The sequence below is a fragment of the Enterococcus sp. ZJ1622 genome (assembly GCF_011038845.1).
GTDB lineage: Bacteria > Bacillota > Bacilli > Lactobacillales > Enterococcaceae > Enterococcus_B.
Map to the genome: position 1 here is coordinate 57,672 of NZ_JAAKDW010000005.1, position 57,671 is coordinate 115,342.

General features: G+C 40.7%; 58 protein-coding genes and 1 pseudogene (2 of these 59 cut by a window edge). 7 read left to right on the forward strand and 52 right to left on the reverse strand.

Going from position 1 to position 57,671, the window contains the following annotated elements:
• The 9 genes from G7Y42_RS05925 to rpsB all read right to left on the reverse strand — a co-directional run.
• A protein-coding gene (locus G7Y42_RS05925) for a PolC-type DNA polymerase III (protein WP_165004829.1) crosses the window boundary here: on the reverse strand, positions 1-3,223 show its 5' portion. It extends 1,130 nt beyond the left edge of the window; only the first 3,223 of its 4,353 coding nucleotides appear in the window; it begins with the start codon at positions 3,221-3,223; the stop codon falls past the left edge of the window.
• A 140-nt stretch (positions 3,224-3,363) separates the two neighbouring features.
• Positions 3,364-5,073 carry a proline--tRNA ligase gene (locus G7Y42_RS05930; protein ID WP_165004827.1) on the reverse strand — a complete coding sequence of 570 codons (1,710 nt, stop codon included), beginning with the start codon at positions 5,071-5,073 and terminating at the stop codon, positions 3,364-3,366.
• A gap of 69 nt (positions 5,074-5,142) precedes the next feature.
• The gene (gene rseP / locus G7Y42_RS05935; RefSeq protein ID WP_165004825.1) at positions 5,143-6,411 is read right to left on the reverse strand and encodes an RIP metalloprotease RseP; all 1,269 of its coding nucleotides are present in this window, start codon (positions 6,409-6,411) and stop codon (positions 5,143-5,145) included.
• A 170-nt stretch (positions 6,412-6,581) separates the two neighbouring features.
• Positions 6,582-7,382 (reverse strand): phosphatidate cytidylyltransferase, encoded by an 801-nt coding sequence (locus G7Y42_RS05940; protein ID WP_165004823.1) that lies wholly within the window; start codon positions 7,380-7,382, stop codon positions 6,582-6,584.
• Positions 7,379-8,188: an isoprenyl transferase gene (locus tag G7Y42_RS05945; protein WP_165004821.1), complete on the reverse strand. Its 810-nt coding sequence runs from the start codon at positions 8,186-8,188 to the stop codon at positions 7,379-7,381. Before G7Y42_RS05945 ends, G7Y42_RS05940 begins: the two co-directional genes overlap by 4 nt.
• 230 nt (positions 8,189-8,418) lie before the next feature.
• Positions 8,419-8,976 carry a ribosome recycling factor gene (gene frr, locus G7Y42_RS05950; RefSeq protein WP_165004819.1) on the reverse strand — a complete coding sequence of 186 codons (558 nt, stop codon included), beginning with the start codon at positions 8,974-8,976 and terminating at the stop codon, positions 8,419-8,421.
• 3 nt (positions 8,977-8,979) lie between these two features.
• On the reverse strand, positions 8,980-9,702 hold the full coding sequence (pyrH, locus tag G7Y42_RS05955; protein ID WP_005875937.1) for a UMP kinase: 723 nt from the start codon (positions 9,700-9,702) through the stop codon (positions 8,980-8,982).
• 136 nt (positions 9,703-9,838) lie between these two features.
• Complete coding sequence (gene tsf, locus G7Y42_RS05960; protein ID WP_165004818.1) at positions 9,839-10,720, reverse strand: translation elongation factor Ts; 882 nt, start codon at positions 10,718-10,720, stop codon at positions 9,839-9,841.
• 96 nt (positions 10,721-10,816) lie between these two features.
• Positions 10,817-11,599: a 30S ribosomal protein S2 gene (gene rpsB / locus G7Y42_RS05965; RefSeq protein WP_165004816.1), complete on the reverse strand. Its 783-nt coding sequence runs from the start codon at positions 11,597-11,599 to the stop codon at positions 10,817-10,819.
• A gap of 339 nt (positions 11,600-11,938) precedes the next feature.
• Between rpsB and G7Y42_RS05970 the strand changes: the two genes are divergently transcribed.
• The 3 genes from G7Y42_RS05970 (at position 11,939) to phnX (ending at position 14,526) form a co-directional block, all read left to right on the forward strand.
• On the forward strand, positions 11,939-12,418 hold the full coding sequence (locus G7Y42_RS05970; RefSeq protein WP_165004814.1) for an ArgR family transcriptional regulator: 480 nt from the start codon (positions 11,939-11,941) through the stop codon (positions 12,416-12,418).
• 247 nt (positions 12,419-12,665) lie between these two features.
• Positions 12,666-13,757 carry a 2-aminoethylphosphonate--pyruvate transaminase gene (phnW, locus tag G7Y42_RS05975; RefSeq protein WP_165004812.1) on the forward strand — a complete coding sequence of 364 codons (1,092 nt, stop codon included), beginning with the start codon at positions 12,666-12,668 and terminating at the stop codon, positions 13,755-13,757.
• Positions 13,750-14,526, forward strand: a complete 777-nt coding sequence (phnX, locus tag G7Y42_RS05980) for a phosphonoacetaldehyde hydrolase (protein WP_165004810.1) — start codon at positions 13,750-13,752, stop codon at positions 14,524-14,526. The genes phnW and phnX overlap by 8 nt, the downstream gene beginning before the upstream one ends.
• Positions 14,527-14,737: 211 nt before the next feature.
• Here phnX and argS read toward each other — a convergent pair whose 3' ends face one another.
• From argS to arcA, 5 genes are all read right to left on the reverse strand, one after another.
• Entirely contained in the window at positions 14,738-16,429 is a 1,692-nt protein-coding gene (gene argS, locus G7Y42_RS05985; RefSeq protein WP_165004808.1) for an arginine--tRNA ligase, read from the reverse strand.
• A gap of 11 nt (positions 16,430-16,440) precedes the next feature.
• Positions 16,441-16,638, reverse strand: a complete 198-nt coding sequence (locus G7Y42_RS05990; RefSeq protein WP_165004806.1) for a hypothetical protein — start codon at positions 16,636-16,638, stop codon at positions 16,441-16,443.
• Positions 16,639-16,856: 218 nt separating this feature from the next.
• Complete coding sequence (gene arcC / locus G7Y42_RS05995; protein WP_165004804.1) at positions 16,857-17,804, reverse strand: carbamate kinase; 948 nt, start codon at positions 17,802-17,804, stop codon at positions 16,857-16,859.
• 123 nt (positions 17,805-17,927) lie between these two features.
• On the reverse strand, positions 17,928-18,947 hold the full coding sequence (argF, locus tag G7Y42_RS06000) for an ornithine carbamoyltransferase (RefSeq protein WP_165004802.1): 1,020 nt from the start codon (positions 18,945-18,947) through the stop codon (positions 17,928-17,930).
• 92 nt (positions 18,948-19,039) lie between these two features.
• A complete protein-coding gene (arcA, locus tag G7Y42_RS06005; protein ID WP_165004800.1) occupies positions 19,040-20,269 on the reverse strand; it encodes an arginine deiminase in 1,230 nt (409 codons plus the stop codon).
• A gap of 487 nt (positions 20,270-20,756) precedes the next feature.
• Between arcA and G7Y42_RS06010 the strand changes: the two genes are divergently transcribed.
• On the forward strand, positions 20,757-21,458 hold the full coding sequence (locus G7Y42_RS06010; RefSeq protein WP_165004798.1) for a Crp/Fnr family transcriptional regulator: 702 nt from the start codon (positions 20,757-20,759) through the stop codon (positions 21,456-21,458).
• Positions 21,459-21,484: 26 nt separating this feature from the next.
• Here the strand turns inward: G7Y42_RS06010 and G7Y42_RS06015 are convergent, their stop codons facing one another.
• The 18 genes from G7Y42_RS06015 to galE all read right to left on the reverse strand — a co-directional run bounded on the left by G7Y42_RS06015 (position 21,485) and on the right by galE (position 38,732).
• Positions 21,485-22,918: an oligosaccharide flippase family protein gene (locus tag G7Y42_RS06015; RefSeq protein ID WP_165004949.1), complete on the reverse strand. Its 1,434-nt coding sequence runs from the start codon at positions 22,916-22,918 to the stop codon at positions 21,485-21,487.
• Between the two features lie 5 nt (positions 22,919-22,923).
• Entirely contained in the window at positions 22,924-24,090 is a 1,167-nt protein-coding gene (locus tag G7Y42_RS06020; RefSeq protein ID WP_165004796.1) for a nucleotide sugar dehydrogenase, read from the reverse strand.
• A 1-nt stretch (position 24,091) separates the two neighbouring features.
• Entirely contained in the window at positions 24,092-24,883 is a 792-nt protein-coding gene (locus G7Y42_RS06025) for a glycosyltransferase family 2 protein (RefSeq protein ID WP_165004794.1), read from the reverse strand.
• 13 nt (positions 24,884-24,896) lie between these two features.
• Positions 24,897-26,174, reverse strand: coding sequence for an O-antigen ligase family protein (locus G7Y42_RS06030; RefSeq protein WP_241161918.1), 1,278 nt, complete (start codon positions 26,172-26,174; stop codon positions 24,897-24,899).
• On the reverse strand, positions 26,174-27,316 hold the full coding sequence (locus tag G7Y42_RS06035) for a glycosyltransferase family 4 protein (protein WP_165004792.1): 1,143 nt from the start codon (positions 27,314-27,316) through the stop codon (positions 26,174-26,176). The genes G7Y42_RS06030 and G7Y42_RS06035 overlap by 1 nt, the downstream gene beginning before the upstream one ends.
• Before the next feature lie 180 nt (positions 27,317-27,496).
• Positions 27,497-28,237: a CpsB/CapC family capsule biosynthesis tyrosine phosphatase gene (locus G7Y42_RS06040; protein WP_165004790.1), complete on the reverse strand. Its 741-nt coding sequence runs from the start codon at positions 28,235-28,237 to the stop codon at positions 27,497-27,499.
• Between the two features lie 14 nt (positions 28,238-28,251).
• A complete protein-coding gene (locus tag G7Y42_RS06045; protein WP_165004788.1) occupies positions 28,252-28,944 on the reverse strand; it encodes a CpsD/CapB family tyrosine-protein kinase in 693 nt (230 codons plus the stop codon).
• 10 nt (positions 28,945-28,954) lie between these two features.
• A complete protein-coding gene (locus tag G7Y42_RS06050; RefSeq protein WP_165004786.1) occupies positions 28,955-29,731 on the reverse strand; it encodes a Wzz/FepE/Etk N-terminal domain-containing protein in 777 nt (258 codons plus the stop codon).
• A 20-nt stretch (positions 29,732-29,751) separates the two neighbouring features.
• Positions 29,752-30,516, reverse strand: coding sequence for a hypothetical protein (locus tag G7Y42_RS06055; RefSeq protein ID WP_165037848.1), 765 nt, complete (start codon positions 30,514-30,516; stop codon positions 29,752-29,754).
• 99 nt (positions 30,517-30,615) lie between these two features.
• A complete protein-coding gene (locus G7Y42_RS06060) occupies positions 30,616-31,218 on the reverse strand; it encodes a class D sortase (protein WP_165004781.1) in 603 nt (200 codons plus the stop codon).
• Between the two features lie 76 nt (positions 31,219-31,294).
• Positions 31,295-31,876: an LPXTG cell wall anchor domain-containing protein gene (locus G7Y42_RS06065; protein ID WP_165004779.1), complete on the reverse strand. Its 582-nt coding sequence runs from the start codon at positions 31,874-31,876 to the stop codon at positions 31,295-31,297.
• 416 nt (positions 31,877-32,292) lie between these two features.
• Positions 32,293-33,306 (reverse strand): tRNA (adenosine(37)-N6)-threonylcarbamoyltransferase complex transferase subunit TsaD, encoded by a 1,014-nt coding sequence (tsaD, locus tag G7Y42_RS06070; protein WP_165004777.1) that lies wholly within the window; start codon positions 33,304-33,306, stop codon positions 32,293-32,295.
• Entirely contained in the window at positions 33,303-33,770 is a 468-nt protein-coding gene (rimI, locus tag G7Y42_RS06075; protein ID WP_165004775.1) for a ribosomal protein S18-alanine N-acetyltransferase, read from the reverse strand. Before rimI (G7Y42_RS06075) ends, tsaD begins: the two co-directional genes overlap by 4 nt.
• Before the next feature lie 6 nt (positions 33,771-33,776).
• A complete protein-coding gene (gene rimI / locus G7Y42_RS06080; protein ID WP_165037850.1) occupies positions 33,777-34,319 on the reverse strand; it encodes a ribosomal protein S18-alanine N-acetyltransferase in 543 nt (180 codons plus the stop codon).
• The gene (gene tsaB / locus G7Y42_RS06085) at positions 34,303-35,022 is read right to left on the reverse strand and encodes a tRNA (adenosine(37)-N6)-threonylcarbamoyltransferase complex dimerization subunit type 1 TsaB (protein WP_165004771.1); all 720 of its coding nucleotides are present in this window, start codon (positions 35,020-35,022) and stop codon (positions 34,303-34,305) included. Before tsaB ends, rimI (G7Y42_RS06080) begins: the two co-directional genes overlap by 17 nt.
• Before the next feature lie 212 nt (positions 35,023-35,234).
• On the reverse strand, positions 35,235-36,215 hold the full coding sequence (locus G7Y42_RS06090) for a LacI family DNA-binding transcriptional regulator (RefSeq protein WP_165004769.1): 981 nt from the start codon (positions 36,213-36,215) through the stop codon (positions 35,235-35,237).
• A 32-nt stretch (positions 36,216-36,247) separates the two neighbouring features.
• Positions 36,248-37,732, reverse strand: a complete 1,485-nt coding sequence (gene galT / locus G7Y42_RS06095) for a UDP-glucose--hexose-1-phosphate uridylyltransferase (protein ID WP_165004767.1) — start codon at positions 37,730-37,732, stop codon at positions 36,248-36,250.
• Between the two features lie 10 nt (positions 37,733-37,742).
• Positions 37,743-38,732 (reverse strand): UDP-glucose 4-epimerase GalE, encoded by a 990-nt coding sequence (galE, locus tag G7Y42_RS06100; protein WP_165004765.1) that lies wholly within the window; start codon positions 38,730-38,732, stop codon positions 37,743-37,745.
• 232 nt (positions 38,733-38,964) lie between these two features.
• Between galE and G7Y42_RS06105 the strand changes: the two genes are divergently transcribed.
• On the forward strand, positions 38,965-39,132 hold the full coding sequence (locus G7Y42_RS06105; protein ID WP_002288457.1) for a DUF3042 family protein: 168 nt from the start codon (positions 38,965-38,967) through the stop codon (positions 39,130-39,132).
• Positions 39,133-39,205: 73 nt separating this feature from the next.
• On the opposite strand, the gene G7Y42_RS06110 is transcribed toward G7Y42_RS06105, so the two are convergent.
• The 10 genes and pseudogenes from G7Y42_RS06110 to G7Y42_RS06155 all read right to left on the reverse strand — a co-directional run bounded on the left by G7Y42_RS06110 (position 39,206) and on the right by G7Y42_RS06155 (position 47,639).
• Positions 39,206-41,017: an FAD/NAD(P)-binding protein gene (locus G7Y42_RS06110; RefSeq protein ID WP_165004763.1), complete on the reverse strand. Its 1,812-nt coding sequence runs from the start codon at positions 41,015-41,017 to the stop codon at positions 39,206-39,208.
• Complete coding sequence (locus tag G7Y42_RS06115) at positions 41,014-41,379, reverse strand: DUF488 family protein (protein WP_165004761.1); 366 nt, start codon at positions 41,377-41,379, stop codon at positions 41,014-41,016. The genes G7Y42_RS06110 and G7Y42_RS06115 overlap by 4 nt, the downstream gene beginning before the upstream one ends.
• Positions 41,380-41,846: 467 nt before the next feature.
• Entirely contained in the window at positions 41,847-42,242 is a 396-nt protein-coding gene (locus tag G7Y42_RS06120; protein ID WP_165004759.1) for a rhodanese-like domain-containing protein, read from the reverse strand.
• 17 nt (positions 42,243-42,259) lie between these two features.
• A complete protein-coding gene (locus G7Y42_RS06125) occupies positions 42,260-43,222 on the reverse strand; it encodes an ROK family glucokinase (RefSeq protein WP_165004757.1) in 963 nt (320 codons plus the stop codon).
• Positions 43,222-43,434 carry a YqgQ family protein gene (locus G7Y42_RS06130; protein ID WP_061343725.1) on the reverse strand — a complete coding sequence of 71 codons (213 nt, stop codon included), beginning with the start codon at positions 43,432-43,434 and terminating at the stop codon, positions 43,222-43,224. Before G7Y42_RS06130 ends, G7Y42_RS06125 begins: the two co-directional genes overlap by 1 nt.
• Before the next feature lie 20 nt (positions 43,435-43,454).
• Positions 43,455-44,150, reverse strand: coding sequence for a rhomboid family intramembrane serine protease (locus tag G7Y42_RS06135; protein WP_165004754.1), 696 nt, complete (start codon positions 44,148-44,150; stop codon positions 43,455-43,457).
• Positions 44,151-44,172: 22 nt separating this feature from the next.
• Positions 44,173-44,708, reverse strand: a pseudogene (locus tag G7Y42_RS06140) (5-formyltetrahydrofolate cyclo-ligase).
• 146 nt (positions 44,709-44,854) lie between these two features.
• Positions 44,855-45,850 carry an iron ABC transporter permease gene (locus tag G7Y42_RS06145; protein WP_165004752.1) on the reverse strand — a complete coding sequence of 332 codons (996 nt, stop codon included), beginning with the start codon at positions 45,848-45,850 and terminating at the stop codon, positions 44,855-44,857.
• Complete coding sequence (locus G7Y42_RS06150) at positions 45,847-46,836, reverse strand: iron ABC transporter permease (protein WP_165004750.1); 990 nt, start codon at positions 46,834-46,836, stop codon at positions 45,847-45,849. The genes G7Y42_RS06145 and G7Y42_RS06150 overlap by 4 nt, the downstream gene beginning before the upstream one ends.
• Positions 46,833-47,639, reverse strand: a complete 807-nt coding sequence (locus G7Y42_RS06155; protein ID WP_165004748.1) for an ABC transporter ATP-binding protein — start codon at positions 47,637-47,639, stop codon at positions 46,833-46,835. Before G7Y42_RS06155 ends, G7Y42_RS06150 begins: the two co-directional genes overlap by 4 nt.
• Positions 47,640-47,803: 164 nt before the next feature.
• On the opposite strand from G7Y42_RS06155, the gene G7Y42_RS06160 reads away from it, so the two are divergent.
• On the forward strand, positions 47,804-48,754 hold the full coding sequence (locus G7Y42_RS06160; protein ID WP_165004746.1) for an ABC transporter substrate-binding protein: 951 nt from the start codon (positions 47,804-47,806) through the stop codon (positions 48,752-48,754).
• 110 nt (positions 48,755-48,864) lie between these two features.
• Here G7Y42_RS06160 and G7Y42_RS06165 read toward each other — a convergent pair whose 3' ends face one another.
• Complete coding sequence (locus G7Y42_RS06165) at positions 48,865-49,356, reverse strand: dihydrofolate reductase (protein WP_165004744.1); 492 nt, start codon at positions 49,354-49,356, stop codon at positions 48,865-48,867.
• Between the two features lie 341 nt (positions 49,357-49,697).
• A complete protein-coding gene (gene rpmG, locus G7Y42_RS06170) occupies positions 49,698-49,847 on the reverse strand; it encodes a 50S ribosomal protein L33 (protein WP_002296119.1) in 150 nt (49 codons plus the stop codon).
• 254 nt (positions 49,848-50,101) lie between these two features.
• On the opposite strand from rpmG, the gene G7Y42_RS06175 reads away from it, so the two are divergent.
• The gene (locus G7Y42_RS06175) at positions 50,102-50,548 is read left to right on the forward strand and encodes a DUF2188 domain-containing protein (protein ID WP_165004742.1); all 447 of its coding nucleotides are present in this window, start codon (positions 50,102-50,104) and stop codon (positions 50,546-50,548) included.
• A 77-nt stretch (positions 50,549-50,625) separates the two neighbouring features.
• On the opposite strand, the gene asnB is transcribed toward G7Y42_RS06175, so the two are convergent.
• The 8 genes from asnB to G7Y42_RS06215 all read right to left on the reverse strand — a co-directional run.
• Positions 50,626-52,521 (reverse strand): asparagine synthase (glutamine-hydrolyzing), encoded by a 1,896-nt coding sequence (gene asnB / locus G7Y42_RS06180; protein ID WP_165004740.1) that lies wholly within the window; start codon positions 52,519-52,521, stop codon positions 50,626-50,628.
• Between the two features lie 512 nt (positions 52,522-53,033).
• Complete coding sequence (locus tag G7Y42_RS06185; RefSeq protein ID WP_165004739.1) at positions 53,034-53,810, reverse strand: peptidoglycan amidohydrolase family protein; 777 nt, start codon at positions 53,808-53,810, stop codon at positions 53,034-53,036.
• The gene (locus G7Y42_RS06190) at positions 53,803-54,318 is read right to left on the reverse strand and encodes a phage holin family protein (protein WP_165004737.1); all 516 of its coding nucleotides are present in this window, start codon (positions 54,316-54,318) and stop codon (positions 53,803-53,805) included. The genes G7Y42_RS06185 and G7Y42_RS06190 overlap by 8 nt, the downstream gene beginning before the upstream one ends.
• A 70-nt stretch (positions 54,319-54,388) precedes the next feature.
• Positions 54,389-54,532: an XkdX family protein gene (locus G7Y42_RS06195; protein WP_165004735.1), complete on the reverse strand. Its 144-nt coding sequence runs from the start codon at positions 54,530-54,532 to the stop codon at positions 54,389-54,391.
• The gene (locus G7Y42_RS06200; protein ID WP_165004733.1) at positions 54,525-54,872 is read right to left on the reverse strand and encodes a hypothetical protein; all 348 of its coding nucleotides are present in this window, start codon (positions 54,870-54,872) and stop codon (positions 54,525-54,527) included. The genes G7Y42_RS06195 and G7Y42_RS06200 overlap by 8 nt, the downstream gene beginning before the upstream one ends.
• Positions 54,873-54,888: 16 nt before the next feature.
• The gene (locus G7Y42_RS06205; RefSeq protein ID WP_241161919.1) at positions 54,889-55,284 is read right to left on the reverse strand and encodes a hypothetical protein; all 396 of its coding nucleotides are present in this window, start codon (positions 55,282-55,284) and stop codon (positions 54,889-54,891) included.
• 41 nt (positions 55,285-55,325) lie between these two features.
• Positions 55,326-56,399, reverse strand: coding sequence for a BppU family phage baseplate upper protein (locus tag G7Y42_RS06210; protein WP_165004731.1), 1,074 nt, complete (start codon positions 56,397-56,399; stop codon positions 55,326-55,328).
• A gap of 18 nt (positions 56,400-56,417) precedes the next feature.
• Positions 56,418-57,671: the 3' end of a phage tail tip lysozyme gene (locus tag G7Y42_RS06215; RefSeq protein ID WP_165004729.1), read on the reverse strand. The gene runs 1,536 nt beyond the window's last position; only the last 1,254 of its 2,790 coding nucleotides appear in the window; its start codon lies off the right edge, out of view — the gene reads right to left on this strand; it ends in the stop codon at positions 56,418-56,420.

Consider the following 57,671-nt stretch of genomic DNA (forward strand, 5'->3'; position numbering starts at 1 on the left):
AATTCTGGTCATCTGCCGGATATTGGATTGGGGTGAAGTCGTATACGTCCATATAATCGGGAATAACGATGATCCCCCCCGGATGCTGTCCAGTTGTCCGTTTCACACCGGTCGCACCTTTTGCTAGACGATCGACTTCTGCACTTCTGAGTTGCAGATTGTTATCACGTTCATATCCTTTTACATATCCGTACGCCGTTTTATCAGCCACTGTACCGATCGTTCCGGCACGGTAGACATACTCTTCCCCGAACAGCACTTTCGTATAGTTATGTGCCTCTGCCTGGTAATCACCAGAGAAGTTCAGATCGATATCGGGAACTTTGTCTCCATGGAAGCCTAGGAACGTCTCGAATGGGATATCGTGCCCATCTTTATTCAAGCGAGCGCCACATTTCGGGCATTTTTTCTCTGGCATATCGAATCCAGAACCATAAGTGCCATCTTCAAAGAATTCTGAATACTGGCATTCTGGACAATAATAATGAGGTGCCAATGGATTGACCTCAGTGATCCCGGTCATTGTCGCAACAAAACTGGAACCGACTGATCCGCGAGATCCGACTAAGTAGCCATCTTCATTACTTTTATGGACGAGTTTTTGTGCGATCAGATAAATCACGGAAAAACCGTTCCCGTTGATCGAATTCAATTCTTTTTCCAGTCTCTTCTCAATGATTTCCGGTAATGGATCGCCATACATTTGTTTGGCACGAGTATAACTCAACTCAGAGATCTCTTCTTCAGATCCTGGGATTTTCGGTGTATAAAGTTCGTCCTTCACTGGGATCACTTCTTCACAGATATCCGCGATCTTATTCGTGTTTTCAACAACGATCTCTTTTGCTGTTTCTTCTCCCAAGAAATTAAAAGCTGTCAGCATTTCATCAGTCGTTCTGAAGTGGACATCTGGTAAACTATGACGGTTTAGCGGGTTTGCGCCCCCCATCGAATTGATCAGTATTTTACGATAGATCGCATCTTCTTCATTCAAGTAATGGACATCACCAGTTGCTACGACGATTTTGTCCAGACTCTTTCCGATTTCCACTAGATTACGAATGATTTCTTCCAAGTCATGTTCATTTTTGACTAATTCCTGCTCTAGCAAAGGTGCATAAACAGCTTTTGGCATCACTTCGATATAGTCATAGAATTTGGCGCGGTTTCGTGCTTCTTCGACCCCTTTTTGCATCATTGCTTCGAAGATCTCTCCCTTGTCACAGGCAGAACCGACGAGTAGATTCTCACGGAGTTTTTTCAGCTGGGAACGCGGAATTCGTGGAACACGTTCAAAATATTCCACATTCGACATAGAGATCAATTTGAATAGATCTTTCAGCCCAGCTTGGTTCTTAGCTAAGATCGTAGCATGGAAAGGACGGGCTCTTTTATAGGAATCTCCTTCTCCTACATGCTGGTTCAGCTGATCATGGTAATACATCTCGTGGTTCTCCATGGCCTCTTTGACAAAAATCCAGGCAAGATGTCCTGTTGCTTCCGCATCATAAATCGCACGGTGATGCTGTTCCAAGCTGACACCGAATTTTTTCGACAAGACACCTAGACCAAAACGCTTGAATTGCGGATAAAGATATCTAGCAAGTTCCAGTGTATCGATGACCGGGTTTTCTGCTTCCGGAATACCATATTTGGCATAGCTCGTGTTCAAGAAGCCCATATCAAATGTCGCATTATGGGCAACCAGAATAGTATCCTTCGAAAATTCCAAAAATAGTCGGAGAACTTCTTCTTCTGATTTTGAACCACGGACCATTTCATCTGTGATCCCAGTCAAATCGACGGTCGTACGTGACAATGGATGACCAGGGTCGATAAATTCATCAAAGCTTTCGATGACATTTCCTTTGTACATTTTGACCGCCGCTAATTCTATTATCGTATCGTATACGGCAGAAAGACCGGTCGTTTCCACGTCGAATACGACATAAGTACTTTCGCTCAACGAATCATGCGCGTCATTATAAGCGATTGGCACCCCATCATCAACGACATTTGCTTCCACGCCATATAAGATTTTTACTCCGGCTTTTTTTCCGGCACTGTGCGCTTCTGGAAATGCTTGAGCGCCGCCGTGGTCGGTAATCGCGATTGCTTTATGTCCCCATTTTCCTGCCTGAGCTACGATGTCAGAGATACTGTTCGTTGCGTCCATCGTACTCATGTTGCTGTGTACGTGGAGTTCTACACGCTTTTCTCCTTCTGGTGCGTAGTCTTTTCGTGGTGCGTGTTTTACTTCGACAATGTCTTGTGCATTCATGACTAGATCTCGTACAAACGTATCTTCTTGGATACTTCCCCGGACTTTCAGCCAGCTTCCTGTACTGATTGCATCAAATATCTGTTCGTCTTTCTCATTATTAGAGAACTTCTTGACAATGAAGGAGGAAGTGTAATCGGTGATTTTCAACGTCAGGATCTTTCGTTTCGAACGAAGCTCGCGTACTTCTTTATCAAACACATAACCTTCTAAAATGATCCGGCGTTCTTCTTCGACCACGTTGATCATCGGTGTGGTTGGCTCGTCAGCCGGGATATTACGACCAAGCTGGATCGGTCCTTCAAGGGCTGGCACTTGTTCTTTTCGTTCTTTCTTCTTCTGTTCGTGAACGATCATGCTTTCAGCAGCTTGTTTCATAAACGCTTCGGCTTGTTCTTGCTTTCGTTCTTCAAACAGCTTCAATACCCGTTCTGCCTGCTTTTCATCTACTTCAGGCTCGATATGGAATTTCGGGAAACCGTAACTTACGAACAGATTTTCAACTAATGGCAGATACTGCTGCTTCAGATAAGAAATCGCACCTGCACTGTCTACAGGCAGAATGATTTTCCGTTCTTTTAAAATCGGCACTTGTGTTTTCAAGACCTGCTGGGCCAATGGCGTATCACATTGCTGGCTTTCTAGGGCTTGTGCCCAATAATCTTGCAGGAGCTGCTCATCGAATTGCTGATCCTCAGCCTTGATACTTAACTTGACTTGCGCGATATCTTTGAATGCGAGTGCCAGATGCTGTGCTAAGGATCGATAGAGCATTATAGGCAAGATCTGAGAAAAGTGCAGTGTGAATTCCCAAAGTCGTGATTTGCGATGGACGACTACACGTTCCATTTCGCCAGCAGAAATCAGCGGATGCTTTTTTTCTGATTCTTCTAATTGGATCTGTTCTAGAAGTTTTTCAAATAACTCTCGTTTTTCTGACAAAACTATACGCCCTTTCTGACGAAGCGGGAACTTTCCGTTTGTTCCGCCTTCTTCTTTTTTCAGTACCTTTTAGTATACTCGTTTTTTCTGATATTTACATTAAAAAATCGAGAAAGAAAATTCTTTCCCGATTTCGCTTCTTATTCTCCTTGATGCAGCAGGATTGGTAATGTATTGACCAGTTCTTCTTTACGAACTTCCACCATCTCACCGGTTTTCTTGATTTTTACTTCCACGATCCCGTCTACTGCTTTTTTCCCTACAGTGATTCGGATAGGACAGCCGATCAAATCAGAATCAGCGAATTTGACACCAGCACGTTCGTTACGGTCATCCACTAGTACTTCATAGCCCGCTTCGATCATTGCTTGTTCTACTTCATTCGTCAAGCTGGTTTGATATTCATCCTTCAGATTCATTTGGACAACATGCAGGTCAAATGGTGCAATCCCTTTTGGCCAGTTGATGCCATTTTCATCTGAATTCTGTTCGACGATCGCTGAAAGCAGACGGCTCACACCAATACCGTAACAGCCCATGATCACGAATTTTTCGCGTCCGTTCTCATCTAGGACTGTCGCCCCCATTGATTCGCTGTAACGAGTACCTAATTTGAAGATATGGCCGATCTCGATGCCTCGTGTGAAGGCCAATACGCCATTATTATCTGGTGAAGGATCTCCTTCTTGGACAAAACGAAGATCTTCATAAGATAAAACAGTGAAATCACGATCAGGATTGACATTTTTATAATGGAATCCTGTTTCATTCGCACCGGCAATCGCATTCGCTAAATCTTGGACGTGTCGATCTGCATAGACCTTCACATCTTCGGATAAACCGATTGGCCCTACTGAACCAAAATCTGCGCCTAAATATTTTTTTGCATCTTCTTCTGTTGCTTCTTCTAAAAAGTCAGCTGCCAAGAAATTTTTCAATTTGACATCGTTGACTTCATGATCTCCGCGTACCAAGACAAGTACTGGCTGTTCATCTGCCATGAACAAGACTGATTTTATGATCTTTTGTGGTTCAGTCTCAAAGAATCCAGCCACTTCTTCGATCGTTTTTACATCAGGTGTAGCTATTTTCTCTAGTTCCAATTGTGTTTCATGTGATTTTTTCGAGACATAATAGCTAGTTGCCATCTCCAAGTTCGCTGCATAATCGCTTTTCGTCGAGTAGCAGATCGTATCTTCACCGATCGCAGAGATTGCCATGAACTCTTTTGAATCTTTTCCGCCCATTGCTCCGCCGTCTCCGATGATAGCACGAAATTCCAAGCCGCAGCGTTTGAAAATCTCCGTGTATGCTCTCTCATAATCTTTGTATGTTTCATCCAAGCTTTCTTCTGATGCATGGAATGAATATGCATCTTTCATGATGAATTCGCGTCCGCGAAGCAATCCGAAACGCGGACGTTTTTCATCGCGGTATTTTGATTGAATCTGATAAAGATTCAAAGGCAGTTTCTTATAAGAATTGATTTCATTACGGATCAGGTCCGTGAATGTTTCTTCATGAGTTGGGCCTAAAATCATTTTACGGTCATTTCGGTCATTAAAGCGATACAAGTTGGGGCCATATGTTTCGTAACGACCAGATTCTTCCCACAATTCAGCTGGCAGAATGGCTGGCATCAGCATTTCCACTGCACCGATTTTTTCAAATTCTTCCCGCATGATGTTTTTTAATTTCTCTAACACGCGATTTGCCAATGGCAGGTAAGAATAAATCCCCGCTGAAACCTGACGGATATACCCTGCTCTCAATAAAATTTGATGACTCAATACTTCCGCATCATTTGGCACTTCACGTAATGTTGGGATCAACATTTTTGATTGTCTCATTCTATATACTCCTTTACTTCCTCAAAAATAATTTATCGTTAGTAATTATACCCTACTTGTCAACTTTTTCTAGAAAAAGAAGCGTTGGATGTCATTCCATGTCACTAATACCATGAGAAGCATCAGAAAACCGAACCCTACTAAGGTCAATATTCCTTCTTTTTCTTGGCTGATTGGTTTGCCTCGAAGGCCTTCGATGATATTCAAGACGAGTTTTCCACCATCCAGTGCAGGAATCGGCAATAAGTTGACGATCCCTAGGTTCATGGAGAGCAAGGCCATCAAGCTGATAACAGTCATTACTCCTTGATTTGCAGCTTCAGAAGACAACTGGAACATCATGACAGGACCGCCTAGCTTATCTAAACTAAATCCGGTGAACAATGAGCCAAGAGCTTTGAAGATCTCCATAGAGCTGGTGAATGCCCGCTGTGTCCCCCCGACGATTTTATCCATAAATCCGGTTTTTACTGGCGCTTGGATCCCTAATTGCCCAACTTTTGTACCATTGCTTTCAACTGCTTTTGGTGTCACCTCGAGCTCTTTTGTGTTTCCGTCTCGTTTTATTTCAAAATCCAATTTCTTCTCAGGATTTTTCGTGATCACTGATGTCAAATCATTCCATGAATGGATGGATTTTCCGTCAACACTTACTATCTCATCATTTTCTTTCAAACCAGCTTCGGCTGCAGCACCGTCAGAAAGCACGGCTCCGATCTGATTCGTGTTCGTCACTTGGACGCCGCCTTGCATGAAAGCCAAAATGATAAATAACAAAATTGCTAGAATAAAGTTATTCATCGGTCCCGCAAAGTTCGTCAGCATACGCTGCCATAATTTTGCTGACTGGAACTGCACATCTTTTGGCGCGATCCGAAGTTCTGTCCCGTCTGCTTCAATAATCGTTGCGTCATGATCGACAGGATAGGTGACAGCTTCTGTCTCATCACCGTTGACATAACCTGTGATCGTCAATTCATCTTCAAGATCATATCGGATCAGTTCGATCGGGATGCCATTTGTCAGTTGAATTTTCTTGCTTAAGTTTATCTTCTCTACGACACCATCAGAATTCAATAAAAGAGATAACGGCATCCCAGGGGCCATTTCTGTTTCATCATCTCCATTTCCTGCCATTCTGACATATCCGCCGATTGGCAGCAAACGAAGTGTATATGTGGTTCCGTCCTTTGCTTGGTGCCCGTAGATCTTCGGCCCCATCCCGATTGCAAATTCACGAACGAGAATCCCTGATCGTTTCGCAAAGAAGAAATGTCCGAACTCGTGAACGATGACCAAAATACCAAAAACAATAATAAACGTTATAATTGTTTTCATATGCTTTCTCCTTTACATGGTTTTTTATGCGTTTTTTTTGCGCGAATCGGCAATAAATAAAACACTATAATTTTACCATAGTCTCAGCTTATACACCAATAGTCTTGATAAATGAAAAACAAAAACCTGCGTCTTTTATGAAAATCATAAAAAAACGCAGGTAATAAGAACTAAATCAGTCCAAATAGATGCATCATTGGAAAGACAAACAGCAAACTGTCGAAACGATCCAGAATTCCGCCATGTCCCGGCAAAATTTTACCAGAGTCCTTGACATCATAATGACGTTTAATTGCTGATTCTACTAAATCGCCAAATTGGCCGACGATAGAAAAAATAACAGTCAGTAGAAGCATGACGAACATCCCATGATTGAATAAGTCTTTTGCCGAGAAAAGAAGGAAATAAAGGAACGCTACAACAACTGCGCTTCCGATTCCACCCAATGCACCTTCAATCGTTTTATTCGGTGAGATATCCGGACTTAATTTGTGTTGACCATAACGTCTACCAACCATATAAGCGCCGATATCCGTTGCCCATACAATAAACAAACCAAAGATCAAGACAGTCAATCCTTCTGTTCTCGCGTTGACGAAATTCTGGAATCCCATCCCGACGTATAGACTGACGATCACCGGAAACCCTGCTTCATCGATCGTGTACGTATTTTTTGATATAACAGACGTTCCCAGAAGGATCATCACAATGAAATAAAACAACATAAAGCTGCTCGTGTTCTCTGGCAGGAAGAAAAACCACCGTTCCTTTGGTAATACGAGGATCACTGCACCAATGGCAGACAAGATCCCTTCAAAGCTCAATAATGTTAATCCCTTCATCCGGAACAATTCATACACGCCGACAACAGCTAATAAAGCTGCCACAAGCTCAATCGCTAAACCGCCGATCCAAATAACAGGAATAAATAAAGCAAGTGCGATAACAGCAGTGATCACGCGTTGTTTCATGATTGATCCCCCTTTTCTTCTGTTTTTTTCACGCCGCCAAATCGACGGTCTCTGTTCTGATAAGAGGCGATCGCTTCTTCTAGATGTACGCCATCGAAATCCGGCCACAAAGCTTTCGTAAAATACAATTCGCTATAAGCAATTTGCCATAACAAGAAATTACTGATTCTTTCTTCACCGCTTGTTCTGATCACCAGCTCAGGATCTCGAAGCTCTTCTGGTAAGAAGCCGGTCATCAAATGCTCTGCAATCATTGCTTCGTCGATCTGGGCCGCATCGATTTCTTTGTCAGCAGCTTTTGCCGCTATTTGTTGGACGGCAGTCAGGATCTCTGCTCTGCTTCCATAGTTCAAGGCAAAATTCAGTACCATCCCAGTATTGTCTTTTGTCTGTTCGATGGCACGTCTCACGGCATCTTGTGTATGTTCAGGCAGTACATCCTCATACCCCATCACATGGACTTTGACGTTTTCTTTGATCAGCTCAGGAACGAAGGTATCAAAAAAATCCACAGGAAGCTGCATCAAGAAACTGACCTCGTCTTTTGGACGTTTCCAGTTTTCGGTAGAAAAAGCATACAGCGTCAGTACTTTCACACCTAGTTTCGAAGCCTTTTTCGTTACGGTTTTAACGGTCTCCATTCCCTCTTTATGTCCCGCCACACGCGGTAAACGCCGATTTTGAGCCCAACGTCCATTTCCATCCATGATGATGGCGATATGTTGAGGAATAGCACCATTTACATCAAATTGAAATTCGCTTTTTTCTTGAATATATTTGTTTTTTTGCGGAAAAAAACGTAACATTCTTTTTCCTCCTATACTAAAAAATTCCCACTATCTTAAATATTATAGCAATAACTTACGTGATTTCCTACGTTCTGCAGTTTTTTTTTACTAAATTCAGCAGATTTTTTTCTTTTTTTAATGTTTAGCTGACCATCAAGGGCAAAAGCAGCTGGAATCATGACTCAGCCAATCGAAAAAAGCAGAGGAAACACCTGAATGTTCCCTCTGCTTGTAGAATCTAGTATGTGCTAAACTTCTAATAATTCTTTTTCTTTATCGCTTGCGATCTTGTCTACTTCCTTGATACTGTTGTCTGTCAATGTTTGGACATCTTTTTCCAAGCCACGCAGATCATCTTCTGTGATTTCTCCATTTTTTTGTTGTTTTTTATATTCGTCGATTGCTTCACGACGGATATTACGGATAGCGACTTTCGCATTTTCTGCTTCTTTTTTCACATCTTTAGCCAGTTCCTTACGACGTTCTTCTGTCAATTGAGGAATAACCAAACGGATCACGTTTCCGTCGTTGGTTGGGCTGATTCCGATGTCGCTTGCCATAATCGCTTTTTCAACATCTTGAAGAATACTTTTATCAAATGGTGTGATCATCAGTACTCTTGCTTCTGGGATTTGGATGGAAGCCATTTGATTCAATGGCGTAGGTGCACCGTAATAATTTACTGTGATGCGGTCTAATAGACTTGCATTCGCACGTCCTGCGCGGATCTGTCCAAGTTCTCTTTGTAGATTTTGTGCTGCTTTATGCATTTTTTCTTTTGCTTCTGTCATAATTGCGTCTGCCATTTTTTATTTCCCCCTAACAGTTGTTCCGATGTTTTCACCTAAGATGGCACGTCGGATATTTCCATGTTCATTCAAATTGAAAACAAGCAACGGGATATCATTGTCCATACTCAATGAGCTTGCAGTTGAATCCATTACTTGCAATCCTTTGGAAATCACTTCCAAATGAGTCAGTTCTTCAAATTTCACTGCATTTGCGTCTACTTTTGGATCAGCAGAATAAACGCCGTCTACATTGTTCTTAGCCATCAGAATCACGTCTGCACCGATTTCCGCTGCACGCAATGCAGCAGTTGTATCCGTTGAGAAGTATGGGTTTCCGGTTCCTCCAGCAAAAATCACGATGCGTCCTTTTTCTAAATGCCGTTCTGCTTTGCGGCGGATGTAAGGTTCTGCGATTTGCCGCATTTCGATCGAAGTCTGTACACGTGTTGGTACACCAACGTTTTCCAACGTATCTTGTAAAGCTAAAGCATTCATTACTGTAGCCAGCATTCCCATATAATCGGCTTGTGCGCGTTCCATGCCCATCTGTGCACCGATCTGTCCGCGCCAAATGTTTCCTCCGCCTACAACGATCGCCATCTCAACGCCTAGTTCGTGGACTTCTTTGATTTCTTGGATGATTTCTTTGATAACTGGCGGTTTGATCCCAAACCCCTCATCTCCAGCCAAAGCTTCTCCACTTAATTTTAAGACTACACGCTGATATTTCGGTGTGACCATGTTCATTCCTCCAATATTTTCTATTGCCATTTTACCATATACAGATAATTTAGCCACTAAAAGTCTAGCAATTTCATGATTTGCTTAAAAAAAGGGAGCGCACAAACCGTGCGTTCCCGTCTGTTATTCAACAGAATTATTTTTTCACTTGGCTCATAACTTCTTCTACAAAGTTATCTTCGCGTTTTTCGATTCCTTCGCCAACTTCGAAACGTACGAATGTTTTAACAGTTGCGCCTTTTGAAGCAACATATTTTTCAACAGTCATATCAGGATCTTTAACGAATGGTTGGTCAACCAAAGCGATTTCTGCTTTGAATTTTTTCAGGCGTCCTTCTACCATTTTTTCAACGATATTCGCTGGTTTTCCTTCGTTCAATGCTTGTTCTGTAAGAACAGTTTTTTCATGTTCCAATTCAGCTTCTGGAATTTGTGATTCATTGACGTAACGAGGGTTGATAGCTGCTACGTGCATTGCTACGTCTCTTGCTACAGTTTCGTCAGTTGTGCCGTCCAAAACAGTCAATACAGCAATGCGTCCGCCCATGTGTAGGTATCCGCCAAATGCAGCATTTTCGTCTTTTTCGACTACTTCAAAACGACGGAAGCTGATTTTTTCTCCGATGACTTGTGTCGCTTCGATCAGATCAGATTCGATTGTTCCTTTTTCTGTTTTGATTTTCATAGCAGCTTCCATGTCAGCTGGTTTGTTTTCAGCAACAAGTTCTGCGATTTCTTTGACTAAGTCTTGGAACATTTCGTTTTTAGAAACGAAGTCAGTTTCTGAGTTTACTTCAACGATTGCTGCAGTGTTGCCTTTCACTGCGACTGAAGCTAGACCTTCAGCAGCGATACGATCGTTTTTCTTCGCTGCTTTCGCCATTCCTTTTTCACGTAAAAGATCAACTGCTTTTTCCATGTCGCCTTCTACTTCTACCAATGCTTTTTTCGCATCCATCATTCCTACGCCAGTCATTTCGCGTAGTTCTTTTACCATTTTAGCTGTAACGTCTGCCATGTTTGTTTCCTCCTGTGTTTTCTTTTTAAAAAAAGCTGTTTCAAAGGAGAGTGAGGCTTGTCGCCTAGCCTTTGAAACAGCTCCATCATTCTAAAATTATTCTGCTGAAGAGTTGTCGCCTTCAACAACATCTACGATTTCTTCGATTGATGTTGCGTTGTTTTCTGCTGCAAAATCTTCTTCAACCACTTGGTCTTCCCCTTGGTTGCCTTCGATAAATGCATCAGCCATTTTTGAAGTGATCAATTTAACGGCGCGGATAGCATCGTCATTTGAAGGGATCACTACGTCGATTTCATCTGGATCGCAGTTTGTATCAACCATAGCTACGATTGGGATATTCAATTTATGCGCTTCTTGAACAGCGATACGTTCTTTACGAGGGTCTACGATGTACATTACATCTGGGATTCTTGGCATATCAGCGATACCGCCTAAGAATTTTTCAAGACGTTCGCGTTCTTTGTTCAAACCAGCAACTTCTTTTTTAGGAAGTACTTCAAATGTTCCGTCTTCTTCCATTGCATTGATTTGTTTCAAACGGCTGATACGTTTTTGGATTGTATCCCAGTTTGTCAATGTTCCACCTAACCAGCGATGGTTAACGAAATATTGTCCTGCGCGTGTTGCTTCTTCTTTGATTGCTTCTTGTGCTTGTTTTTTTGTACCTACGAACAAAGCAACGCCGCCTTCTTCTGCAACGCTCTTCATGTAGTCATATGCTGCATCGACTAATTTCACTGTTTTTTGCAAGTCAATGATGTAGATACCGTTTCTTTCTGTGAAGATATATTTCTTCATTTTTGGGTTCCAGCGACGTGTTTGGTGACCAAAGTGTACGCCGGCTTCTAGTAATTGTTTCATAGAAATTACTGCCATTTTTGTTTCCTCCGATTTGGTTTTTATTTTCCCTCTTCTTGTCCTCGAGCTCGCCAGCAAACTTTCTCAAGCACCTACTGACAATCCGACAAGAATGTGGATTTGCTGATGCACAAAGCACCCTCAGCTATTATACAGATAAATCACCTGTATCGCAATAGCAAAAGTTTTTTCTGCCCAACATTCAATATTTTACCCGAAACCCTACAATAATTCAAGGAAAACTCTTTTCTTCTTTTTGCTTTTCCTGCTGTTGTTTATAAAAAGCGAATTAATGTTGGGCATTTCTCATTTTTTTTGTTATGATACATGTGAAATCTTTCGTAAAGGAGAAAGAAAATGCGTAAAGCTGAGCGACATTTACTGATTAAACAAGTGATCGAGACTTCACCGATCCGAACGCAAGAAGAACTGCTGACTAGGTTGAATGAATACGGTGTCACTGCCACTCAAGCGACGATCTCGCGAGATATCCGCGACTTGAAGATCGTCAAAGCGCCTGATGAGGATGGACTCAATCGTTTTGTTCTTTTTCGCGGACAAGATAACTCAGAGGAAAAAAATGAAGAAGAACAACGGCTGATCCATATGATCGAAGATATCGTCGTCAAAGTCGAGCGTGTCCACTTCTTGACAATCGTGAACACTCTTCCAGACAATGCCCATCTGTTCGCCTCTGTTCTAGACGAAATCAACCCGCCTCCTATCGTTAGTACGATCGCTGGATTCGACACCGTCGTTGTGATTTCGCAGAATGAAGAAGAAGCCCAGCTCGTCGAAGCCTTTTTGCACCACCCGACGCAGTCTTCCATTTTTTAATTGGAACAAGCATCTCTGTATTCGAGATGCTTGTTTTTTTATTTTCCTTCTTTCCCCTCATTAACAAACCTTTACACTCTTTACAAAAAGACATCAGTTTTTATTTAAACTTTTCATAACTTTGATTCAAAATCAATAATCTTTCTATATATTAATGAGATAGAGGTGGTCATGAGGCTGAACCGGCCACTTCTTTCGCTAAACCTGTAAGCAGTTTAACAAAAAATAGAAATAGAGAGGGCGAAAAATGTACAAATTACTGACACCTGGTCCATTAACTACTTCTTCTACGGTCAAAGAGGCTATGCTGATCGATCATTGCACATGGGACAATGATTACAAACAAATCACTCAAGAGATCCGTACCAAATTACTAAATCTTGCACATGTATCAGCAAAGGAATACACAGCCGTTTTAATGCAAGGAAGCGGATCTTTTGGTGTAGAGTCTGTTTTGAGTTCCATGTTGAGACCAGATGACCATCTGCTCTTATGTGTCAATGGGGCTTATGGACAACGAATGGCTGATATGTGTGAACGATACGAGGTTGAAACGACGATTTATGCGACTGCAGAGAATCAGATACCTGATGCGAAAGAGGTTGAGAGAATCGTGGCTGATCATCCTTCAATTAGCGCAATCGCTATGGTCCACAGCGAAACAACCTCTGGAATATTGAATGATCTGTCAGGAATCGGCGCTTTTGCCAAGCAACACGATCTGCTGTTCATCGTTGATGCGATGTCCAGTTTCGGCGGTATCGATATCGATTTTGTCGGTTTAGACATCGATTTTCTGATTTCCAGTTCAAACAAGTGCATCCAAGGTGTTCCTGGCTTCTCCTTCGTGATTGCGAAACGAAAAGAGCTAGAAGAAAGAAATGGCTCCAGCAAGACACTTTCTCTTGATTTGTATGAACAGTACAAAGTCATGGAAGACCAAGGCGGAAAATGGCGCTTCACTTCTCCTACCCACACTGTTCTTGCCTTCCAGCAGGCATTGAAGGAGCTGGAGGAAGAAGGCGGTATCCAAGCGAGAAATATACGTTATGCAGTAAATAATCGGCTTCTTCGAGAAGAAATGGCAACTATTGGCTATGAGCCATTCATCAAGGAAAATCAAGGACCCTTCATCACTTCTTTTATGTATCCGGATGATCCGACATTTGATTTCAATCATTTTTATCATTATTTAAAACAGCATGGATTCGTCATTTATCCTGGAAAAATCAACCATCATGATTGTTTTCGTATTGGCAACATCGGAGATATCTATCCAGAAGATATCTTAGAATTAACAGCTGTCATCAAAAATTATCGGAGGAGCACACATGATTAAAACAGTGATTTTAGATTGGGCAGGTACAACAGTTGACTTTGGCTGTATGGCTCCTGTCCATGCGTTCAAAAACGCATTTCTCGAAAAAAATATCCAGCTGACGGACAAAGAGATCCGCGAACCCATGGGCAAACTGAAATTGGATCATATCCATCAGCTGTTCGCCCTCCCCTCCGTCCAGAAACAATGGTTGAAACTTTATCACGAACTGCCACAGGAAAAAGACGCGAATGAATTATATACTCAATTCGAACGATTTTTATTTGAGGATTTAGCAAACTACGCTTCTTTAAAACCTGATACCTTGCCAGCGATCGATCGATTAAAATCTGAGGGCTTGTCGATCGGCACGACTACTGGATATACGCGTGAGATGATGGATATCGTGGCCAAAACAGCTGAATCTTTCGGCTATACGCCTGATTTTCTCGTTACGCCAGATGAGACAGAGGGTTTGGGAAGACCTTATCCCTATATGATTTTCAAGAATATGCAATTTTTCCAAAGCCGTTCCGTGAAAGAAGTGATCAAGGTCGGCGATACGGCAGCAGACATAAAAGAAGGAAAAAATGCAGGACTATTCACGGTCGGAGTCATTGACGGAAGTTCTGCCATGGGACTTTCCTATGAAGAATATAAAGCTTTAGATACCGAAGAATTGAATCGGCTCCGTTCTTTTGTTTCTCGTGAGTTTCACGACGCCGGCGCTGATCTTTGTGTGAACAACCTTGAAGAATTAGCAGATTTCATACTAGAGGCGAATCAGTAAAACAGTCATTTTTCTGCGGATCGAACCATAAAGAGCAGCGAAGAACAGCCACTTGATGACTGTTCTTCGCTGCTCTTATATGGATTATGTGAAGAACTGATTTTATATTACTCTTACTTACCACATTAGATGGGCAAAAACATCAGTGAATTGAGTATGCGACATACCTACTTAGCTCTTAAAGCTGAATAGCACTGTCACAACCTCTTTCCTACATTTTATCTGGCGCATGCAATCCCAGCAGTCGCAGATCTTCTTTCAACAATACGGATACTGCATAGACCAATGCTAGACGCGCGTCTTTTTGTTCATCTTCTGCAAGGATTTTTGTGTGTGCGTAATATTTGTTGAATGCTTGAGCTAATTTGATCGCGTGTTTAGCGATGACTGAAGGCTCATATTTTTCTCCTGCTTGTAAAACTGTTTCAGGGTATCTCTGGATCAGTTTGACAACTTCCCAGCTGATTTCATCATTCAATGCATACTCTTCGTTTTCTGAAGGAACGAATCCTGCTTTTTCCAGCAAGCTGACTGCACGTGCATGTGTATATTGGACGTATGGACCAGTCTCTCCTTCAAAACGCACGACTTCTTCCAGATTGAAGTCAAAAGTATTCAGACGGTCATTTTTCAAATCATGGAAAATAACTGCGCCGACTCCTACTTGTTTCGCTACGATATCTTTGTTTTCCAAATCTGGGTTCTTCTCACTGATTTGTTCTTTCGCTGATTGGATCGCTTCATTCAATACTTCTTCCAGTAAAACGATCTTCCCTTTACGTGTCGATAATTTCTTACCGCCTTGCGTGATCAAACCAAATGGGATATGGTGCATGTCATCTGACCAGTCAAAGCCCATTTCCTTCAATACTGCTTTTAATTGTTTGAAATGATAGCTTTGTTCATTACCGACAACATATAAAGACTGTTTGAAATCATAGGTACGTTTGCGGTATAGCGCAGCAGCCAAGTCACGAGTGATATAAAGCGTTGCTCCATCTGATTTCTTGATCAAAGCAGGATTCAGATCATAAGCAGAAAGATCCACGATCTCTGCCCCTTTGTCTTCATTCAACAAATGTTTTTCTTCTAAAAGTTGAACGATCTCATCCATCTTGTCGTTATAAAAAGCTTCCCCGTTCAATGAATCGAAGCGTACTTCTAAAAGATCATAGATTTTATTGAATTCCTTCATTGATTCGTCGCGGAACCACTGCCATAATTGGATTGCTTCTTCGTCGCCTTCTTCCAGACGTTTGAACCAGGCACGTGCTTCTTCATTCAATTCAGGTTCAGTTTCTGCTACTTCATGGAATTGGACGTACAGACGTAGAAGTTCATTGATCGGCTGAGCTTTCACTGCTTCTTCTGATCCCCATTTTTTGTAAGCCACGATCAGTTTACCGAATTGTGTTCCCCAGTCACCTAAATGATTGATGCGGATTGGCTGATAGCCGATTTTTTCCATGATAAACCCGATTGAATTACCAATAACAGTTGAACGCAAGTGACCCATTGAGATCGGTTTTGCGATATTAGGAGAAGACATGTCGATCGGCACAGCTCCTTGTTCACCGATCGTGCTATCACCGTAATGTTCTTTTTCTTTTACGACGGTACGCAAAACATTCTTGCTGATCACTTCTTTGTTCATGAAAAAGTTCAAGTATGGTCCTACTACTTCGATTTTTTCAAAATTGGCCGAATCCATTTTTTCTGCTAAATCAGCGGCAATCTGCTGTGGTGCTTTCCGATAGATCTTTGCTAATGAGAATGCAGGGAATGCAACATCTCCATGGTCAGCAGATTTTGGATTTTCCAATAATTGCTCTACTTGTTCAAGTGTCAAATCATCTTTGACGACGTCATATACAGCTTTTGCGACAAAATCCTTGTTATTCATCCTAATTCCTCCTAAAGTATCCTTTTATGATTGCTGAAAACAAAAAAATCTCTAGCGATTACGTAATCATACATAATCACTAGAGACGAGATAACCCGCGGTACCACTCCGATTGTCCTTATGAAAAGGACCTGCTCCATCTGATAACGGTAGATGACCGTCTGCTTCGTGCAGAATTCTCCAAGTGCGCTTCGTTGCATCTTCTTCATCCGGCTTCCACCATTTCCGAACTCGCTTCGACAAGAAGGATACAAGTACTCTCTTGTTCAACAAATCATAAGCATATTAAACTTTCTTGAATTATAACAGAAAAAAAAGCGGCTGGCTAGGTGTTCTTACAAAAAAACCGTCCAGATGGTCTAAAGGAGAATAAACTCCACCTGGACGCCTTTATAAATCATTTCGCGAACACGAAAGACTTAACAGATTAATCAGCTACGATAATCGTTCCTTCTTCAGATGCTAAAAGATTCTCGATGTTCTCTAAAGAAGTGATGATTGCCTTAGCTTTTGGTTTTGCTTCAACGAATGCAATCGCTGCTTCGACTTTCGGCAGCATGCTTCCTGGGGCAAATTGGTTTTCGTCGATATACTGTTTCATTTCAGAAACAGTGACTGTTTCCAATTTCTTTTGATCTGGTTTTTGATAGTTCACATAGACATTATCGACACCTGTTAAGACGATCAGGAGATCTGCGTCGATGATTTCTGCTAATTTTTCAGAAGCAAAATCTTTATCGATCACGGCTTCTTTTCCTTCTAGACCTGTAGCGGTTTCAACGACAGGGATACCTCCGCCTCCGACTGAAACGGTGATCACGCCTTGATCCACCAATGTTTCGATCACTCTTGCTTCTTTGATCGAAATCGGTTTTGGCGAAGCAACGACTTTACGCCAGCCTCGTCCAGCATCTTCTTTGAAGGTCACATTCGAGTCAGCTGCCATTTGTTCTTTTGCTTCCTCTTCTGTGTAAAATGGCCCAACAGGTTTGCTTGGATTTTTGAATGAAGGATCATTCTCATCCACGATCACTTGTGTTACTAAAGAAACGACGTCTTTGTCGATCCCTTTTTCTTTCAAGACTTCGCCCATAGCGTTTTGCAGCCAGTAGCCGATCGAACCTTCTGTCATCGCTACACAGGTATCTAGCGGCATTGCTGGTGTCTTTTCTGAATCAGCTGCCTGCTGCTGGATCAGCAAGTTGCCGACTTGCGGTCCATTCCCGTGGGAGATGATCAGTTCATCTCCTTGTTCGATGAATTTCACTAAATATTTCGCTGTCTCCATCAATGCTTCTTGCTGTGCCTTTGCACTTGCATCTGTAGATAAGATTGCATTGCCGCCTAATGCGACAACTACTTTTCGTTTTGCCATGTCGTTCGTCCTTTCTTCAGAGATTTTCCGAATTCTATCAATGACAAAACGAGCCAGCGGTGTGTGAATGTCCCTTCTGACTGACTCGTTTTGTACGTGAGATGAATGTGGTTAGTTTTAGACTTAAACTCTAGGGATGAACAAGTTACCTAAAGTAGCCGCCATGATTGCTTTGATTGAATGCATACGGTTTTCTGCTTGATCGAATTGACGTGCATATTTGCTGCGGAACACTTCATCCGTTACTTCCATTTCAGTGATGCCGAAGCGTTCTTTCATTTGTTCGCCGTAAACAGTATTCGTATCATGGAATGCTGGTAGGCAGTGCAAGAAAATCAAACGATCTGTGTTATGCGTTTTTTCGACCATTTCCATGTTGATTTGGTAAGGTTTCAACAATTTGATACGTTCTTCGAATTTGTCTTCTTCACCCATTGATACCCAAACATCTGAGTAAAGGACATCTGCTCCGTCTACCCCTTTGTCAACATCGTCTGTGATCATTAATTGCGCACCAGATTTTGCAGCAAATTCTTCCGCCATTTGAACGATTTCTTCTTCAGGTTGTAATTCTTTTGGTGCAACGATACGCATGTTTGCACCCAAGATGGCACCTGTGACTAATAGAGAGTTTGCCATGTTGTTACGGCCGTCTCCACAGTAAGCAACAGTGATTCCTTCAACTTTTCCAAAGTTTTCTTGGATAGTCAAGAAGTCAGCGATCATTTGTGTTGGATGCCATTCGTCAGTCAGACCATTCCATACTGGAACACCTGAGAATTCTGCTAATTCTTCGACCATTTTTTGGCTGAATCCGCGGAATTCGATTCCGTCGAACATGCGACCTAATACTTTTGCAGTATCTTCAGTTGATTCTTTTTTACCTAATTGTATATCGTTAGCGCCTAGATATTCAGGGTGTGCACCTAGATCGATTGCTGCTGTTGTAAAGGCTGAACGTGTACGTGTAGATGTTTTTTCAAACAGCAATGCAATGTTTTTGCCTTCCAAGTAGTGATGAGGGATCCCACGTTTTTTCAAGTCTTTCAAATGTTCGGAAAAGTCGATCAGGTATTGTAATTCTTCTTTTGTGAAATCTTTCTCTGCTAATAAACTTCTTCCTTGGAATACTGATTCTTTCATATTAAACATTCTCCTTTAGATTGTTTTTTTTATTTAAGATTAAAGAGGAAACCCGATGGCAGCTGACAGTAAGACCACCACCGAGAAACAAACTATTTCAAGTCTTCACGTACTAATGGTTGGCTCATGCAACGTGGACCGCCACGGCCGCGTGACAATTCACTTGAATTGATTTCCAGTACTTTGATACCGTAGCTTCGCAGCAATTCGTTCGATACATAGTTACGGTTATAAGTCACTACCACGCCTGGCGCGATTGCTAATGTGTTCGAGCCGTCATTCCATTGTTCGCGTGGTGCAACGATTGCATCACCATTACCGGTCGGGATCAGCACTAGATCATCTAAGCCCAGAGCAGCTTTCATTGTTTCATGCAAGTTGTCTGAATGAGTGATCTTGATGTCATCTCCATCTGGCACGATCGTAAAGACATCGATTTTTCCTTCTTTGCTTTGGATCGCTGGATGGATTGTAAACTTATCGTAATCCACCATAGTGAACACTGTATCCAAATGCATCATCGCACGGTTGTTCGGAATCTTGATAGCCAGTACTTTTTCGAAGCCAGAATTTTTCTCGAATAAATGACGTGCTAATTTTTCTATTGCTTTGGCATTCGTACGTTGAGAAATACCAACTGCGACGACTTTATCACTTAAGATCAATTCGTCTCCACCCTCGATATGGTCAGGATTTTCTCGGTCTAACCAAACTTCTACCCCTTTGTTTGCAAATCGTGGATGGTGTTTCAAAATGTATTCTGTAAACATCGATTCGCGACGGCGTGCTTCGAAGGTCATTTTATTCACGGTCATCCCATTACCCATCGATGCGGAAGGGTCTCTTGTGAAATAAAGGTTTGGCATAGGATCCATATAAAATGGATAATCATCATCTGCTGATAGGTCATACAAACTGTTTGAACGGACTTCGATTTCTTTCGTACGTACCCCTGCCATGATCTTATCTACCATTTCTTGTGTTTCCATTGATAGAAGGAACTCATGAAGACCATCTCTCACAGCACGTGATACAATATGGGATTCATCTAGCATTTTGTTCAGGAATTGTTCTTTCACATTACCTGCATCAATTGCTTCAGCTGCTAATTTTTCAAGATACAGCGTTTCGACACCTTCATTTTGCAATGTCTTGGCAAAATTATCATGCTCTTCTTGGGCAATTGGAAGATATGGAATGTCATCGAATAACAAACGTTCCATAATATCCGGCGTTAAGTTTTCTACTTCTTGTCCAGGCCGTTTCAGTAAAACTGTCTTTAACTTCCCTATTTCAGAGAAAACGTGAATAGGTTTATCCATGTTGTGTTGCCTCCTTCTTTTTGATTACATGTTTAGAATACAGCCGTTTTGAAATCACTTTCATAATTTTATCTCATTCAAAACGAGAGATCATTCACATTAATATCTGGTAATTAAATAATTAAACGTTTTTCCAAATTTTAGGAAGTATTATTCATTTTTCGTCCTTGAATACTCTTCCAAAAAAATATTTATTCATAAAAAAAATTTTTTTGAATATTTTTCTTTATTTAGTATCTATGCGGTTGTCAGCGGTTACTTTATGTATATTTATTGTTTTTTATACAAAAATATAATTTTGACAAAAGAAATATTCAATTGTTGTGAATAAATTTCACATAATAACATTAGCTTTTTCATTTAATTAAGAAAAAACTAAATTTTCGACCATGTGTTAAAACTTTACAAATTCTTATAAAAAAGTGACAATAGAAGATAAGAACAAAGGTAATGAGAGAGTAGAAAGAAGTAAGGAGTGGATTTTTAAGTGCGAGTCAGTAAAATTGATTTCCATTTTTCAAAACTTAGATATCAACCTGATTTTGAACAATTCACAGATGAAGAATTCCAAATGATCAAAGAGCATACTGTTTTTCGTTCATATAAAAAAGGACAAATTCTATTCGACGAAGGAGATGATCGTCAAAGACTATATATTTTGACAAAGGGCCTAGTTCGCTTAGAACGTTACGATGAGAGTGCTACTTATTATTATTATGATTATGTGAATGCCAACAATCTATTCCCGATGTCCGGTATCTTTGAAGATGATACTTATTCATATACCGCCCAAGCAATGACAGATATCGAAACTTTTTACCTGCCAGCTGCTTGTTATGAAAAATTTGCAAAGAATAATCCGAATCATTTGATCTACATGATCCACAAATTATCTAAAGTGGTAGAAATGCATGAACTTCGGATCCAGATCGGCTTGACTTCTAGTGCATTCGATCGAGTCAAACAAAATCTTTTTATTCTAAAAGAAGAACTCGGGGTCCCAACAGAAGATGGTCACGTGGAGATCCCCTATCCTATCACATTGAAGGAACTGGCCGTGAACAGCGGGACTACCAGAGAAACTGCTGGCCAAGTGATCAAACAGCTCAAAGACTCTGGATTGCTGGACTATCAGAAAAAACGCTTCACATTCTGTAAAGCCGCAGTGACGCCGGCGTTGAGGGAATAATAAAAAAGGAGAACCAACAGTGTCATTCACGGTCGGTTCTCCTTTTTTGCTTCACTTCTTTTGATTCTATCAGTTAGCGGATTGGCTTTACCTAGTGCAGTCAGTCCAAAATAAATACATACCGCAAGTATTCCCTGAATCATGTTTGTGAGAAGACTTGGCGATAAATTGTTCGTCGCCAAACGGGTTACGATCATCATCACAGCTGCTGAAGACACATAGATCATCAAACGCTGATAATCGAATGTAAATCCCGTATCTTTCACGAACGCTCTTACTCTGACCAAAGTAACAAAAAATTCTGCTAGTAAATTGGCAATCACTACGCCAAAAAAGCCAAGAAACGGCAATAACAGGAGGTTACTTAAAATATTGATCATCGCTCCAATCATCACCGATCGGTTATATTCTTTTACTTTTCCTATTGGTATCAAATATTGTCGGGAAATAGACATTCCCAACGGTATAATGACAATCAGCACAGAGAAAAATGGGATCACTTGATTCACAAACAAAAACTTGTCACCAAAAAACCAAGGTACGAGTTTATCGTACACTGTCCACATGCCAAACATGATCGGTATACTGAAAAAAAGCTGTAGATGCAGCGTTTTTGTCATCAAATTCACAATTGCTCCCACCTTGTTCTTTGCAAATAAACCACTCATGTGTGGAAGCAAGACCATATCCAGTGTAGTGATCACTGTAATAAATACCGTATTCAATGTGAGGGAATTCGTATAATATCCAACTGCCGAACTGCCGATAAATAATCCTAGCAGCGTTTTATTCAAATTCGTATACAGCGTGATTGCTACTTGAGGAATAAAAAATTCAAACGCACCTTTGAAATGTGCCCAGCTTTTACTTAAGCGAGGTCTTCCAAAACAGACATAAGGTTTTAGAAAAAGCCAAACAAGAACTTGCGAAAAAACAGTCCCGATTGTTTGGATAAATATATACGCTAGAGTATCAGATTGATCTTTGACAAAAAAGACAATTGCGACAAACGTTGCTATTTGCACAAGCAAACTGGACATGCTCGTTTTCTTAAAATCTTCTATCCCCATAAAAAACCAGGAGATATCAAATAAAACCGCGACGATTGTCAAACTTTGGATGTAAAAATAAATACGTTCAGAAAAAAAACTAACCGCCAAAAGATAACAACAAAGTACCGCTATCGTCAGTGTTGCTTTAAAAAAGAAGATTTCCCAGAATAAAATAGAAATATTTTCTTTCCGATTATACGCTAGAGCGATTGCTCGATTTCCATACATCGCAACACCTAGACTTGCTACTAAAACAAAATATTGTGCAATCGAATTTGTATAATTAAAGACCCCTATCCCTGCTGGACCTAATGCAGTCGAAACAATCGGAATCGTAATGATAGGGATCACGATCTTCATTACTTGAAAAAGAGATTGATAGATAAAATTTCGAGCAATATGTTTGATTTCCTTCAATCCCTTCTAAAAATATCTCTCGTATAAACCTTCTCTTTTACATCCTGCAATTCTTCATCGAATCGATTTGAAAGGATTACGTCGCTTATCTGCTTAAATTCAGCCAAGTTTTGGATCACAGGAGAAGCAAAGAATTCTTTTTCTTTTAGGGTCGGTTCGAAAATAACCATTGAGACCCCTTTAGCTTTGATTCGCTTCATCACTCCTTGGATAGAGGAATATCGGAAATTGTCCGAATCAGCTTTCATTGTCAAACGATAGATGCCAACGATTTTGGGCTTTTTAGTCAAAATCTGTTCTGCAACGAAGTCCTTGCGTGTCTTATTTGCATCAACGATTGCTCCGATCAGATCACTAGGAACATCTGTATAATTTGCTCGAAGCTGCTTGGTATCTTTTGGTAGACAATATCCTCCATACCCAAAGGACGGGTTGTTATAATGTGTCCCGATGCGCGGATCAAGACCGACTCCTTCGATGATCTGGCGGCTATTCAAACCATGAGACTCTGCATAAGTATCAAGCTCATTGAAATACGCGACCCGAAGAGCAAGATACGTATTCGAAAATAATTTGATGGCTTCTGCTTCTGTCGAGTGTGTCAAAAGAACAGTGATGTCCTGTCCAAGCGCATTTTTATGAAAGAGATCGGCAATTTCTCTGCCCCGTTTTGTGCATTCACCGACAACGATCCGCGAAGGGTACAGATTATCAAGTAGCGCCTTTCCCTCACGCAGAAATTCAGGAGAAAAAACGATGTTTTCTGTTTGGAATTTTGCTTTCAGCTCCGATGTGTAACTGACTGGAACTGTGGATTTAATGATGAATACTGCCTCAGGATTGATCCGCAAGGCTTGTTCAATCACTGTTTCGACAGAAGACGTATTGAAATAATTCTTCTTTTCATCATAATCAGTTGGTGTCGCAATAAGCAAGTAGTCACCAAACTCCACAGCTTCCGCGAAATCCTTCGTGAAACCAATCGACAGATCGTCACGCCCTAAAAAATCCTGTATCTCTTGATCCTCGATAGGAGATTGCCTTTGTTGTAGCATGTCGATTTTTTCCTCTACTATATCATATGCCTTTACCTCATCCTGTTGACTAAGCAGCAATGCATTAGCCAAGCCGACGTAGCCAAGGCCGAATACTGAGATTTTCATTTTATCGTTTTCTCCTTTTTATTTGTTTCAAAGAAAGTAATTTTCTAGGAATCATGATTGCCAGTAATGGTTTGAAAGTGTAAATATATTGAATCCTCGAAAGCTCTAGATGCTGGAAATTTCTATATTTAAATTTGAATTCTCCAATTCGGTTTTTCCAAGAAATCTTACTGTAGTAGTGTTTGTCTTGGTAATAATAAACCAGATTCTCTTGCAAATTGTACCCTTTCATTCCTTTCCCATACATTCTTAGATATAAATCATAATCCTGTCCCCTCACAGTTTCTTTCGATACACGATAACCATCTACAGTGTCTAATGCTTTTTTTCGAAACATGACAGATGGATTGATAAATGGGCTCGTCTTTAAAAGATCATTAATTTGCGGTTTTTCTGGAACTTTCAGTTCACTATATATCCCCTCTTGATCCCATAATACCGCATTGCTTCCTACAAAATCATACGAAGAGTGAGTATCTAAAAATTCCACTTGTTTACTCATTCGTTCCACATGGCAGTAATCATCATCGTCTAGTTGCATAATATATTTACCTAATGCCTCATTAATCGCTTGATTTCTAGTAAAGGCACTTTTGGAGTTTCTTTCATTTTGAAAAATTCTGATCCTTGAATCTTTTTTGTTCAAACGAGACAACACTTCCCACGTATTATCGGTGGAACAATCATCATATAAAATAATCTCGAAATCCTGACAGCTCTGTTTTAGAACTGATTCAACAGCTCTTTCGATGGTTTTTTCTGCATTATAAGTTGGTATAATTACGCTGATCATTTCACATCTCCTTTCATTCTGTTTGCTTTATCGTTATTTTTTCTGTCATTCGACCACTGTCCTCTTTTATAAAAAGCATTGCCAATACTATCCAAAGCAAGCGGGAATTTTGTAAAGAAACACTGAACGAAAAAACAAGATTAATGGTTATAAGAAATAATAGCAGCCAATTTTTTTGAAGTAATTTGTTGATACTTGCTTTTAAAACAAAAAATAAACCGAAAATTAAAGGAAGAACACCCCATTCTACTGCTAATTGCAAAAAAGTATTATGAGCAATGATCGGACTTCCACTAATCGAACGTGCAACTGCTGAGTAATCCATGAAACCGATCCCCATAAAATGAGTGCCTGTAATCAATTCCTCAGCGGTTTCCCAAGCTTGAAATCGTCCAGAACCGCCATCGTTAATTGCCCCATTAAAATTACTAAATACAACATTTAAACGAGCAAGTTGCGGAATAGTCTGGGTGAATCTCGCTACTGTATAAATCACCTGGTCGAAAAACAAATAAAATAGACTTAATCCTATTCCTAAAAATAGAACAGCCACTGTAAGTCGCCGCAGTTGAAGTTTTACCGATATTATTTTTTTCCCTAAAAGAAGCAGATTGAGCAACAAAAACACGATAAGACCAGTCTTAGAGGCTGACAGTAAAATACTACTTACAAATACTACGCCAGCAACCATATTTATTACTTTTGCACGAAATGGCTTCATTGCCCAAATACAATAGCCACAAATCTGTAAATAAGCAAAATAATTGGGATCATTCATAAAACCTTTCAACCGCATATCTCCAAAAAGAATGAACGTACGCAAAATTGTAGGTCCTACAGCAAAAAGCACTAAACTGATACCACCTAAAATGAATGCACCGTATTTCAATCCTTTAAACACTAACTGTTTTAAATTCGGATTTTTCTTTGCAACAGAAATAGTTATCGTAAAATAGAGTAGTCCCATCACAAATTTTTGAAACGTAATCAAAATAGACATTGCTGACATGGAAATATTCAAAAATACGCTTAAATAGATAGTTGATATCAATCGTAAAGCAATCACCAACATAAAAAAGAGCAATGTATTTTTCGTAAAATATATCTTTCGTAAAACAAGCAGGTGAATAAATAGAAAAACCATGAAAAAATCACTTACAGCTATATTGATGCCAAAAAAAACTTGAGAAATATTTAATGTGAAACCAAGCCAAAACACTATATAGTCTAAGCTCTTGCCTTTTACTTCATCTATTTCATTCTCCATCACCAATGATTGACTTGTTTGCATCACATCTCACTCCCACTTGCTAACACTTCGTATACTTCGCTCATTTGATGAGCAACACGTTCTTTACTAAAATGTTGGATACTTTCATAAGCATTTTTCGAATAGGTCTCTACTGGCAATTTGCCAGAAAAAAATCTTTTCAAAATCTCATCCAACTCCTCAGTGTTCCTGACATCGAACAATTCGCCATTTTGTTTATTCGTAATCAGATCTCGATTCCCTCGAATATTTGATGCAACAATCGGTGTGCCTACGCACATCGCTTCCATTACTGAGACAGGGAGACCTTCTCGATAAGATGGAAAGAGAAATAAATCTGTATCACTTAGAATTGAAGGGATTTCTTTCGTATAACCTAATAACAACACATTTTTTTCCAATGATAATTCCTTTATTCGTTGCTCTAACTTTTTTCTTTGTTTGCCTTCTCCACAAATAACGTAGAGAAAGGGTGAATTGATTTCTTTGACGATTCTTCCTAAAGACTCAATTACAGCGATATGGTTCTTATTTTTATTTAGTTCACCGATTGACGTAAGCACTATCAATTCTTCCGGAAGAGAATATCGCTCTTTGAAATTACCAGTAGCACAATGGAACTTATCTATATCTACCCCGACACCGTTGACAAGCCTGATTTGTTTGCTGCGAAAAGTTTTACACCTATCATAATCTTCTTTATTTATCACAAGAAGAAAATCAGTATACCGAGAAAGATATTTTTCTATCGGATAAAAAAGGAGCCAGTTTTTTATAGGAGCCCCTTTAAAAAAATGGAATCCATGCGCTTGATAGAGAATTTTTGTTCCTTTTTTTCGTAATTTTGCAGCCGCAAATCTCGTCAATAGCCCCCCAACTGGTGTATTACAATGAATAATGTCAAAATTAGTTTTTTTAATCACTTTTTTCAGCTCAATATACGCTTTTACTAGATTAGGAGAGAAAGGATTTCTAGGAAAGTTAATATCGTGATACACATCACAATTAGGAATATCAAGGGAATTTTTCGGGTCAAAATCATTTTTAGCTGCCACATGGACTTCATAACCTAAGTCCTTGAAAATTTTGATATTATTTAAATGAAAAGTATTAATATGCGTCTTGACAACTGTTGCTACAAATAGAATTTTTTTTATTTTCATTTATTTGCTCCATCTCCACTAACGATTAAGTTTTTCATCTTATTTTTAGTCTGACTGGTTCATTGAAGATTCTTTGTCTTTTCCAATCAAACAAGAGGACAGAGAACCTTTTTCTTATATACATATATAAATTTCCATCAATTCTGTTTACTTTACGTATTACTTATGTAGTTATCCATTTTATGGCATTGCCATATATCTGGCTGCTCTACACACATCCCCATTGATCACATTTCTGCACGTCTTATCCATTCGTTCAATTACTTCTTGTCCGTATTTCTTCCTGATTATTTTGTATGCTTCTTTCATATGAAAGTCTCGATTTTTCCTTGCATGGGCATCAGAAGCTACCATTTGAACAAGTTGGTGCGTTATCAACTCTTCACTTAATTTTTGGATCTTTTTTCCATATATCCCTACTAAGCTCGGAGCGGTCAACTGCGCCAAGCATCCCATATTCAAGTATGGCAGCAGTTGATTAGGATTTTCTTGAAATCCGCGATTTCGTTCGGGATGAACAATAATCGGGATGATTCCTTTTTTTCGAAGTTCGTAAAAAAGGGATTCCGTAAAGGCAGGGATCTCATTTGATGGCAATTCTGCGAGCAGATAGCGATCTTCCACATCTGCAAAGAGAATATTCTCTTGTTCTATCTCTTCGATCAGCCGACTATGAATGCGTACTTCTTGCCCTTCGAATAGCGTCAGTGGCAACTTCCGTTCGTCCAACACTTTTTGAAGTTTTGGCACTGCTGCCAAGACTTCAGCTTTTGGATTTTGAAAATGCTGGTTATGATGCGGTGTACATAAGATATGAGTGATTCCTTGTCGGACAGCTTCTTCAGCCATTTCAACGGACTCTTTGAGGTTTTGTGCTCCATCATCTAGACTAGGTAGGATATGGCAATGCAAATCGATCACGTTGACGCACTCCTTTACTGATAATAATAATAATTCAGTTCATGATTGCTTTGAGCTCCATTGTAAACAACACCAAGGATGTTCGCTTTTGCGATATTCAATAGCTCTTTTGCTTTCATTAGTTCCTGTTTTTTCGTTTTCCGCTCTCTGATAACTAATAAGGTACCATCGGTTTTTGCAGCCAAGATTTGAGCATCCGTCACAGTAGCTACCGGTGGCATGTCAAATATGATCAAATCATACACTTCTTTTAATTGTTCAGTTAGTTCTTCCATTCTCTTAGATGCCAACATTTCGGATGGGTTAGGCGGCTTAGGCCCACTAGTCATAAGCCACAGATTTTCTACATTGCTTTTTGTTATATATTCACTGACTTGACTTTCCTTATCCTTATTACCTAAGAGATTACTCAATCCCATCACATTCGGTAACTGGAACGTCAAAGCAACACTCGGCTTTCGAAGATCTGCATCAACAAGCAGGACCTTTTTCCCACTGTTGGCAAAGACAACTGCTAGATTTGCAGCGGTTGTCGACTTGCCTTCTCCAGGACCCGAGGAAGTGACAACGACCGTATTCAGTTCATGATCCACCGCACTGAATTGGATATTGGAACGTATCGTCCGATATTGCTCAGAAATCACAGCATTTTGATCCGCTACAGTGACTAGCGAAATAGGCATGATAGTACTTTTTTTCTTTTTCATCTTGATCTCCTTATATTCGATTTCTGGAACGTCTGCTGATACGGGCATCTTCTTCCTCAATAAAAGTCGGTACCGTCTCGATCAATCGTCCTTTTTCCAATTCTTTACTGCTCATCTCATTGATCGTTCCTATCATTGGCAATCCCAGTTCTTCGATAGCAAATCGTTCATCCTTTACTGTTTTGTCTAGCAGTTCGATCAAAAAAGTCAGTCCGATTCCGATGACCAATCCCAAGAGAGCTCCGATTACCGCATTCAATTTATTATTAGGTGATACAGGTACAGGAATGCTTTGGGCATCCGAGGTGATCGTCACTTTGTTCACATCCAGAACATCCGTGGCTTTTTCCTTGAAAACAGCAGCGGTCAGATTAGCAATATCTGCTGCTTCATCAGGATTGTTCGTTGTTGCTTTGATTTGGAACATTTGTGAGTTTTGGGATTGTTCTACGCTGACGATCCCTTTCAGTTGGCTTTTATTCAACTGGAGATGGAAATCTGTTTCCAATTGTTGCTGCACATCATTCAACACTACGTCACCCATGATCATATCTTTATATGTATTGATCAAAAGGACATTTGCGTTGACATCCGCCTGCAAGTTCGTATTGGCTCCATCACTTTTCGATTGGACAATCAATTCTGCTGATGAGCTGAATTTCGGTGTAATCAAAAAGAAAGTTACACCAGAAGCTAGAGCCAGACCTGCTAGTGTTACAATAAGGATCAGCAATAATCTTTTTCTCAAAATCCCAAAAATTTCTCCTAAGTTCATCGTCTCTTCCATTTTTTCTCCACTTTCTATGATTAGATTCTGCGCGTGAATTTTCGTTTTCGGACTAATTCGCTGATCAGCCATAAAACAACGCCCACAACTACAGCAGTTATTCCCCACTTGATAAAAGTTAAAACAAATTCGTTCAGATAAGTCGTTAAAAAGTCATATAATGATTTCGAACGGATACCTAAATGGTCGATTTTCCGTGAAAAGTAGACAAAAAGAGGAAGTACTAAAAGCATCAGACCAGCACCACCAAACACATACGCAAAATAACGTATTGCACGATGCCAGAAACGCCCAGTCAACGAAACGATAGCTGCTAACAACAAGAAAAAAACCGCTCCTGTAAAAATCATAATCAATGTCAGCGTTTTAGAATAACCCATAACTTTTTTTCCATAATTTAAAATATAAGGAATCTCTATATATTGGCTGAACGAATCTGCTGCCGATTGTTTCAAGCGATCGATTGCGCCTTGTGTCTCACTGGTGATCGAGTATCCTTTTTCTTTCGCGTATGTCTCAATGTTCGTCTGGATCGTCTGTTGGATCTGAGCATTTCCTTCAACTGTAAACGGAAGTTCAGTGTAGATACTCTGGATATAACGTTCGATATTTCTTTTGACTAGGGACTGGGAAGCTGTTTCAGCTAGCACTTCTGCTGGAACATTGCTCCCCCTTCCCAGATCACCGATTGTTTCATTGATTTCTTCTGTAATTGTTTTGGAGTAATCTGCACTATTTGCCGTACTAATCATAAATTCCTGATTAAAAAGTGTCGTTTTTATCACTCCAAGGCTCAGTAAAGCAAATAAGCTGAGCGAACAAATAAATGCGAGGATCCACCTTGATGCTTTCCTCATAACTTTCCGAGTACTCATAGTTTCCCCCTATTTATTTGGATTAATCATCGGACCATCAATCAGATCACAAATGACAAAAAGTCGTTCGTCAGTCATCCCTAGACTATCGACTGGATAACAAGTGTAAAGCATTACTGTCGGTTTTTGTTTTTGGTCGATCAACTGACTGATTTCTCGATCATCATAACGACGAACAATGATTTTTTTTACTTGGTAAAGATAATTTGCATAAGATGTTTTGACGCTGACGACATCTCCCACTTGGCTTCCAATCAGTAGTCCAAACTCATCTATATTGTGCCCGCCAATCAATGTGGTTCCTCTCTCTCCAGGATAGACCGATCCCATGTATTGACCGGCGCCTTGGCGCAATATCTCGTCGGTGTCTCCATAATACAAAGGCACATCTATTTTTAACGAATCGATGATTATCTTGCCGTATTGCTCACCGCCTTTTGGGTAGGCAATCTGGGTAGAAGATAATTCGTTATTCTCATCTTTTTTCACTTCTTTTTCTTCTATTTCTGTAAATACTTGTTGTTTTTTATCAAATTCAGGTACGTCAGATAGTAAGAATAATTGTAAAGACGAGGTCGCAAAATGGATGACAGGTTGCCCTACGATGTACATGATAGAGTAGCCGGCTGTTAAAAAAAGGATAGGAGCAAAAAATAATGCTCCTATTCTTTTCAAAAGTGTGCGTTTTTTACGCAAGCTTTGTTTTCTTACTTATTACGAACGCACCCGCTGCGACGAATAACAATGCTCCAACTGCGATAAAACTTGAAGCAAAGCTCGCACCTGTTTGTTTCACTGCTTGTTTTGAACTGAAGGCTGGTGAAGTTGTTCCATCAGAATTTTGCACACCGAATTGGATATCTCCTTGATTCCAGCTTAGAACCACTAAGCCTAGTGCATTAGCTGCAGCTGTCACATGCTGTTGAATCTGTACGATAACATCACGTGGCAAGGCTTTGATCAAATCATCCAGTGTACTGACACCTGATAGATCGACTGTAAGAGACGTCAAAAGTGTCTTTACCGACTGGATATTCGAAACTACTATCTCCACCTGAGCGTTTGTCAACTCATTTTGTTTCAAGTAGTTTTCAGCTTGTGTCACATCTTTCGTTGGTACAGTGAATTCTTTTTCCTGGATCCGAACGGGTTCATTCAATTCATTCAATATTCTTTGTTCGTTGTCAGAAATAGCCCCAACTGCATCAACTGGCAGCGCAAACATAAAAACAGTAAAAAATACAACCACATAACTAACAAGTTTTCCCATTTATTGGACCTCCTTTTTTATTATTTGAAAAAGGGACTTCCCTTTTCCAGTGATTTATTTGGAAAACAACAATAACACACTTTTTAATAATTATTTTCCATTTTTAATATTATCACAGACGCCAGCCTAACACAATTTATATAATAACATCTTTATTTAAAATGATTATAAATAAGTAATTAGTACGAAAGCAATATCAACTTTATTATAGCGCATTTTCACAACAAAAAAAGTATATTAAAAAAAATTAAAATAACAATCATTACGTTTAGGATTCTGAAATTAAACGTTAATAAAAATCAGTTAAAAGTAACTAAAGTTATTTCTGGCTGATTACAAAAAACCGGAAGCATCCTGCTTCCGGCATAGTAAATCCTTTATTTCATTTTTTTCGATGCAGCATTTTTCAGCGGCGGTCAAGCCAATATTAGGCTCGGATCAGCGTTTAATTCATACCCGGCAAAATGCTGTTTTTGCATTTCTACATGTGCTGCTGCTCCAATCATCGCTGCATTGTCTCCACACAGACGTAGCGGTGGGATGATCAGTTCGATTTCAGGCAATTCAGCTGTCAATGCTTCTTTTAGCCCTTCTCGCAGTCCTTGGTTTGCTGCCACGCCGCCTGCAACTACCAGTTGTTTCACTGGATAAGCTTTACATGCGCGAAGCGTTTTTTCAACTAGTACATCAACGACACTGGCTTGGAAACTGGCTGCTAAATCGTTCCTGTCCAATTCCTCACCTCGCTGTTGTGCATTATGCACCAGATTGATGAAAGCACTTTTCAATCCACTAAAACTGAAATCGTAATTCGCTTCATGAATCATTGCCCGCGGAAAATGATAAGCATCTTTTCCCTTGTGTGCTAATTGATCGATTTCTTTACCGCTTGGATAACTAAGACCTAATACACGTCCGACTTTATCATAAGCTTCTCCAGCTGCATCATCTCTCGTCTCACCGATAATTTCATAGGAGCCGTCTTCTGCCATGTAAACCAGTTCCGTATGTCCCCCACTGACTAACAAGGCGATTAGCGGAAACTCGAAAGGTTTGACAAACCGTGCGGCATAAATGTGTCCTGCCATATGATTGACTGGGATCAACGGCAGGTGGTTTGCCCATGCAAATGCTTTTGCTGCTGAGATACCGATCAGTAGCGAACCCACAAGACCAGGTCCGTAAGTAACAGCTACGGCAGACAACTGGTCGACGGACACGTTCGCTTCTGCTAGAGCATCTTCTATACATAAGGTGATTTGTTCGACATGGTGTCGACTGGCCACTTCAGGTACGACCCCGCCAAATCGTTTGTGACTGTTGATTTGTGAAGCCACGATATTCGAGAGGATCTCTGTCCCGTTTTTGACGACCGCGACACTTGTTTCATCACAACTTGATTCAACTGCCAGAATCAATTCTTCATTCATTTCATCGTCTCCATTTTTAACTTTGTACACATGATCACAGCGTCTTCCGTCGGGTCATGATAATAAGATTTACGTTTTCCTAATACACGGAACTTCTCCGATTCGTACAGATGTTTCGCTACCTCATTCGATAGACGGACTTCCAGAAATACAGTGAATGTGCCCTTTTCCTTTTCCTGATCCAGTAAATAACGAAGCAAGTGACGAGCATATCCTTTTCCCTGTTCACGTGTCGAAACTGCGATATTGGTGATCTCTACTTCATCAATGATCCTCGTATAACCGATAAATCCCTGGATCGTTCCTTCTTCGAACAATAAAAGATATTCCGTATGAGGTTGTTTGATATCTGCTAAAAACTGCTCCTTCGTCCATGGCGATCCATAGCTGTAAGCTTCTTCACTAAGTGTCCATAGTTCTTGTGCAAGTTGTTCTTGTTTGAAATCTTTTTTTTGATAAATCAACTGTATTCACTCGTTTTCTAAAATTTTGACCATATCCAGCGCATCCTCATTGTTTTCTGAATAATAGCCTTTTTTTATTCTTCTGGATTGGAATCCCAGCTTTCGATAGAGTCTCTGCGCATCCTGATTGCTCATTCGGACTTCCAACGAGAGAGTCTCACAGCGATTTATTATAGCAAAGTTCTCGATTTCGTCAATGAGAAGGGTCCCGATGCTTTTTCGCTGATAAGACGGGATCACCGCGATATTCGTGATATGGCAATCTAACCCCAAAACTCTGGCGCCAACAAAACCGAATAACTTCTCGCCTTCAAAAATCCCTAGATACAGATTGGTGAACGGAGATTTGAGCTCTGACAAAAAGGCGCTTTTTGTCCACGGTAGCTCGCCTGCATAGACTTCCCGTTCTACATCCAGTAATTCCTTGATGTCTTCTGGCGTTAACTCTCGGAGCGAGTATATCGCACCGATCGCTTCGATCTTTTTTTCGGCATATTCTGTTTTTTCTTGAAATAAACTTCTCGCATAAGCTTTAAATTTTTTCAACATAGCTTTCCGCTCCGGGTGTATGTGTCTCCAACCATTTTTCTTCTGCTTCGACTCGTTTCAAATAACGTGGAAGAAATTGCTGGATATCAGCAGGCTGTTCTTCTTCTCCAAGCTGCGCTACAACCACTCCACTCGGGATGTCCCAAGAAGCAACAGGATTGATTTGAGCATTCGGCAAAGCTTCTTTAATTTCCAGCACAAATTTTTGACAATCACTGCCGACAAAGTAAATCGGTTCATTTTGTTTATTTAATTGATCAAACAGCTCTTCTGAGGCAATATGTACATCTTCCAGTACTGTTTCTAACATATCGTTCTGCCAGCGATATGCACCTGCATACACATTTTTTCTGCGCGCGTCAAACAAAGGCACGATCAACCCCTTTATGCCGATGCAATTCGCAGCGATCGCTTTGAGGCTTGAAACACCCGTCAACTCTTTTTTCAATGTGTAAGCCATTGTTTTAGCCGTAGTCACACCGATACGTAATCCTGTATAAGAACCAGGGCCATCCGAGACAGCGATTCGATCGATCTCTTCTGGAGTCAGCTGGATATCTGTAAACAGCTGATAGATTGCAGGCATCAGTGTCACACTATGGTTTCTTTTCTTATTAGTTTGGATTTGTCCAAGGATGAGCCCATCCTTTATCACACCGACAGCTAACGTTTGATTGGCTGTATCTATTCCTAAAGTAATCATTTATTTGTTCCTTTCTGCTCTAACTGTTTTCGTCCCTTTATTGTAGCATACTTCTTTAACAGGTGAGCAAAAAACTGTAACCCAGACAAGATGAAAGAGAAAATGTCGATTTTCGCCTGACCCTTCCATCCATTCTTGCTTGTGTTTTTAAGCAAGTAAAAAAACTGCGCCACTATAGGTACAGTTTTTTTCATTGATTCTCGTTTTCCTTGTCAGCGAGTCGAATCACGCAAGACCAGTTCTGTCTCTATAATGATTTTTCTGGCAACCGGCGTTTTTGATTCTGTCAATTGGAGAATCGTCTCCACTGCCAGCTCGCCCATCCATTCGGTGTAGACTTTGATCGTCGAAAGAGACGGAGACACATATTTCGCTACGCTGATATCATTGAATCCGATAACAGAGATGTCTTCAGGCACATTCATCCCTTTTTCCTGAATTGCTTTTAAAGCTCCGATCGCTAAGGCATCATTTGCGGCAAATAGGGAATCGGGTATTGTTTTTGCTGTCTGCAAAAAATCTTTCACCGCCTGATACCCTGATTCCATTGTAAAATCAGCTTCGATGATCGCTCCTTCAGTATATTTTTTATCTGACAGCACTTGCTTGAAAGCGGCCACTCTCGGATCGGCTACTTGCTGATGATCTTTCTTTGTGAATTCTTTGCCTGCAAGCATCGCGATGTTTTGTGCATGATGGCTGAGAAAATAATCGACCACTTTTTCTACACTGGAATAAAAATCGACGATCAGCGAATCGATCCCCTGGCCGGTCCCATCTGAATCGACTAATAGAAGATTATTTTGGGAAGCTTTTAGCTCTTGAAGCTGATTCTCATCAAACTTCCCCAATGCGATCGTTCCATCTGCTGGAGTCTCGGTGATCGAATCCCACGTTTCCTTCAATAAAATGACATTTGCTTCTTCTGCTTTTTTTTCGACCCCCAAGCGGATAGCTAGATAATACAGATCTTCTAATTCTTCTGTATCATCATACCATTGGATCAAACGCAATGTTTGTTTATTCGCATGCCCGCTTTTTCGATGTTTCGTATAGTTCAGCTGCTCTGCCGCTTCGAAAATTTTCTGCTTGGTTTTCAATCCTACAGAAATCTCCGGATCATAATTAAGCACTCTGGAGACAGTGGCAGGAGAAACACCTGCCAGCTGTGCGATATCTTTAATAGTTGCCAACTTTGTCTCTCCCTCCTTCTCAACACCTGTCCCTACAAGTTTTCAGCAAATCGCAAAAAGGCTTCTTGCCCTTTTTCATCACGTTTGAATACGCCGGCATCCTCTAAGACTCGCGCAAATACATGACCGACTGCTTGCTGGACGACTTCTGTGACGTTTTCTTCTGTCAAATCGGGATGCTCTTTTTTCAATTGCTCTGCCCATGCACGATGATACTCAGCCATCTCATTTTCTTTGCCTAGCAGATACGATTCTACTTCGGCTAGTTCTGGTTTTAGACGAGGTGGCAAGACAGCAAGTCCCATCACTTCGATTAGACCGATATTTTCTTTTTTGATATGCTGGATATCACGATGGGGGTGAAAAATACCATCCGGATGTTCTTCAGAAACATTATTGTCACGCAAGACCAAATCTAATTCGAAGTAATCATCGCGCTTTCTTGCAATAGGTGTAATCGTATGATGCGGCGTGCCATCAGTAGAAAACGCCCGAATCGATACTGATTCATCTGAATACTGTCTCCACTTTTCCAATACAGTATCCGCTGCTTCGATCAGCAGTTCTTTGTCTGGCGACTGTAGCCGAATGACAGACATCGGCCATTTGACAAGACCAGCGATTACTTGCGGATAATCAGATAGTTTGATCAGTTTTTCTATTGGTGCTTTAGCCATCGGAAATTCATGACGGCCTGCCTGATAATGATCATGTGAAAGAATCGATCCGCCAACAATCGGAAGGTCGGCATTCGATCCCACAAAATAATGTGGTAATACTTCTGTGATCCGAAGCAATCGCGCAAATGTTTCTTTCGTGATCTTCATTGGCCGATGCTGTTCTGAGAGAATGATCGAATGTTCGTTATAATAGGCATAAGGAGAATACTGGAATCCCCAGCTTTCACCGTCTAAGTTCATACGGATGATCCGATGATTGGTTCGTGCCGGATAATTCAGCCGTCCTTTGTACCCTTCGTTTTCCATGCACAACATACAGGTGGGGTAATCTACTTTGACTGCGTCTTTTTCAGCTGCAATCTGTTTTGGATCTTTTTCAGGCTTTGACAAATTGATAGTGATTTCTAGCTCTCCATATTCAGAAGCCACAGGGAATTTGATATTTTTCGCAATGGCGCGTGTTTTGATATAGTCGTTTTGCTTGCTCAATTTGTAGAAATAATCGGTTGCTTCTTCAGGGCTTTTTGCGTAATGCTGGGCGAAAAATGCATTGACTACAGAAGGTGGCGGGGTCATAAGATCCATTAACTGTGCTTCAAACATCTCCCTTTCTGCTGCGAGGTCTGAAAGAACACCATTTTTCTTTGCGACATCTACAAGACGATCCAGTAAAACGACAGACGATTCGTTGACTGGGCGCACTTCCGTCTGTTCCAGCGCGTCTTCACCGATCATTCCCAGTATACGATTCTGCAAATAAAGACGATCCATCTCCATCCATCCGCCTGCTTCGATCGCAAGTGTAGCAAAATCACAAATTGTTTGACTGATTGACATACTTATTCCCCTATTCTTCATACCCATTTGGATGGCTGACATGCCAGTCCCAGGCAGTTTTGATAATTGCGTTGATATCTGTATATTCAGGTTCCCAGCCAAGAATCTCTCTTGCTTTTTCGCTTGATGCCACTAATCTGCTAGGGTCCCCTGCTCTTCTTGGTGCGATCTCTGCCGGGATATCTCTGCCAGTTACTTCTCTTGCTGCTTCCAGCATCTCTTTGACAGAGTATCCTTTGCTGCTGCCCAAGTTAAAGAAATCACTGTCGTTTCCTGCATTTAGATATTCCAAAGCTAAAATATGAGCGGCGATCAGATCTTCAACCTGTACGTAGTCTCGGATACATGTGCCATCTGGTGTATCATAGTCATCGCCATAGACAGCTAATGCTTTTCGCTGTCCTAGTGCCACTTGCAAGATGATTGGGACCAGATGCGTTTCCGATGTATGATCTTCACCGATCGATGCATCTGCTTTAGCCCCTGCTACATTGAAGTAGCGAAGTGCCACATAACGCATGCCATACGCCTGATCGCACCATTTCATCATTTTTTCCATCATCAGTTTGCTTTCGCCGTATGGGTTTTTCGGATTTGTCGGTGTACTTTCAGTGATAGGTGATTCTTTTGGCTCTCCATAAGTAGCGGCTGTAGATGAGAAGACGATTTTCTTCACATCGAATTCCTGCATGACTTCCAATAGGATCTGCATCCCATAGACATTGTTATTAAAATATTTCAGTGGTTTCTCCACTGATTCCCCTACTAATGAGCTTGCGGCGAAATGGATGACGCCTTCAACCGTTTCTTTTTCGAAAACAGAACGAAGGAATTCTTTATCACGAATATCTCCTTCATAAAAATGTGCTTGCGGATGAACCGCTTGTCTGTGTCCGGTCAATAAATTATCAACGACTGCCACCTCATAACCTTTATGAACAAGTTGATCTACTGCATGAGAACCGATATAACCTGCTCCTCCTAATACTAAAATCGACATATGAACACTCCTTTACTTCTCTCATATCCCGTTTGATCGGCAGGATCTCAAGTAGATCTTTTGCTTGTTGGCTCCGAAAAAACGGTTTATTTTATTTAGTAAATTTATAATAAAACATTTAGTAAACATTTTCAAGGCTTTATTGCAAAGGTTTCCAAAAAAACGTAAAACTGGTCTTTTTCTCGCTTTTGCTCCATAATAGAAATAACAAATAATAAATGAGGTGGTTTCTATGAAAAAATTTGTATCTGGAATACTAGTAGGAAGCCTTGCAACGGCTGCTGCTGTTGCTGGTTTAGTTGCATCAGTGAAAAAAACTGTGATCGATCCAATCGATGAAAAAGAAGCAATGATCGAAGAAAACCGCAAAAAAGCGATGCGAAAACGCGTATCACGCTAATTTTTTTTCTAAAAAAAGGATAATAAACCCAAAAGGCCGGAAGATTCTTCTGGCCTTTTGGGTTTATGTGTATTCATCCATCCGATAAGATCAATTGAGCGATCGTATCCGCTTGTCTCAAATTCCATGGATCTGTATAAGGTCTAGCTGCTGCTGCTGTCAACCAGTCAACACCTTCGACTGGGATGCCAAAACAATAAAAATCAGTTTGGATCTCTCCTGATGAACAAACGACCCGATTTGTCCCTCGTTCGACTTCGATCGCGCCTGTGGCATACTCACCTGTCTCGTCTTTCAACTTAAATGGACGAATCAATCTGTTTTTGCTTAAATCACGGATGACAGGATTTTCAGTCTTCAACACATCCGTCTTCGGGATCCGTGCTTCAATCAGGAATCGGCTTTTTATCGCTTCGTTCCCATAGTGAATCACGAATTTGCCAGATTCTTTTTGAATAGCCAATGGAGGTTCGATCAGATGAAAAATCCCCGCATCGATCAGCGCTGCCAATTCTTTCGTTCGGATAACAGGAGGTCCGATTGTCAAAAAAGCATTCAGATGTGTGAACCATCCCCATAAAATATCCTTATATTCCTGCACCGAAAAGATCCCCCATGCCATCGCTTGCCGGATCGGATCGCGCCAATCCTTTAACGCATCAAAAGCAGAAGTCAGTGCGCCTGTACAATTACCTTTTTCCGCCTCCATGATCTGATCCTCAATAAAATGACGGCTTGCTGCCGCAAAATCATGGTTAGAATCAGTGATAGGTGAACTAAGTTTCTCCCACGACCAGCGATAAGGCTTTAATCCCGGATAACGGTCCAAGCATGAAACGGTCGACTCAGCAAGAAATTCTTTTTCAAATACTGGTATATCAATCGGTAACTGGTGTTCTTCGATGATTTTTTTGTAATAAAACAATTCGACGTCTTTTTTCAGGTACTCAAAAAACAATTCCCCTGTCAGGTTTCCAGCTTCATGCCATTTTTTTAGATTCTCTTTCGTCAGCAATTTCGGCCATGCCATTGCGCCACCCTGTTTTTGATTCCTTCCTCGAGGATAGTAGGGCAATCCGCGCCTTGAACCACTGTAGATAACAGGTTCGTTTCCTGAGGGATGATAGACCAGTTTTCCTTCACGCTCTTCAAAACGCCCCCCTCTGCCACTTGTAAACAATCCTACATAATCAAAGAAGCTCAATCCTAAACCTCTAAGAATCACCGGTTCTTGTGCTGGGATCTGGTCAAGTGCCACATCAGCAGGATTGGCAGGCATCTGGTAAAAAAGCTGATGTTCTCTGGCATATTCTGAAAATGCTTGTTCCTCGCCAGTCGCTTCATTTTCCCAATGACCACTTGCTAAGATCAACCGATCCATCGTGTAGCTTTTCTGTACTGTCTTCAAGCGGAAGCCATCATCCGTCTTATCGACTGCTTCGACTAAAGAATCAATTAGTGAAAGGCTTTCCCCGTACTCTTTTTGGAGTTGGGAAAAAAACCAATGTTGATAAACGCTATAAAGACAGCGAGTCGATTGCTGATCCTTTTCCAATCGTTTGATTTCGTCTAGATAAAGCTGTTTCTCTTTGCCTGCTTTTTGTTCGATATATTCCGCTGCAGGCCCCTTGCTCCATTGGTATAAATTCGGACCTGGAGCTACTACCCCTCCACTGGATAAGGTTTCATCAGTAAAAAGAGTCACTTGCTGAGAGACCGAGTTCATCAAAAGCTCTTTTGGCTGATCCAAGCGCCAGATACGTCCACCTGGCCCAACTGGATCAAAAAGAAAAAGCTGGAGTTTTTGTTTGTTTTTATTATTGCGCAAAATTCGTTCTGCGGCACTCAAACCACGAGGCCCCGCCCCAATAATCCCTATTTTCATCTCTCAGCCTCCTGTTCCACGTAGGATTTCAGTACGACTGCCTGATTCTGTTTTTCATTTCTTGCACCATATACAAAGGTCAAAACTGGGTGTTTTTTGTATAGACTGATCAATTGACGGACTGCCGCTTTCTTTTCTTCCTCTTCTGCAAGTTCCTGTTGATACTTCTTGGCGAATAAAACAAATCGATCCGGCACATGCCCGAATTCTTTTCGCAAAGCTGGACTTGGTGCAGCTTCCTTCAGCCACAGATCGAGATGTGCTTGTTCTTTCGTTATCCCTCTCGGCCATATCCTATCGACCAATATCCGAAATCCATCTTGTGGTTCTGGTTCTAAATAGACACGTTTCAACTTAATCAATCGTATCCCTTCTTTCTTTTCCTATACGCAAATAATAGCACAAAAGGTCGAAAAACATTAAAAATCATTCTAGCAAGAGGTTGTGAAAAAGCTGCCCTGCATCAAGCAGTAAGAACAAGCAGACAAAAACAGCTCTTCATGTTTTTCGTCTGTTTGGACTTAGTGCCGTAGATGCAAGCTTTTGAACACCGTGTATGAGGTTGTGAAAGTAGCGCTTTGACCTGAGCATTAGAGAAGAAAAATGGGAAATAGCTCTCCATATTTTGCATTTTTCTGAACTAATGCCGAAGGTCAGCTACATGAACACCGTTTATCAGAGGTTGTGACAGCGCCGCTCATCTCTGAGGGAGAAGTAGGTACGTTGCATCTATCGAAAAAAGAGGATATGACAACAATCTTGTCATATCCCCTTCTAAAAGCTATTTGTTTGACGCAAAATACTGCTCGTCACAGCTTCTGCACTCTGATTAGACTTTTTTACTTTTGACTTTACCTGTCCAGCCATCATATCCGCCTTTTAGCAGATAGATATCTGTATAACCAGCTTTACGCAATTTATTCGCTGTACGGATGCTCAAGCTTTTCTTTTGATCATAAATATAAACAGGCTGGTCTTTACGAATCGATCCTAGCGATTCTTTCAGCACAGTATAAGGGATGTTTCTTGCTCCTAGAATATGACCAGCATCGAAAATATCTTTTTCTCGAACATCGATGACTTGTGCTTTTCGCATCCCTTCACGAAACTCTTCTTCAGTCAGCATCGTTGCTGACCGTTTTGCCATAACACGCAAATAAACTTCCCAGAAAACGATCGCTAGAACGATCAAAAGCAAAATGATGTTAATCACCCACAAAACCATGTAATGCCTCCACTTTATTAAGCAAATTTCAAGGCTAATGAAGCAGCACCGATAACTCCAGCTTCATTTCCAAGTTCTGCTAATTTGATTTTTGTTGATTCTCTTACTTGAGGGAATGTGAATTGACGGAAATAGTTTTCCACACGACTGCGTAAAAATTCTCCAGCTGCTGATACACCGCCGCCCAATACGATGCTTGAAGGGTTCAATGTATTTCCTAAGTTTCCGCAAGCAAGACCAAGATAGAAGCAGACACGGTCCACAACCATCAACGCAAATTGGTCGCCTTCTTCTGCCATTTCGAAAATATCCTTACTTGTCACTTCTTCCCCATTGTCAAGCATTGCTTTCAATTTCGAGTCACCTGCATACTCTTCTGCCAAATAACGGCCCAGACGCACAACCCCTGTAGCACTTGATACAGTTTCCAAGCATCCGCGTTTTCCGCAAGTACATTCAAACCCTTCAGGATCAACTGTGATATGGCCAATTTCACCACCAGCTCCGGCAACCCCGTGGATCAGATTCCCACCTGCAACGATTCCGCCGCCAACACCAGTTCCTAAAGTAACGAAGACCACATCCGGATCATTTTCACCGGCGCCTTTCCAGCGTTCGCCTAGCGCAGCTACATTCGCATCGTTATCGATAGCGAATTTGATGCCTGTTCCAGCTTCGATTTGTTTTTTGACGTATTGAACTTCTGCCCAATTCAAATTGTAAGCTCCGATAACTGTACCGGCTTCGCTGTCGACACTTCCAGGTGTCCCCATGCCGATTCCGATAAAGTCTTCTGCTTTCATGTTATATAAGTTCATACGATGGTTGATTGATTCAATGATCTCAGGGACGATGTGCATGCCATCATCCAAAATATTGGTATCGATACTCCATTTTTGTTGAATCTCTCCCTCTGGTGTCAAAATTGCAAATTTTGCTGTTGTACCACCTAAATCAATCCCAATAATCTTTTTGTCCATTACAAGTTTCCTTTCTTTCGGCTTTCTTCAATTCGGTGCTCTCTTTTTAAGATACGCCACGCAGTCATGTATGTATCGTGGTCGATCAAACGGTTGTCATAAAGATTCCGTAGCTCGATCGTCATCAACTCAATGTCATAGATGCGTGCACCCACATAGATAAAGATGCCAAATTTTTTGAACAGCTGCTGTACATCATACAAGCTCTCCATCTCTAAGCACTTCCTTCACATTATACAAGTAAACCGTATTTTTTTAAACCCAATAAAACACATATTATAAAAAGAAATACAAAAACTAACGTAGAAAGTATCCGCTGGTGAACGGAATAATCGGCATTTCTCCGAGGCAATCCTAAAATATTCCCCAGAACAAGTCCGCCTACGATCCCGCCTACGTGTCCCCAGACATCGACGGAAGTATCCATTAGACCAAAAATAAACGTCATGGCAATAAACAGCAAGAAGTGACGGACCATCTGCTGAAGCGCAGGATCATTTTTATAATGAAATCCTAGAATAAACAGCGCACCGAACAAACCGAAAAGCGACGTACTTGCCCCACCTGATAAGATACCTGTGTTATTGAAGGCGAAACTGGCCACATTCCCCATGATGCCGCTAAGCAGATAAATCAGGAAAAACCGCCAGTGTCCATAAATAGCTTCAAGCTGTATCCCCATAAAATAAAGAATCAATGAATTCATGACAAAATGCATCAATCCAAAATGAATAAAGATCGGCGTAATCAACCGCCACCATTCATTCATATAAACCAGATACGGGCCGTACATCCCCGCAGAAGCCGGAATATTCAAATTGGGAAACAATTCCATCGCTGCAAAGACAACTGTCTGGATGCCCAAGAAAATATAGGTCCAAATCGGTTTGTTCAGCCATTCTCGAAAATTCATTTGTTGATCGTTCATGAAATCCTCCTACTATACTGTTTTAGTCGATAAATAATTGTTGAATCTGCTGATCGAAGCTTTCCGGTTGCCATTGATCATTTATCTGTTCACAAAATACAAGACTGCAAGTCGACTGATGGAAATTTTCCAGATACCGATCATAGTAGCCACCTCCAAAGCCGATGCGATAGCCGCTACGATTGTACACCACACCAGGCACAATCAAAAGATCAATAGCTTCTGGCAGATACAGTTTTGCATCGGTTGGTTCAAGTACGCCAAAGCTGGAACGTTTCAAAACCGTGTGTTCATTCAGTTCATAAAATGCCATCTGACGTTTTGGCAAAGTTTTGGGGACAACGATCTTTTTATGGTCCGACCAAGCACGTTCGATGACTGGCTGCGTAGCCAATTCCGATTCATTGGACAAAGTTATCCCGATCACATTTGCCTGCTGCCATGACTTGCTGGAAAACAGCTTATTATAAATACGCTGTTCTTTTTAACCTCGTTTTTTGCCAGTTGATTCAATAACTGAATACCGGAACGTCTAAGCTTCTCTTTTGTCTGATCCAAAGAATCAACCTTCCTTCTCTCATAGAATGGTATCGGAAAATCCGAAAAATAGCAATCGAACTTCTCGATAATCTTATCTGATACAAAAAAGACACGATCAGCAAACGATCGGTCTTTCTTAATATACTCTAAAAAAACAAGTGAAATCAATGCTGCTTTTGCTTGACAAACAACAAATAGAGAAAATAAGGTGCGCCCATTATGGCGATCAATATCCCTGTTGGCACTTCCCCGCTTGGAAGAATCAATCGAGCCAAGATATCTGCTGTATTCACGAATAAGGCGCCAAATAAACTGCTGAACAAAAAGGTACTGGTATTTTCTCTTCGTGTGATCATTTTAGCCGCATGAGGCGCTAATAACCCAATAAATGACAAACTCCCGGCTACAGCCACACTTCCGCATGAAAGAGCAACCGCTAAAACTAGCAGCAGACGCTGGCTTCTTACCACATCCACACCCAAACTCTGAGCTCTCTCATGACCAAAAGACAACAGGCCGATTCTTCGGCTATATATCAGGACGATTGGGAACAAAACAACTGTCCATGGCAGCAATGTCCAGACGTAAGGCCAGCTGGCTCCCCAGATCGAGCCCGCAAGCCACGCATTGACAAATCCATAATTTTCTTTCGTCAAACGAATAGTCAATAAAAGAGTCAATGCAGAAAAACCTGCATTCACCGCTATCCCTGACAATAAGATACGGTTCATCCCCAAAAAACTTCCGCGTCTATACGCTGTCAGGTAGACCAGTAAGGACGCCAGCAAACCGCCCAAAAAAGCAACTAGCAGTAAAAAGACAGGAGAGGAATCACTAGCAAAGAAGCCTAGATACAGCATAACAAATAATCCTGCACCAGAATTGATCCCCAATATACTGGAATCAGCTAGCTCGTTTCTAGTCACCCCTTGTAAAAGATAACCTGAAACCCCTAAACATGCACCTGCCAATAAACTGATCAGCAGACGAGGCAACCGGAATTCCACTACGACAAGCTGCTGTGCCATCGTTCCCTTTCCTGCGAAAACAGCTGACAACTGATCAATATAAATGAACGGCGTACCGATCATCAAACTCCCAACGATCGTCAAGCATAACACAAATAATAGCGTATATAGAACCCAATGATTCTTTTTCATAGATGCTGCCTCCTTACTTGCAAGAGCAAAAAGGGCACGCCAATCAGTGCAATCACTAATCCAAAAGGCGTCTCAAAAGGCGGATTGAGCATCCGTGCAAGAAAATCGGCGAGCATGACTAAACAGCCGCCGCCTAAAAATGACGCAGGCAAAACATATCGGTAATCCGTTCCCAAGACACCGCGAATGACTGGCGGTACCATCAACCCGATAAACGAAACCGGTCCAACCAGTGAGACTGCTATAGCTGCAAGGATCGCTACAAGTCCGAAAGCAATCAATCGAGTACGTCTCGGATGGCCACCCAAAGCCAGTGCATGGGATTCGCTCAAATTGACTAATGAGATAGATTTTCCCAATAAAAAAGCAAAAAAAACAGCGATTGCGTATACAGGGAACAAGACTGTCAGCTGCTTCCACGTAATATTGGCTGCGCCACCGACAAACCAAAAAGCTAGATCTTGCTGTAAATTGAACAACTGTGTCAGTGCTTGGCTGATCGCAGTAAAAAATGAACTGACTGCCACTCCTGCTAAAATCAGCTGCATCGGGTCCATACCCATTTTTGAAAACTGTAAAAATCCAAAAACAAGCAAAGTGACAAGAAAAGAACCCGCCAAAGAAACAAGAAAAACAGAAAAAGAAGAAGCGTCTGGCCAGAATGCAAAACTCACAGCCATTGCCAAGGATGCACCGGCATTGATCCCAAGTAACCCTGAGTCAGCCAGCGTATTCCTTGTCACACCTTGCATCAATGCCCCACTTAAAGCAAAACAGCTGCCAACAAGAAAAGCGCCGATCACTCGTGGAAGCCGGATCGTTCGGATAATCTGCTGGGACTGATTCGCTGTATCAAAACGAAACAATGCTAACCAGAAGTCGCGATGTGCGATTGACACCGCTCCATTAGAAAGAGCTAGAAAAAAAATCGCCACAGCGATGACTACAAGCAGAAAAAGAAAACTGCTCTTTTTTCGTACACTCATCTTCTTACCTCCCGCTGTTTCGACAACAGATCATAAGTCAAGAAAACAGGTTTGTTTGTTTCGGGCAGAGTCACGATCTGTGCATCGATCTCGAATAATTGTTTCATGCATTCTTTTGTGATCACTTCGTCTGGTGTCCCTTTTACAATCAGTTCCCCCTCTTTTAATCCGATCAAATAATCGGAAAAGCGGGAAGCATGATTGATATCGTGAATCGACATTAAAATCGTCGTATGTTTTATCCGATTGATGTCAGCCAGAAGATGCAAGATTTCCAATTGATGTGCTGGATCTAAAAATGTCGTAGGCTCATCAAGGATCAGAATATCTGTTTCTTGTGCTAATGCCATGGCAATCCAGACACGTTGCGATTGTCCGCCAGATAACGTAGCAATCTCCCTTGTCCGGAATGAAAGAAGTCCTGTCGCCTCCAGCGCCCAATCGATTGCTTTCATATCCTGTTCGTCCAGTCCTTTGAATGGCTGCTGATAAGGATATCTACCATAGGAAACCACCTCTTCTACGGTCATTCCCAGAGGATGTTCACTGCTTTGGGCAAGCAAAGCGACTTTTCTTGCTAATTCTTTTGGACGATATGTAGAGATATCTGACCCATCCACGATGATTTTTCCCTTTTTAATGGGAAGGATCCTGGTAAAGCTTTTCAGCAAAGTAGATTTGCCACTACCGTTCGGTCCTATGAGACTAGTGATTTTTCCTGTTGGAATTTCGACCGAAAGCTTATCAATGATTTGTTTGTTCTGATAGCCTGTCGCGATCTCAACCGCTTCTAAATTTGTCATCTCACCCATCCTCTCATTGAAAACCATTCTCAATTATGACGTTACTTCACAAATACGTCAAGCCTTAGTTCACATGCCTGACTATAAAAAATCGATTGACAGTACCGCTAATATCAGGAATAATAGCAAATGAGAAAGATTCTCAATTATAGTAGGAGGAAAAAATGAAAATAAAACCAAAACTATTCACAATCTTGAGTACTGTGTTACTGATAGGTGTGCTGAGTGCATGTTCTCCAACAGAAAAAAACAGTAGTGCCGAATCAGCAGATCAAGCGGCTCAAGGCACACATACCGTTACAGACACTTTAGGCCATAAGGTAGTAATCCCTAATCAGCCGAAACGAATCATCGGGAGTTACTTGGAAGACTATCTGATTGCATTAGGAGAAAAGCCAGTTGCACAATGGACGGTGGGCAGTGGTTCGATCCAAGATTATCTGCAAGGTGATTTAAAAAATGTACCAACGATCTCTTATGACTTGCCGTATGAAAAAGTCTTGAGTTTTGAGCCTGATCTTCTACTTATCTCCTCAACAGCTGCAGTCGAAGGCGGGAAATATGAACAATATAGCAAGATTGCTCCCACCTATGTCGTCAAAAACGGGACAGACGTTACGTGGGAAGAACAGTTGAAAGATGTCGGTAATGCACTCGACAAAAAAGCGCAAGCAGACAAAATCATCTCGGATTATCAAGAGACAGTGAAGCAAACAAGAACGGAGCTAGCTGATAAAATCAAAGGAAAGACAGCAGCAGTCCTTTGGGTGACCAACAATTCAGCCTTTCTCGTAAGCCAGAACCGCTCAAGTGGAAGAATCGTCTATGACGACCTGCAATTCGGTGTGCCAAGCTTAGTCGAAGAAGTATCAAAAGAAGCGACATCCGACTGGTCAGCTGTTTCTTCTGAAAAATTAGCGGAATTAGATGCAGATTACCTGATTCTTGTCAATAGTGACAAAGATGCAGCGATGTTTGACCAACCGAGCTGGCAAAACCTGAAAGCTGTCCAGGAAAATCACGTGTTGGAATTCGGACCTGAATCCAGTTGGTTATATAACGGGCCGATCGCAAGCAAAGAAATGATCCAAGATATCAAAAATCAATTGGATTGATCACTTTTTTCCATAAATCAAAAAAACATCCGATGAACCTGCGGATGTTTTTTTGCGTGGCTAACGATTCTATCGGACTTTTTTTGCGTGCCTTCTAATCTCTCCAGCTTTCACAGCCGTTCCCATTTTTGGAACCGGTGAGGGTATCGGTTTTCTTTATCTGTGATCCCGATATGCTCTTCTGTCAGTTGGAATCCAGAAAAATCAATCTCCCCGATATAAGTATCCCCTTCAAATTCTGCGTCAATCAGTGTACGCCAGATCACCCCTGTTTCTGGCAGCAGTTCCTGAAAAATCCTGCTTCCTCCAGAAACATAAATATCCTCTGACTGATTGTTGCTGTACGCCAATAATTCTTCGATCGAATGCATGACTTCCGCATTTTTTTTCACCTGAAAATCCGATTGTGTGGTCAAAACGATGATGTGTCGATAAGGAATAGATAAATCCCCCATTCCTTCATAGGTTTTTCTACCCATCACTAAGATCCGATCCATCGTGTGTTCCCGAAAAAAACGCATATCATTCGGTAGTCTCCACGGCAGCAAACCATCTTTTCCGATCAGCCCATTCTTGTCTTGGGCCCACATTGAGATAAACATGTTCTCCCCTCCCAGATTTTCTTTCTATTCTACATTTTTTATAAAAAAGGAGCTGAGACAAAAGTATTGTCTCAACTCCTATTTCCCAATAAACGGTGTTCTCCTACCAACTCCTCGGGCACAAGTCACAATATTCATCAAACATGAGAAGCTGTTTTTTGAAATTGTTCCTTGTGCCTCAGAGTTAAACGGCAGGCTCACAACCTCTGATAAACGGTGTTCCAGAAGTAACTTCTTCGAAAAATAAGCCGAAATTTCACAAAAATTTGAAAAGCAATTTTCGTAAATTCCTTCTTATTTCTTGAAGCTGCCCACTTCTGTCACAACCTCCTTAAAAAGCCTTATTTTGTTTCACGGTGCAAAGTAACTTTGCGTTCGCGTGGGCAATATTTTTGTTTTTCCAAACGATCAGGGTTGTTACGTTTGTTTTTGCTTGTTAGATAGTTACGTTCTTTACAAGAAGTACATTCTAATGTGATGTTTACGCGCATGTTTTTCCCTCCCATTTTTACTAGAATCCTCTAAGATGACTCTCAGACTTGATTATCTTACCATGATTTTACGTTGAATGCTAGCCTTTTTCAGAAATTTGTTAAGTAGTTTTACTTGACGAAGAAAACTATTCATTATTGCCTGCTCCACTTCACAAACAAATCTTTTTTCTTTTTACAACAATGCGCTTACACTTGAAGTAAGGACTGCTGATTTCAAGCAGACAGATCAACTACTTAAGGAGGACAACAATATGCCATGGAATATGAACGATTTTCCGCCTGCAATGAAGAATCTAGAGGAATTGACGAGGAAAAAAGCGATCGACATCGGAAATGCTCTATTGGATGAAGGTTATCCTGACAGTCGGGCGATCCCAATCGCCATCGATCAAGCAAAAGAATGGTTCGACGGCGCTAGTGAATCAGAGAAAAAAGATTTTGCTCATGAAAAAAATCCTTCGAAAAATGACAAACATGAAACGAATCCCCGAGCAGCAAAACTCTTGGATGCGGATGTGACTGTCAAGTTCGAAGAGGATCGCTGGGTCGTTCGATCAAAAGGAGCAGAAAAAGCCAGCAACCATTTTGACACAAAAGATGAGGCGGTAGAAAAAGGAAAAGAAATCGCCAGAAACAAAGAGACTTCTGTCGTGGTATACAAAAAAGACGGCTCAAAAGACAGAGAGATCCATTACTAAACAAGTCATGATACAAAGAAGCGGAGCACCCTGAAAGATCAACGTCTTCAAGGATGCTCCGTTTTTATTTCATATGATCAAACAGTGACATAATCGATTGGTTCTGCTTGTGGGATCGTTTCGTCTACAAAGTATACTTTATACCAAGTCAAGAAACTGAAAATCGTCCAGATCTTGCGTTGTTCTTCTTTGCGTCCGTCATGATGATCATTCAATAATTGCATGATTTTTTCTTGATCAAAGAACTCCTTCGCAAAATCTGCTTCAAATAGTGCTTTGACTTGTTCGTATCCATGTTCTTCTTTCAGCCAGGCTTTGATTGGTACCGGGAAACCTAACTTCACGCGGTTCGACCATTCTTCTGGCAAATGATTGTTTGCTGCTTGTCTGAAGATGTCTTTTGTATTGTTCTGATTCAGCAAATATTTGCTTGGGATCTGTTGAGCCAGTTTCATGACTTCGATATCCAGTAATGGCACGCGGACTTCTAATGAACTTGCCATAGAAAGTTTATCTGCTTTCAGCAAGATATCTTTTGGCATCCATTGATGAAGATCGACATACTGCATCTTATTCACTTCATCTTTGATACCATCTGTTTTTTCATAATGAACTGCCATGATATCATTCACAGTCGGTGCTTGCTGGAATTCAGGAGTCAATAGATCTGCTGCTTCGGATTCCTCGAACACTCTTGCGTGACCGATGAAATATTCCTTCGCAGGCGCAAGAGATTCATATAAATGAATCCGTCCATGGAAGTTTTTCATCTTACCGATCTTCCGTCCTAAGTTGTAACGTGTCCCTTTCGGCAATTTTTTCAATCCCTGTGCAACGACGCGGATGAATTTTGAATTCGTATGGAATCCATATGTCTGGTATCCTGCAAACAATTCGTCAGCCCCTTCGCCAGATTGAACCACACGAACACTTTGCGATGCTAAGTTTGCCAAGAAATACAATGGCACGCATGAAGGATTGGAATCAGGTTCATCCAAATGATATTGGATCAGCGGGAACGCTTTGAAGGACATATCGCCATCGATCACAGCTGCAGTATTGTCCAAGTCTAGCATTTCCGTCAATTTTCTTGCTTCGATTGCTTCATTGTATGTCTTATCGTCAAATCCGATCGAAAATGAATGATCTGGTTTCAATACAGAGGTGACATAACTTGAGTCCACACCGCTTGATAAAAATGATCCTACTTCCACATCACTGACTGTGTGTGCTTCAATCGAAGTTTGGACTGTTTCGTCAATTTTCTTGATCCAATCTTCTCGGGAATAATTTCCTTTTGTTTCAAAATCAGCATCCCAGTACTGTTGAATATCTAATTGTCCGTCTTTATAGGTGAAATAATGTCCTTCTGGCAATCGGTAGACACCTTTAAAGAAAGTCTCACCGTTCAATGGAGAATATTGGAAAGTCATGTAAGGTTTCAATGCCGCTTTATTCAATTCTTTTTCAAAATCTGGATGAGGTAAAAAGCTTTTGATCTCTGATCCGAACATGAATGTCCCATTCATTTCAGCATAGTAATAAGGTTTGATCCCGAAATGGTCACGAGCACCGAATAATTCATTTTTTTCGTTGTCCCAAATCGCAAAAGCAAACATTCCGCGAATTTTTTGTAACAGGTCTGTTCCCCATTCTTCATAGCCGTGCAGTAAAACTTCTGTATCTGCATGTGTTTGGAAAACGTGTCCTGCAGCGATCAATTCTTCTCGTAGTGGCTGATAATTATAGATCTCACCGTTGAAGATGATGATTTTTGTTCGATCTTCGTTATAAATAGGCTGTGTGCCGCCCTCTAAATCAATGATACTCAATCTTCTAAATCCTAAAGCAACATGTTTATCGATATATTCACCAGAGCTATTTGGGCCGCGGTGGACGATCCGATCCATCATTGCGTTCACAATTGTTTTTTTGTTGTCTTTGTCGTTCACAAAACCTACAATTCCGCACATTTAACTTTCACATCCTAATAAAAATTACTATTCATTTTTTCATTCACATGCATCTTATCATAGAACGAAGCAAGTACGATTGATTTGCTGCTTACAATTTCGTCACATGAAAACAATCAATGAAAATTTTGCTTTTTCAGCAAAAATATAGTCCCAAAAACTAATTTACCACGTTTTCTTTTTGGAAGCTATCTTATTATCTTTCGATTAAAAAAAAATTAGATGTTCTCGGCAAAAAGCCGTCCGATGATAAAAAAGGAGTACTAAAAGGGGTACTCTTTTAAAAAAAGAGAGCTATCCAGCAAATGCCGGATAGCTCAGAAATGTTGATATAAGGAAGGTACAGGATTTGAACCTGCGCGCCGGTATTAGCCGGTTCGCCGGATTTCGAGAATAGGGTTTAAAGCTGATTTTAAGTGTTTTTCGCTTATTATCAGCTTTTTATTATCTAAAAAAACAACTTTTAGAGACATCCATATACTGCTTGGGGGAGTCAAAAGGGGAGTCATTTTTTATAGCTTATTCGCATTCAATCGACGCTGTAATTCTTTCACTGCATTAGATACGGGACTGATCACACCGTCTTGCGTTGTACCCAGGTGTCTTTGTAAAGCTTTGATTGTTCCTTGCCCACATAGTCCGTCTTGAGCAATGCCTAAGAAACCTTGTAAAGCTCTGATGACATTCGATCCAGTCAATGTATTGTCAAATTGAGCAGCGTAAATATTTTGGTTAAATGTTTGTTTGAACTGATGGCTGATCACACCATCTTTGCCAGCAGTATCAAAGTATTCTTGTAAACGTCTAGCTGTTGCATTTCCAAATTGACCATCAAGAACTAATTGGATCATCTGTGGTTTATTATCTGTATTAGCAGTTCCTCCATCGATAATCCGATAGAAATTATGTTGCAGTTTTGTGCTCATGTAAGCATCGTTAGTATCAACCGCTATGCCATTATGTGTAAAAGAACAGTGAATAAATGATCCATTGCTTAGAAAAATTCCAGTATGACCAGCCGAACCGTTTGATCCACCAGGAGTACCTGAAATAAAGATATCCCCTCTTTGTACTTCTGATCGACTAATTTTTTTCAGTTTCGTTCCAACCATTCCAAAGAGTGTTTCAGTATTTCCCATTGATCCAGAAGGTAGGAAGCCTCCAGCAATCATTGAGAAGAAAACTGCAGAGCTGCAATCATAAGAATTAGGTCCAAGCCGATGGGTCATTGAATACGTAACTTTGCCTAGTCTATCCTGCATCCATTTAATCATACTTTCTTTACTCATGCTTGTTGTCCTCCTTCATTGTTGGAAAATATTTTTCTTTTTTTGCTTCAATCTCATCTTTCAACCAATGAATCAGCCACATAGGAAATTTATCTTCCCAGCCCAATACTGCTACGTTAGCCATCAAGCTATAGAAATTATGGTAGATAAAAGCAAATGTAAATAAGCAAAAAATGATTGAACCTGTGCCTAGTAAATAATCAAACCCATAAGCTACCATACATATGAGCAAAATAACAAAATCTCTAATTAGTGAATCGATTAAAACTGTACTCGTTTTTCTTTTCGCGGATGACATTTTTGCTAAGCGAGATCCGATCACCCACTCCATTAAAAGAATAGCCAGTAATATTCCTACGACTACAGCGTGTTCTATCCCTAGTTTTTTTGCAGTAATCCATTCGGGAAAAGCAAAAGAGATTCCACTTCCTACTGCACCTACAATCCAGCTTCCATCGTTTATCATTTTAGACAGCTGATTTTTCAACAATTCAATAATTTCATTCAATGTCTCCATTCCTTTCATTGCAAAATAAAAAGCGCACTCGTTTGAGTACGCTTTTTATTTAACTTTGTGCTTAATCAATAGTCTTTCCAGTAATTTGCTGGTATTGTTCTTCGGTTAAACATTTCATGTTTACATAGTCAAGCAAATCTCGCTCTGTATAACATCCCCAATCATAGAATTGCTTTATATTTTCAAATCCCGGAAAATCATTCATTCTCTGTTCCTCCATTCTTAAGGTTTGCAACTTCCATCGTTAATTGAGCAAGAATTTTTTGCATCTTTTCTTGTTCTTGTATTGATGCCGTCAACTGTTTTGTTAGTAGAGCATTTAATTGTTTCAACTGATCCACATCTTCAATATCGTCAACCGCTGTGCCTTTCTTCTCGTCCTCAGTCGCCAACTCACTCCATTGATTTTTCTCAAAATCAAATTTCGGTTTCCAATTGGGCACTGGTGGAACGATTTCTGTGCAACCTTCTGGTATGTTTTCATGATCGTCAATAATGATTTGTTCAAAGCCATAAGGTTCAATTGGTCTATATGCTGTCTTCATATCGATTCACGCCTTTCTAAATCGTGTAAGTAATTGCAAAGGTATAATCAGATGCATAACTTGAGTTTCTTCGCCATTTAATTGCTCCATCTGCACCAATGGATAATTGAGCACTGTTCAAGGTAGAACGATCTATCGACCCTACCAGTTGTTCAAAACTAATTGGTGGCCGATATTCTTCTGGAATTGTTAGTATCGTTGAATCATTTCCACCACTGCTTTTCCCATTCAACGCAACAAAATAAATAGTGACGGTTTTTCCTTCACGATAAAGCTTTGCTGTGCCAGTGTTACCATTAGTGACACTTAACCCTACATTTAATGAAGCGTTGCGACTATCTAAATCTGCAAAGTTCTCTTGAATTGTTTCTGCACCATTCTGCATTCCTCTGTAAATCTGTTTTAATGCCATTTTATTCCCACCTCTTTCAGATATAACTTCTTAGTTGCCTGCTATTGTCCGTCAACATACGCTTTAAGGATAGTAGCAGATGGAATCGTGAAGCATAATGTTTCATTCCCATCGATAATAACTAAAGTGTTTTTGTCTTTTATGATGTAATCATTTGCACTAATTGTGTATTTTTGTGGCATTTCTACATGTACTTTTTTTCGATCAAAGCTCAATTGTGTTAATACATTATAAATGGTACCTCCACCAAAACTGTCTGTAGTGTCTAGACCTTCAATTTCAGTTCCTATTGCATTTTGATAATAAGTTACTTTAACATCAGGTTGATATTCAGAATCATGTTCGATGGTGATTTTATTGCCTACAGGAATATAGTCATGAACAATCAAATCTAGCTGAGATTTTATCTTTTCATAAATAAAATTCAAATCTGCAAGTAAACGTTCGGAGATTGACTCATGCCGTACTCCTTGAATATCTACTCTCGCATCCATCAATTCAGCTAACATGGTTCCACCAGGATCAATCGACGCTAGAATATCTTTGATGGATCCGAACCAACTTAAATAATCTGATTCTTGTCCTTTCCGCCACGCTTCAAAAGTATCTTGCTGATTTTTCCGCCACTGATCAAACTCATCCTTGCGTGCATTCATCCATGCTGTGAAGTCTCCTTTATTTTCGTTGATGAAGTTTGTCATATCTACAATCAAATCTTCTACAGATTGCCAGTAAGAACCCATTTCTCCTTCTGATTTTGATACTGCTTTGATAACGAAATAGGAGAAATCTTGTGTCGTAGCGATTAATTCATCATCTTTAAAAATGATGAAATCTGCTGTTTGTCGATGCAACATCTGCATCGAATACTGATCAAATGTGTACTGAATTTTCCCTTTTTTTGCATCAACAATTTTAGTTCCTAGCTGGACTGGATATTTGTCACCGATAATTGATTCAAAATAAACTTTACAACCAGTCAAATCGTAAGGTAATCCATTTTCAGTGATCGTTGTTTCCATGATTTCGGAATTCTTATTACCTTGTCTAACTTGAATCATGCCAATGTAATTGAAGGGCTCTGTAGTACTTAGTGTGATATTCCATTTTGTCATCTGTTTACGCTCCTTTCTTTAAAAATTGATATAGTCTCTTGCATTATGAAAATGCGCTGCCGATGATGGATAAAACTCATCCATAAATTGGAAATGTAAATGTTCTCCTGTTGATGGTCCAGTAGTGCCCATCAAGCCAATTTGCTGACCAGCAGTTACCTTCTGGCCTTTCGAGACGTCTACTCGGCTTTGATGCGCGTATCCTGTATACATGCCATCGGCGTGTTTGATTACTGTCCAATTTCCGTACCAATCAAAGTAGTTTGCATCACCTGCAACGATGACTTCCCCATCTGCTGATGCAAAAATAGGTGTATTGGGGTTCCCATTCACAAGATCGATACCGTTATGAAATTCTTGTGCTCCTGTAATTGGAGAAGTGCGCCAGCCAAATTCACTTGTCACCGTGATCGGATCCGCAATCGGCTTCACATATCCTTTTGACACAGGAATTTCCAAATCTTTGAATTTGTCATACCATTCTTGTGCCCATGTCGTCCGTTCTGGATGTGGATCACGCGGACGTTCAAAATTGGCCACGAAGGCTTGTGCTGCTGTGTTGATATCAGTCAGCGTCATGAATTGAGTCCATGAGTAAGGATAAGAGCTGGTGGCAATCCACTGTCCGTTTGGTGCATGCCACATCAAGAGTTTAAACTGTGCGGTAATCGTGTCTGGATTGTCGCTAATTCCAGCTTTAGTCATCAAATTAATCATGTAGACACGTCCACTGCTTGCACCGGTGGAATCTGTCCATTGCCATACACCATAACCGAAACCTGGCGCGCCATTACCTTCATCCGCGGTTGGGTTTGCATCAGATTCACCTTGTGCATTCCCTAGTAAAGCGGCAGCTGCTTGCTTACTAAAGCCAGCGCCTAAAGCCAGCGCCCAAATTTGCCAATAACGCTTATCCCGATCAGTAGTTACTTCTGGTGGATATTGTCCATTCCAACCGTTGTCATTTCCTCCGGTATTGTTACCGCCGTTTGTATCTATTTTTACACCATTTACATACAACTCTTTTACATCTAAGCGACCAGCAATTGTTGCATCTGTAGCAACACTAAAACTTCCACCTACGAGCGCTTTACCGTAAATGCTAAAATCACCCTGATGAAATCCATAATCACCAGCTAAAACTATCCCTTTGCCTTCTTTTGAGGAAAGTAAGATGTATTTAGGTGCATTTGCTGTCCCGTTAGCTTTGATTACTAAAGAGTTGTTTTCTAATGGAACAGGCGTGCTTGCTTCAGGAAATGGATTACCGAC

Coding starts and splice junctions, on each gene's coding strand:
- G7Y42_RS05930 (WP_165004827.1), bottom strand. CDS start 5,073: ATGAGACAATCAAAAATGTTGATCCCAACATTACGTGAAGTGCCAAAT.
- rseP (WP_165004825.1), bottom strand. CDS start 6,411: ATGAAAACAATTATAACGTTTATTATTGTTTTTGGTATTTTGGTCATC.
- G7Y42_RS05940 (WP_165004823.1), bottom strand. CDS start 7,382: ATGAAACAACGCGTGATCACTGCTGTTATCGCACTTGCTTTATTTATT.
- G7Y42_RS05945 (WP_165004821.1), bottom strand. CDS start 8,188: ATGTTACGTTTTTTTCCGCAAAAAAACAAATATATTCAAGAAAAAAGC.
- frr (WP_165004819.1), bottom strand. CDS start 8,976: ATGGCAGACGCAATTATGACAGAAGCAAAAGAAAAAATGCATAAAGCA.
- pyrH (WP_005875937.1), bottom strand. CDS start 9,702: ATGGTCACACCGAAATATCAGCGTGTAGTCTTAAAATTAAGTGGAGAA.
- tsf (WP_165004818.1), bottom strand. CDS start 10,720: ATGGCAGACGTTACAGCTAAAATGGTAAAAGAACTACGCGAAATGACT.
- rpsB (WP_165004816.1), bottom strand. CDS start 11,599: ATGGCAGTAATTTCTATGAAACAATTACTAGAAGCCGGCGTACACTTT.
- G7Y42_RS05970 (WP_165004814.1), top strand. CDS start 11,939: ATGCGTAAAGCTGAGCGACATTTACTGATTAAACAAGTGATCGAGACT.
- phnW (WP_165004812.1), top strand. CDS start 12,666: ATGTACAAATTACTGACACCTGGTCCATTAACTACTTCTTCTACGGTC.
- phnX (WP_165004810.1), top strand. CDS start 13,750: ATGATTAAAACAGTGATTTTAGATTGGGCAGGTACAACAGTTGACTTT.
- argS (WP_165004808.1), bottom strand. CDS start 16,429: ATGAATAACAAGGATTTTGTCGCAAAAGCTGTATATGACGTCGTCAAA.
- G7Y42_RS05990 (WP_165004806.1), bottom strand. CDS start 16,638: ATGAAGAAGATGCAACGAAGCGCACTTGGAGAATTCTGCACGAAGCAG.
- arcC (WP_165004804.1), bottom strand. CDS start 17,804: ATGGCAAAACGAAAAGTAGTTGTCGCATTAGGCGGCAATGCAATCTTA.
- argF (WP_165004802.1), bottom strand. CDS start 18,947: ATGAAAGAATCAGTATTCCAAGGAAGAAGTTTATTAGCAGAGAAAGAT.
- arcA (WP_165004800.1), bottom strand. CDS start 20,269: ATGGATAAACCTATTCACGTTTTCTCTGAAATAGGGAAGTTAAAGACA.
- G7Y42_RS06020 (WP_165004796.1), bottom strand. CDS start 24,090: ATGAAAATCTCAGTATTCGGCCTTGGCTACGTCGGCTTGGCTAATGCA.
- G7Y42_RS06025 (WP_165004794.1), bottom strand. CDS start 24,883: ATGATCAGCGTAATTATACCAACTTATAATGCAGAAAAAACCATCGAA.
- G7Y42_RS06030 (WP_241161918.1), bottom strand. CDS start 26,174: ATGCAAACAAGTCAATCATTGGTGATGGAGAATGAAATAGATGAAGTA.
- G7Y42_RS06035 (WP_165004792.1), bottom strand. CDS start 27,316: ATGAAAATAAAAAAAATTCTATTTGTAGCAACAGTTGTCAAGACGCAT.
- G7Y42_RS06045 (WP_165004788.1), bottom strand. CDS start 28,944: ATGAAAAAGAAAAAAAGTACTATCATGCCTATTTCGCTAGTCACTGTA.
- G7Y42_RS06050 (WP_165004786.1), bottom strand. CDS start 29,731: ATGGAAGAGACGATGAACTTAGGAGAAATTTTTGGGATTTTGAGAAAA.
- G7Y42_RS06060 (WP_165004781.1), bottom strand. CDS start 31,218: ATGTACATCGTAGGGCAACCTGTCATCCATTTTGCGACCTCGTCTTTA.
- G7Y42_RS06065 (WP_165004779.1), bottom strand. CDS start 31,876: ATGGGAAAACTTGTTAGTTATGTGGTTGTATTTTTTACTGTTTTTATG.
- tsaD (WP_165004777.1), bottom strand. CDS start 33,306: ATGAATGAAGAATTGATTCTGGCAGTTGAATCAAGTTGTGATGAAACA.
- rimI (WP_165037850.1), bottom strand. CDS start 34,319: ATGTTGAAAAAATTTAAAGCTTATGCGAGAAGTTTATTTCAAGAAAAA.
- tsaB (WP_165004771.1), bottom strand. CDS start 35,022: ATGATTACTTTAGGAATAGATACAGCCAATCAAACGTTAGCTGTCGGT.
- galT (WP_165004767.1), bottom strand. CDS start 37,732: ATGTCAATCAGTCAAACAATTTGTGATTTTGCTACACTTGCGATCGAA.
- galE (WP_165004765.1), bottom strand. CDS start 38,732: ATGTCGATTTTAGTATTAGGAGGAGCAGGTTATATCGGTTCTCATGCA.
- G7Y42_RS06105 (WP_002288457.1), top strand. CDS start 38,965: ATGAAAAAATTTGTATCTGGAATACTAGTAGGAAGCCTTGCAACGGCT.
- G7Y42_RS06110 (WP_165004763.1), bottom strand. CDS start 41,017: ATGAAAATAGGGATTATTGGGGCGGGGCCTCGTGGTTTGAGTGCCGCA.
- G7Y42_RS06120 (WP_165004759.1), bottom strand. CDS start 42,242: ATGGTTTTGTGGGTGATTAACATCATTTTGCTTTTGATCGTTCTAGCG.
- G7Y42_RS06125 (WP_165004757.1), bottom strand. CDS start 43,222: ATGGACAAAAAGATTATTGGGATTGATTTAGGTGGTACAACAGCAAAA.
- G7Y42_RS06130 (WP_061343725.1), bottom strand. CDS start 43,434: ATGGAGAGCTTGTATGATGTACAGCAGCTGTTCAAAAAATTTGGCATC.
- G7Y42_RS06135 (WP_165004754.1), bottom strand. CDS start 44,150: ATGAACGATCAACAAATGAATTTTCGAGAATGGCTGAACAAACCGATT.
- G7Y42_RS06145 (WP_165004752.1), bottom strand. CDS start 45,850: ATGAAAAAGAATCATTGGGTTCTATATACGCTATTATTTGTGTTATGC.
- G7Y42_RS06150 (WP_165004750.1), bottom strand. CDS start 46,836: ATGAGTGTACGAAAAAAGAGCAGTTTTCTTTTTCTGCTTGTAGTCATC.
- G7Y42_RS06155 (WP_165004748.1), bottom strand. CDS start 47,639: ATGACAAATTTAGAAGCGGTTGAGATCGCGACAGGCTATCAGAACAAA.
- G7Y42_RS06160 (WP_165004746.1), top strand. CDS start 47,804: ATGAAAATAAAACCAAAACTATTCACAATCTTGAGTACTGTGTTACTG.
- G7Y42_RS06165 (WP_165004744.1), bottom strand. CDS start 49,356: ATGTTTATCTCAATGTGGGCCCAAGACAAGAATGGGCTGATCGGAAAA.
- rpmG (WP_002296119.1), bottom strand. CDS start 49,847: ATGCGCGTAAACATCACATTAGAATGTACTTCTTGTAAAGAACGTAAC.
- G7Y42_RS06175 (WP_165004742.1), top strand. CDS start 50,102: ATGCCATGGAATATGAACGATTTTCCGCCTGCAATGAAGAATCTAGAG.
- asnB (WP_165004740.1), bottom strand. CDS start 52,521: ATGTGCGGAATTGTAGGTTTTGTGAACGACAAAGACAACAAAAAAACA.
- G7Y42_RS06185 (WP_165004739.1), bottom strand. CDS start 53,810: ATGAGTAAAGAAAGTATGATTAAATGGATGCAGGATAGACTAGGCAAA.
- G7Y42_RS06195 (WP_165004735.1), bottom strand. CDS start 54,532: ATGAATGATTTTCCGGGATTTGAAAATATAAAGCAATTCTATGATTGG.
- G7Y42_RS06200 (WP_165004733.1), bottom strand. CDS start 54,872: ATGAAGACAGCATATAGACCAATTGAACCTTATGGCTTTGAACAAATC.
- G7Y42_RS06205 (WP_241161919.1), bottom strand. CDS start 55,284: ATGGCATTAAAACAGATTTACAGAGGAATGCAGAATGGTGCAGAAACA.
- G7Y42_RS06210 (WP_165004731.1), bottom strand. CDS start 56,399: ATGACAAAATGGAATATCACACTAAGTACTACAGAGCCCTTCAATTAC.